The following is a 55947-nucleotide window of genomic DNA, read 5'->3' as shown; positions in this document are numbered from 1 at the left end:
TTCGAGCCGCGCAGCGTGCCGCCGGTCATGACGACCTCGACGCGGTTGGCGTGCGCCAGTGCCTGTGCCACCAGCAGGGAGTTGGTGACGACGGTCAGGCCGGGGACCCGGGCGAGCCGTCTGGCCAGCTCCTGCGTGGTCGTCCCGGCGCCGACGACGATGGCTTCGCCCTCTTCGACGAGTCCCGCGGCGAGGTCGGCGATGGCCGTCTTCTCCGCGGTCGCGAGATGGGATTTCTGCGGAAAGCCGGACTCCCGCGTAAAACCGCCCGGCAGTACCGCACCGCCGTGCCGGCGGTCGAGGAGTCCTTCTGCCTCCAGTGCCCGCACGTCCCGCCGTACGGTCACTTCGGAGGTCTGGACGACGCGGGCGAGCTCACGGAGCGATACAGCCCCGTTGGCGCGCACCATTTCGAGGATCAATTGGCGACGTTCTGCAGCGAACACGAAACTGACAGTAACTTGACCGGCCGATACTTTTCAGCAGTTTGCGCCGAATAACAGAAGTTGTGCCCAAACTGGGGCGCGGAGTGGTATACGCGGCGTACGCCCGGGGCGTATGCCGCGTGACCGGTCACCACCTCCGCCGGCTACGCCTCGGCGGACGTCTTGCGGGTGTGCAGCTGCCGTGCGACCTCGGCGATCGATCCCGACAGGGACGGGTAGACCGTGAAGGCGTTCGCGATCTGTTCCACGGTCAGGTTGTTGTCGACCGCGATCGAAATCGGATGGATCAGCTCGCTCGCGCGCGGTGCGACGACACAGCCGCCGACCACGATGCCCGTGCCCGGACGGCAGAAGATCTTGACGAAGCCGTCGCGGATGCCCTGCATCTTCGCGCGCGGGTTGCGCAGCAGCGGCAGCTTCACCGAGCGCGCGTCGATCTTGCCCGCGTCCACGTCCGCCTGGGTGTAGCCGACCGTCGCGATCTCGGGGTCGGTGAAGACGTTCGACGAGACGGTCTTGAGATTCAGCGGCGTCACCGCGTCGCCGAGGAAGTGGTACATCGCGATCCGGCCCTGCATGGCCGCGACCGACGCGAGCGCGAACACGCCCGTCACGTCGCCCGCCGCGTACACGCCGGGAGCGGTCGTACGGGAGACCTTGTCGGTCCAGACGTGGCCCGAGTCCTTGAGCCGGACGCCGGACTCCTCAAGGCCCATGCCGGCGGTGTTCGGGATGGCGCCGACGGCCATCAGGCAGTGCGTACCGCTGATGACACGCCCGTCGGAGAGGGTGACCTCCACGCGGTCGCCGACCCGCTTGGCGGACTCGGCGCGCGAGCGGGCCATGACGTTCATGCCGCGCCGCCGGAAGACGTCCTCCAGGACCGCGGCGGCGTCCGGGTCCTCGCCCGGCAGCACGCGGTCGCGCGAGGAGACCAGGGTGACGCGCGAGCCGAGCGCCTGGTACGCGCCGGCGAACTCGGCGCCGGTGACGCCGGAGCCGACCACGATGAGCTCCTCGGGGAGCTCGTCGAGGTCGTACACCTGCGTCCAGTTCAGGATGCGCTCGCCGTCCGGGAGCGCGTCGGGGATCTCGCGCGGGTGGCCGCCCGTCGCGATCAGCACGGCGTCGGCGGTGAGGCGCTCCTCGTTGCCGTCGCCGTACGTGACGACGACCGTGCGCGAGCCGTCGGCGTCCTGCTGGCCCTCCAGCCGGCCCCGGCCGCGCAGCACGCGCGCGCCGGCCCGCGTGACGGACGCGGTGATGTCGTGGGACTGTGCGAGCGCGAGGCGCTTCACACGGCGGTTGACCTTGCCCAGGTCCACGCCGACCACCCGGGCCGCCTGCTCGATGTGCGGCGTGTCGTCGGCGACGATGATGCCCAACTCCTCGTACGAAGAGTCGAAGGTCGTCATCACCTCGGCCGTCGCGATCAGAGTCTTGGACGGCACGCAGTCGGTGAGCACCGACGCCCCGCCCAGACCGTCGCTGTCGACGACGGTCACCTCCGCGCCGAGCTGGGCGCCCACCAGGGCCGCCTCGTATCCGCCGGGTCCGCCACCGATGATCACGATCCGGGTCACGAAAAAGTCCGCCTCGCATTGTCAATCCCGGCCCGCCTGCCCGCTCGGCCGGGGATCCGGGGATCGCCCGGGGGGAATGCAGTACGTACTCCATTGTCCCGCACGCTTCAAGGTGCTTCGCCCCGGGGCCCTCCATCCGGCCGCACCACTCCGCGGCCCCCGCCGCGCCACCCCCTCCCGTACCCTCGACCACATGTCGCTCTACGCCGCGTACGCCGGCAACCTCGACGCGCGGCTGATGACGCGCCGCGCACCGCACTCACCGCTGCGCGGGACCGGCTGGCTCAACGGCTGGCGGCTGACCTTCGGCGGGGAGGCGATGGGCTGGGAGGGCGCGCTCGCCACCATCGTGGAGGCCCCGCGCTCACAGGTCTTCGTCGCGCTGTACGACATCGCTCCCATGGACGAGGACTCCATGGACCGCTGGGAAGGTGTCGGACTCGACATCTACCGCCGGATGCGGTTGCGCGTGCACACCCTGGACGGCGAGGAGCCGGCCTGGGTGTACGTGCTGAACGGGTACGAGGGCGGGCTTCCCTCCGCCCGCTACCTGGGGGAGATCGCCGACGCGGCGGAGTCCGCCGGCGCCCCGCACGACTACGTCATGGAGCTGCGCAAGCGCCCCTGCTGAGGGCGGCGGTCTCCCCCTTGTCCGATCCGACAAGGCAACGATCGCAACACCGTCGGCAGCGACATCTACGCGCGTAGGGATTCACCGGTTACCCTCGTCGGCGTGAACGCATCTGTTACCCCTGCCCCCGCCGACGGCTTCGCCGACCCCCACGCGGCAGCCGACGCCGCCGCCGCCCGCCTGCGCGAGCTGACCGGCGCCGAGACCCACGACGTCGCCCTCGTGATGGGGTCGGGCTGGGTGCCCGCCGCCGAAGCACTCGGCGCGCCCGAGCACGAGTTCCCGGTCACCGAGCTGCCCGGCTTCCCGCCGCCGGCCGTCGCCGGACACGCGGGCACGGTCCGCTCGTACAAGATCGGCGACAAGCGCGCGCTGGTCTTCCTCGGCCGTACGCACTACTACGAGGGCCGCGGTGTCGCGGCCGTCTCGCACGGCGTGCGCACCGCCGTCGCCGCCGGCTGCAAGACCGTCGTCCTCACGAACGGCTGCGGCGGCCTGCGTCCCGGCATGCGCCCCGGCCAGCCGGTCCTCATCAGCGACCACATCAACCTGACGGCCACCTCGCCGATCATCGGGGCGAACTTCGTGGACCTGACGGACCTGTACTCGCCGCGCCTGCGCGCGCTGTGCAAGGAGGTGGACGCCACCCTGGAGGAGGGCGTCTACGTCCAGTTCCCCGGCCCGCACTACGAGACGCCCGCCGAGATCAACATGGTCCGCGTCATGGGCGGCGACCTGGTCGGCATGTCCACCGTCCTGGAGGCCATCGCCGCGCGCGAGGCCGGCGCGGAGGTGCTCGGCATCTCGCTGGTCACCAACCTGGCGGCGGGCCTGTCGGGCGAACCGCTGAACCACGAGGAAGTCCTGCAGGCCGGCCGCGACTCGGCCACCCGCATGGGCGCGCTCCTGGCGCAGGTCCTCGAACGCATCTGATTCCCCGGCCCGGCCGGGCCCCCGCTCCTCGCACGCCGGAGGGGCTGGACGGGTGCCGCCGGGCGGGACGTCTCCCGCCCGGTGCGCGCATCCAGCCCGTCCGGCGTGCGAGGACACGTCCGCGGGGCGGCCGGGGTCCGGCGGTTCCAGAAGGGGCGGGCGGGGGAACAAGCCCGCCGCAGCACACCGCAACACCACGCACCCCACACGAGAGGTGGACCACATCGTGCAGCAGGAGCAGGAGCTCATCGCGCGGGCCTCGGCCTGGCTGGCCGAGGACCCGGACAGCGAGACCCGCGACGAGCTCGCCAAGCTCATCGAGGCCGAGGACCTGAACGAGATCGCCGACCGGTTCGCCGGCACGCTCCAGTTCGGCACGGCCGGGCTCCGCGGCGAACTCGGCGCCGGCCCGATGCGCATGAACCGCGCCGTGGTCATCCGCGCCGCCGCCGGCCTCGCCGCGTACCTGAAGGCGAAGGGCCAGACGGACGGCCTCGTCGTCATCGGCTACGACGCCCGCCACAAGAGCGCCGACTTCGCCCGCGACACCGCCGCCGTGATGACCGGCGCCGGTCTGCGCGCCGCCCTCCTGCCGCGCCCGCTGCCCACCCCCGTGCTCGCCTACGCCATAAGGCACCTGGGCGCCGTCGCCGGCGTCGAGGTCACCGCGAGCCACAACCCGCCCCGCGACAACGGCTACAAGGTCTACCTCGGCGACGGCTCGCAGATCGTGCCGCCCGCCGACGCGGAGATCGCCGCCGAGATCGCCGCCGTGGCGTCCCTCGCGGACGTGCCGCGCCCCGAGACGGGCTGGTTCACGCTCAACGAGGAGGTCCTGGAGGCGTACCTGGCCCGTACGGACGCGGTCCTCACCGCCGGGACCCCCCGGACCGCCCGCGTCGTCTACACGGCCATGCACGGCGTCGGCAAGGAGGTCCTGACGGCCGCCTTCGCCCGCGCCGGGTTCCCCGAGCCCGTGCTCGTGGCCGAGCAGGCCGAGCCGGACCCGGACTTCCCCACGGTCGCCTTCCCCAACCCGGAGGAGCCGGGGGCCATGGACCTGGCCTTCGCCACCGCCCGCCGCGCCCGGCCGGACCTGATCGTCGCGAACGACCCGGACGCCGACCGGTGCGCCGTCGCCGTGCCCCTGCCCGGCACCGACGAGTGGCGGATGCTGCGCGGCGACGAGGTCGGCGCGCTGCTTGCGGCGCACCTGGTCCACAAGGGCGCGACCGGCACGTTCGCCGAGTCGATCGTGTCGTCGTCCCTCCTCGGCCGGATCGCCGCCGCGGCGGGTCTGCCGTACGAGGAGACGCTGACCGGCTTCAAGTGGATCGCCCGCGTCGACGGTCTGCGCTACGGGTACGAGGAGGCGCTCGGCTACTGCGTCGACCCCGAGGGCGTACGCGACAAGGACGGCATCACGGCGGCGCTCCTCGTCACCGAGCTGGCGTCCGTGCTGAAGTCCCAGGGCCGTACGCTCCTCGACCTGCTCGACGACCTCGCCGTCGAGCACGGTCTGCACGCCACCGACCAGCTGTCGGTCCGGGTCGAGGACCTCACGGTGATCGCCGACGCCATGAGCCGCCTGCGCGCCCGGCCGCCGGCCTCTCTCGCGGGACTGACCGTCACCTCCGCCGAGGACCTGACGCGCGGCACCGACAGGCTGCCGCCGACCGACGGTCTGCGGTACTACCTGGACGGCGAGGTGAAGGCCCGCGTGATCGTCCGGCCGAGCGGCACCGAGCCCAAGCTCAAGTGCTACCTGGAGGCCGTCGTCCCGGTCGCGGACGCGAGCGAGCTGGCGGATGTCAGGGAGCGGGCCGAGGGCATCCTCGCCGCCATCAAGCGCGACCTGTCGGCGGCCGCCGGCATCTGACCACCGCGTCCGGGCGGCCGGTCCCCTGCCCGGGACCGACCGCCCGGACGAGTGGTTTGCGTACGGCAGTTGACGCAGCGCTCCGTGCCCTTCGCCGACCGTGCGAGGAAGGGTGACCCGGTATCCCCCGCCGAGTCCCAGGAGCTGCCGCAGTGCCCCCGACCGCACCACCGGCGACCGCCCGGTCCCGCACGGCCGCTCCGGCCGCCGGGCACCCGCAAGAAGGAACGCGGAACCGGCTGACGAAGTCCCTGCGGCGGGCCGCCCCCGCCCTGGCCGGATACGTCGCCGTACGCCTCGCGGGCGTCGTGGTGCTCGCGCACTGGGCGCACCTCAAGGGCCACGGCCTGTGGCCCGCCCTCGCCACCTCCTGGGACTCCCGCTGGTATCTGGAGATCGCCGACAGCGGGTACGACGCCGCCCTCGGCACCGCCCACAACAGCAACAACCTCGCGTTCTTCCCGCTCTACCCGGCCCTGATCAAGGTCGTCGCGGCCGTCACGCCGGGCTCGCGGGCCAGCGTCGGCGTGCTGCTCGCGGTCGCCTGTTCCCTGGTCGCCGCCTGGGGGATCTTCGCCGTGGGCGACCGGCTGTACGGACGCCGGACCGGCACGCTGCTGGCCGTCCTGTGGGGCTGCGCGCCGGTCGCCGTCGTCCAGTGGATGGGCTACACGGAGTCGCTGTTCACGGCACTGACGGCCTGGTCGCTGTACGCCGTCCTCGCCGGCCGCTGGCTGTGGGCCGGCGCCCTCGCCGCACTCGCCGGACTGACCCGCCCCACCGGCGTCGCCGTCGCCGCGGCCGTCTCGGTGGCGGCGGCGGTGTCGCTGTGGCAGGCGTGGCGGAGGGGAAGGGGACCACGCCCCGCCGTGCTCGCGGCCGGGCTGATCGCGCCGCTGGGGTGGACCGGTTACGTCGCCTGGGTGGGCGTACGGCTCGGCCGCTGGGACGGCTACCTCGCCGTACAGAAGCTGTGGCTCAACGAGTGGGACGGCGGGGCCGACACGCTGCGCGAGATGCGCCGCCTCCTGCTCTACCAGTCGAAACCGCACCTGTACCTGGTGGTGGTGACGCTGGTGCTGTTCCTCTCCGTGGCCCTGTTCGCGCTCTGTGCCGCCGAGCGCCTGCCACTGCCGCTGCTCGTGTTCACCGGCGTACTGCTGCTGGTCGTGCTGGGCAGCGGCGGCGTCTACTTCCCCCGCGCCCGCTTCCTGGTCCCCGGCTTCCCGCTGCTGCTGCCGGTGGCACTGGCCGTGGCCCGCGCGCGACGGCTCACCGGCGCGCTGGTGCTGGGCGGCACGGCCTTGGCGTCCCTCTGGTTCGGCGCCTACACGCAACTGATCTGGCCGGGCCCCCCGTAGCCCCGGTGCCAGGACCACGCCCACCAGCGCCCCCGAAGCCCGGAACGCAACGTCACCCCGTGGCGAGGAGCACGGCCAGCGCGACAGCCCCCACCACGCACGGCGCGATGATCTCGTACGCCCACCGCACCGACGGGCCGCCCTGCGCGCCGGGCCGCGACGCGCACCGCTCGGCCTGCTCGCGCAGGTCGTCGACGGTCTGGTCGGCCGGCGCCCGGCGGGCCCGCGCGTCGGTGACGTCGGCGGTCGCGGACGTCCGGCCGTACGGGTCGTCCGTCGCCCGTCTGGCCTGCTGCCGGGCGACCCGCTTGCGCTGCCGCAGCGACACCGGGATCGCCCACAGCTGGTACTTCCTGCCGCCCGCGAACACCTCGCTGGAGTAACCGGCCCGTACCCCTTCGACCGCCGCCCAGGGCAGCGTGATCGTACGGAAGGGATTGCGGATCCGCAGCCGGTCGTCGTTGGCGAAGACGGCGGGCCGCAGCGTGAAGGCCACCACCAGCGGCACGGCGAAGAGCAGCCCGGCCACCGCGGCCCACGGGGTACGCCCCTGACCGCGCACCAGCGCGTCACCGCCGACCCACGCGGCCAGCGCGAGCACCAGGACCCCGCCGGCCAGGGCGGAGGACGACCGGAAGACCCGGTCGGCGTACGTCGGCTCGGCGGGCGGGTTGTTCGATCCGCCGGGGCTGCTAGTCATACGGCCGATTCTGCCTCACGTCACACCGGCTCGGCGGGTACGGGGGTGTACAGGCAGCTACGCGCGTAGATATGCTCATCTGGTGACCATGCCCACCACTGCACCCGCATTCGCCGACGTGACCGCGTCCGACGGCGCGCTGCGCCGCTTCCTGCACGGGCTGCCCGGCGTAGACACCGTCGGCCTCGAAGCGCGCGCCGCGTCCCTCGGCACCCGTTCGGTCAAGACCACGTCGAAGGCGTACGCCATCGACCTGGCCATCTCGATGATCGACCTGACCACGCTCGAAGGCGCGGACACCCCGGGCAAGGTCCGGGCGCTCTGCGCCAAGGGCGCCCATCCCGATCCGACCGACCGCACGACGCCGCGCGTCGCCGCGATCTGCGTCTATCCGGACATGGCGGAGACCGCGAAGGAGGCCCTGGCCGGAACGGGCATCAAGGTCGCCTCGGTCGCCACCGCCTTCCCGGCCGGCCGCGCCGCGCTCCCGGTGAAGCTCGCGGACGTCCGCGACGCCGTGGCCGCCGGAGCCGACGAGATCGACATGGTGATCGACCGCGGAGCCTTCCTCTCCGGTCATTACCTGAAGGTCTACGAGGAGATCGTGGCCGTGAAGGCCGAGTGCGGCGACAAGGCCCGCCTCAAGGTCATCTTCGAGACCGGCGAGCTGTCGACGTACGACAACATCCGCCGCGCGTCCTGGCTGGGGATGCTGGCGGGCGCGGACTTCATCAAGACGTCCACCGGCAAGGTCGGCGTGAACGCCACCCCGCCGAACACCCTGCTCATGCTTGAGGCCGTACGCGACTTCAAGGCGCAGACTGGAATCCAGATCGGCGTGAAGCCGGCCGGCGGCATCCGCACCACCAAGGACGCGATCAAGTTCCTGGTGCTGGTCAACGAGACGGTCGGCGAGGACTGGCTCACGAACGAATGGTTCCGCTTCGGCGCCTCCTCGCTGCTGAACGACCTGCTGATGCAGCGGCAGAAGCTGAGCACCGGCCGTTACTCCGGTCCCGACTACGTGACGGTGGACTGATCACCATGGCATCCGCATTCGAGTACGCACCCGCTCCCGAGTCCCGCTCGGTCGTCGACATCGCGCCGTCGTACGGCCTGTTCATCGACGGCGAGTTCACCGACGCGGCCGACGGCAAGGTCTTCAAGACCGTCTCGCCGTCCACCGAGGAAGTGCTCTCCGAGGTCGCCCGCGCGGGCGCCGAGGACGTCGACCGCGCCGTGAAGGCGGCCCGCAAGGCGTTCGAGAAGTGGTCGGCGCTGCCGGGCGCCGAGCGCGCCAAGTACCTCTTCCGCATCGCGCGGATCATCCAGGAGCGCTCGCGCGAGCTGGCCGTCCTGGAGACCCTCGACAACGGCAAGCCGATCAAGGAGACCCGCGACGCGGACCTCCCCCTGGTCGCCGCGCACTTCTTCTACTACGCGGGCTGGGCCGACAAGCTCGACCACGCGGGGTACGGCGCCAACCCGCGCCCGCTCGGCGTCGCCGGCCAGGTCATCCCGTGGAACTTCCCGCTCCTCATGCTGGCGTGGAAGATCGCCCCGGCGCTCGCGACGGGCAACACCGTCGTGCTGAAGCCGGCCGAGACGACGCCGCTGTCCGCGCTCTTCTTCGCGGACATCTGCCGCCAGGCGGGCCTGCCCAAGGGCGTCGTCAACATCCTGCCCGGTTACGGGGACGCCGGCGCCGCGCTCGTCGAGCACCCGGACGTGAACAAGGTCGCCTTCACCGGCTCCACGGCCGTCGGCAAGGCGATCGCCCGCCAGGTCGCGGGTACGGACAAGAAGGTCACCCTGGAGCTGGGCGGCAAGGGCGCCAACATCGTCTTCGACGACGCCCCCATCGACCAGGCCGTCGAGGGCATCGTCACCGGCATCTTCTTCAACCAGGGCCAGGTCTGCTGCGCGGGCTCGCGCCTGCTGGTCCAGGAGTCGATCCAGGACGAGCTGCTCGACTCCCTCAAGCGCCGGCTGTCCACGCTGCGCCTGGGTGACCCGCTGGACAAGAACACCGACATCGGCGCGATCAACTCCGCCGAGCAGCTCGCCCGGATCACCGCACTCGCCGAGACCGGAGAGGCGGAGGGCGCCGAGCGCTGGTCCGCGCCGTGCGACCTGCCCTCCTCCGGGTACTGGTTCGCGCCGACGCTCTTCACCGGCGTCACGCAGGCGCACACCGTCGCCCGCGACGAGATCTTCGGCCCGGTGCTCTCGGTGCTGTCGTTCCGTACGCCCGACGAGGCCGTCGCGAAGGCCAACAACAGCCAGTACGGCCTGTCCGCCGGCATCTGGACGGAGAAGGGCTCGCGCATCCTCGCGGTCGCGAACAAGCTGCGCGCGGGCGTCGTCTGGGCCAACACGTTCAACAAGTTCGACCCGACCTCGCCCTTCGGCGGCTACAAGGAGTCGGGCTTCGGCCGCGAAGGCGGCCGTCACGGCCTGGAGGCGTACCTCGATGTCTGACCGCTTGAATGTCCTCAAGACCTACAAGCTGTACGTCGGGGGCAAGTTCCCCCGTTCCGAGAGCGGCCGGGTGTACGAAGTGACCACAGCAACATCAGCCACTGACGCGGCGGGGAAGGGCAAGTGGCTGGCCAACGCCCCCCTCTCGTCCCGCAAGGACGCCCGTGACGCGGTCGTCGCGGCGCGCAAGGCGTTCGGCGGCTGGTCGGGCGCGACGGCGTACAACCGCGGCCAGGTCCTCTACCGCGTCGCCGAGATGCTGGAAGGCCGCAGGAGCCAGTTCGTCCGCGAGGTGGCGCACGCGGAGGGCCTGTCCAAGTCCAAGGCGGCGGAGGTCGTCGAAGCGGCGATCGACCGCTGGGTCTGGTACGCGGGCTGGACCGACAAGATCGCCCAGATCGTGGGCGGCGCGAACCCGGTGGCGGGCCCGTTCTTCAACCTCTCCACTCCGGAGCCCACGGGCGTCGTCACCGTCATCGCCCCCCAGGAGTCGTCCTTCCTGGGCCTTGTCTCGGCGATCGCCCCGGTGATCGCGACGGGCAACACGGCCGTCGTCGTCGCTTCGGAGAAGTCGCCGCTGCCCGCGCTCTCACTCGGCGAGGTCCTGGCCACGTCCGACGTGCCTGGCGGGGTGGTGAACATCCTGTCCGGGCGCACCCGCGAGATCGCGGTCCCGCTCGCCTCGCACCAGGACGTCAACGCGATCGACCTCTCGGGCGCCGACGCCGATCTGGCGCGTGATCTGGAGATCGCCGCCGCGGACAACCTCAAGCGGGTCCTGCGTCCACAGCCTGTGGACGGGGACTGGTCGGCCGACCCCGGCACGCACCGCCTGACGGCGTTCCTGGAGATGAAGACGGTCTGGCACCCGACGGGCACGCTGGGCGCGTCCGGCTCGGCGTACTGACCCGACGACGCCCACACGACAGGGGCCCCGTACCGCTCGCCGGTACGGGGCCCCCGCGCGTTCCGCCGCGCTCGTGCGGGGAGCGCGACGCGCCGGTCAGCCCGGCAGCAGGCCCGTCGTCGGGCCGGCCAGCGGCAGTTCCCTCAGCCCGCCGCCCTGCGTGAGGGGGGCGGTGACCGCCGCCGTGCTCAGCGGCTGGAAGTCGGCCACCTGCGTGCCGAGGCCGTTGTCCAGCGGGTCCACGCCCGTGCCCGCCAGCGGGTTCGGGTGGAAGTCCTTGACCGGGCCGACGCCACCGGCGGTCGCGGCCCCGAGGCCGCCGGTCAGGGCCCGGCCGGTCGCGGCCGGGTCGAAGTTCTCCAGCGGAACGTCGATCCCGGCCTCCTTGGGCACCGGGGCGGCCTGCGCCGCACCTCCGCCCGCGGCGAGAGCCGCACCGGCGGCGGTGACGGCCAGACCGGCGCGCAGAAGAGCGCTCCGCTGGGACCTGCGACCTGAGTGACGTGCCATGGGATTCCCGCCTGAGTGAGTAATCATGAGCCCACGCAGCGTAGTTGAGATGTGATGCTCGATACCAACGGCTTCCCGGTGGGGTCCCCCGACCGGGTCAATGCCGCACAATGGTTCCCCGTGAGTTCATCCCCCATACCGACCCGCGTCGTCCTGCTGACGGGGCCCTCCGGCTCCGGAAAGTCGTCGCTCGCCGCCCGTACGGGGCTGCCCGTGCTGCGCCTCGACGACTTCTACAAAGAGGCCGACGACCCCACGCTCCCGCAGGTGGTGGGAAGCACGGACATCGACTGGGACTCCCCGCTGTCGTGGGACGCGGACGCCGCCGTCGCGGCGATCGAGGAGCTGTGCCGTACGGGCCGTACGACGGTCCCCGTGTACTCCATCGCCACCAGCTCCGTCGTGGACCGGGAGGCGCTCGACATCGAGCGCACGCCGTTGTTCGTGGCGGAGGGGATCTTCGCGGCGGACATCGTGGCGCGCTGCCAGGAACTGGGCGTGCTGGCCGACGCGCTCTGTCTGCACGGACGTCCGTCGACGACGTTCCGCCGCCGGCTGGTGCGGGATCTGCGGGAGGGGCGCAAGTCGGTGCCGTTCCTGCTGCGCAGGGGGTGGCGGCTGATGCGGGCGGAGCGGGCGATCGTGGGCCGCCAGGCCGCCCTCGGGGCGCACCCCTGCGCGAAGGACGAGGCGCTGGGCCGTCTCGCCGCCGCGGCGGCCGGCCGCCACCGCACCCCCGCGCCGCGCTGACCGGAGGCACGTTCCGGGCCCCCGCGCGTCCCGGACGCGCGCACAGCACAGCGCGGCGGGGCCGCACAGGCTCCCCCGCCTGTACGACCCCGCCGCGTTCCCCCCGGTACTCCCGCCGTCTCCCCCGAAACGGCGGCCCCCGTACCCCCCGTACCCCTCAGGCCACCAGCTCGCCGAAGGACTCCTCCTCGTCACGGCCGAAGCTGAGGACCTCGTCCTCGCGCAGCCGGCGCAGTGACCGCCAGATGCTGCTCTTGACCGTGCCGACACTGATGTCGAGGATGTCCGCGATCTCCGGGTCGGTGCGGCCCTCGTAGTACCGCAGGACCAGCATCGTGCGCTGGAGTTCGGGCAGCCGGACGAGCGCCTGCCACAGCACGGCGCGCAGTTCGGTGCCGCGCATCGCGTCCGTGTCGTTCGCCGTCTCCGGCAGTTCCTCGGTCGGGTACTCGTTCAGCTTGCGCCTGCGCCAGGCGCTGATGTGCAGGTTCGTCATGGTGCGGCGCAGATAGCCGCCGACCGCCGCCTTGTCGCTGATCCTGTCCCAGGCGCGGTACGTCGAGAAGAGGGCGCTCTGGAGCAGGTCCTCGGCCTCGTACCGGTCCCCGGTCAGGTGGTAGGCGGTCGCGTACAGGGAGGCGCGGCGCTCCCGGACGTAGGCGGTGAACGCCGCGTCGGCGCTCCCCACCTGCGGCACCGAAGCGCCTTCCCCCGTCGCCTCCCGGTACGCCGCTCCCCCGTTGCCCCCCGCGGAAGCGTCCGGCACCGGGGCCACGTGCAACGGCTGCGTGCGCTGACGGCCGATGCCGCGGGCGCACCCCCGCCCCGCCCCGGAACCGGACTTCTCCGTACTCCTCGTGACGTCGTGGAGCCGCGTGACAACTGCGCTGGAGGTGGTGCTGTGCAGTGCGTTCATCTCGCGCCCCCCGTCAATGGAGTCCGGTGCTGTCCGTGTGACCAACAGCTTGCCGGGGCAGTTTCATCGGGGTGTCCGCCGACTGTCACAGCCGTGTCACAGCGAAGGGGCGCGGTCCAACTGTCGAACCCGCCCTCCCCCATGGGCCAGAATGACCTCTGTGCCTTTCCTGCTGCTGATCGAGGACGACGACGCCATCCGCACGGCCCTCGAACTCTCCCTGTCACGCCAGGGCCACCGAGTGGCCACCGCGGCGACGGGAGAGGACGGCCTCAAACTGCTGCGTGAGCAGCGGCCCGACCTGATCGTGCTGGACGTGATGCTGCCCGGCATCGACGGATTCGAGGTGTGCCGGCGCATCAGGCGCACGGACCAGCTGCCGATCATCCTGCTGACCGCGCGCAGCGACGACATCGACGTGGTGGTCGGCCTGGAATCCGGAGCCGACGACTACGTTGTCAAGCCGGTGCAGGGGCGGGTCCTCGACGCCCGTATCCGCGCGGTGCTGCGGCGGGGTGAGCGGGAGGCCAACGACGCCGCCGTGTTCGGCAACGTGACCATCGACCGGTCCGCGATGACGGTGACCAAGAACGGCGAGGACCTCCAGCTCACGCCGACCGAGCTGCGGCTGCTCCTGGAGCTGAGCCGTCGCCCCGGGCAGGCCCTGTCCCGGCAGCAGTTGCTGCGGCTGGTGTGGGAGCACGACTACCTCGGCGACTCGCGCCTGGTCGACGCGTGCGTGCAGCGGCTGCGGGCCAAGGTCGAGGACGTGCCGTCGTCGCCGACTCTCATCCGTACGGTCCGCGGTGTCGGCTACCGGCTGGACTCGCCTTCGTGAGCGCTGCCCGGGAGAAGTCCCCGCAGGCGGGGCCGCGCTGGACCAGCCTGCGACTGCGGCTCGTCGTCGTGTTCGCGCTGGTGGCGCTGACCGCCGCCGTCTCGGCGTCGGGCATCGCGTACTGGCTCAACCGCGAGGCGGTGCTGACCCGCACCCAGGACGCGGCGCTCAACAGCTTCCGCCAGGAGATGCAGAACCGCGCGGCCACGCTGCCGCCGCGGCCGACGCAGGCCGAACTGCAGGCCGCCGCGACGCAGATGGCGGCCGGCGGGAACCCCGGCTACAGCGTGCTGCTGGTGGACGAGCGCGAGCCGGGCAAGCCGATAGCCGCCACCTCGGACGTCGACACCCTGACGCTCGAGGACGTACCGCGGGAGCTTCAGGGCGCGGTGAACCGGCGGCAGAAGGTCACCGAGGCCAACGAGTTCCCGTACCACCTCTACTGGGTGCGGATCAGTCCGAGGGACAAGCCGTCCCTGGTGGCGGGCACGAAGGTGATCGGCGGCGGGCCGACCGGCTACATGCTGACCTCGCTGGAGCAGGAGCGCGACGACCTCAACTCGCTCGCCTGGTCCCTGGCGATCGCGACCGCGCTGGCCCTGCTGGGCTCCGCGCTGCTCGCGCAGGCGGCCGCGACGACCGTGCTCAAGCCCGTGCAGCGGCTCGGGGACGCGGCGCGGCGGCTCGGTGAGGGCAAGCTGGACACCCGGCTGCGGGTGTCGGGGACGGACGAACTGGCCGAGCTGTCAAGGACGTTCAACCGGACCGCCGAGTCGCTGGAGAAGAAGGTCGCGGACATGAGCGCTCGGGAGGAGTCCAGCCGCCGCTTCGTCGCCGACATGTCGCACGAGCTGCGGACCCCGCTGACCGCGATCACGGCGGTGGCGGAGGTCCTGGAGGACGAGGCGGACAACCTCGATCCGATGATCGCGCCCGCCGTGCACCTGGTGGTGAGCGAGACGCGGCGGCTGAACGACCTGGTCGAGAACCTGATGGAGGTGACCCGCTTCGACGCGGGCACGGCCCGGCTCGTCCTCGACGACGTCGACGTGGCCGACCAGGTGACCGCCTGCATCGACGCCCGCGCGTGGCTCGACGCGGTCGATCTCGACGCCGAGCGCGGCATCATGGCGCGCCTCGACCCGCGCCGGCTCGACGTGATCCTGGCGAACCTGATCGGCAACGCGCTCAAGCACGGCGGTTCCCCGGTGCGCGTGTCGGTGCGGCCCGTCGACCACGAACTGCTCATCGAGGTACGGGACCACGGCCCGGGCATCCCGGAGGCCGTACTGCCGCACGTCTTCGACCGCTTCTACAAGGCGAGCGCGTCGCGCCCGCGCTCCGAGGGCAGCGGCCTCGGCCTGTCCATCGCCATGGAGAACGCGCACATCCACGGCGGGGACATCACCGCGTCCAACTCGCCGGAGGGCGGCGCGGTGTTCGTCCTGCGGCTGCCGCTCGACGTGTCGCGCGCGGCGGACGGGGACGACGAAGGGGACGGCGGCGTGCGGGACGCGCAGGAGGGCGGGGACAAGTGAAGCGCAGGCTGACCCGGCTCACGGCCCTCGCCGCGCTCTGTGCCGCGCTCGCCGGGTGCGGGATCCGGACGACGTCGGTGCCGGTCGACGCGGGCGCGGCGCCGTCCCGGGTGCCGTGCGAGCTGTCGGCCCAGGAACCGGCCGGCGAGGCGGCGTCCGGCGTACCGCTCCAGGTGTACCTGGTGTGCGGGGCCCAGCTCGTCTCGGTCGACCGTACGGTGCGGATCCCCGAGGAGCGGCTGTCCGACCGGGTGCGGGTCGCGCAGACGCTCCTCGACGAGCTCAAGAAGGCGCCGTCGGACGAGGAGCGGCAGGCGGGCTTCAGTACGGACGTACGGGAGTCACTGACCGTGGCCGGGGCGCGCAAGGGCGATCCCCGGGACGCACTGCGGCTGAGCAGCCAGCCGGAGGACCTTCCCACGCACGCGCTGGCGCAGATCGTCTGCACGTACGCGGACAGCGCGGCGGCCGGACCCGACCGGTCGGTGACACTCGGCGGACCGTCCGACGACCCGGTACGCGGCTACCAGTGCACGGCGGCGCTCAAGGCCCGCCCCGAGTCGGTGCTGCCGACGCTGGGCGAGATCCGCCCCACGCGCTGATCGTTTCCGGGCGCGGGAGCCGGGCTTGTCACACTGTCGTTCCCGGGCGGAACCGATCCTGCCGGTACCCGCGTCTTGGGGGGCGTGCGTCATGGCTCGGACGGCAGCGCCGTCATCAACCGCTTCCGCGCGGCGGGAGGCTTACTCCTCGTCGCGCACCTGCTGCTCGTCGCGTCGCTGACGCTGCGTCCCCTGGACGTCCCGTGGGTGACGTCTGCGAACTTCCAGCCGCTGGCCGGCATCGAGGCGGACCTGGCGCTCGGCCCCGCCCAGGCGGCGCGACGCATCTGCGAGGGGCTTCTGCTGCTGGCGCCGCTGGGCGTACTGCTGCCGATGGCGGGGGGCCGGCTGCACGTGTCGCCGGTGGCCTCACTGGCGCGTACGGCCCTCGCGGGCGCCCTGTTCTCGCTGGGGATCGAGCTGCTCCAGACCGGGGTGCCCGGCCGGGTCGTCGACGTGGACTCGCTGCTGCTGAACACGGCCGGGGTGGCGCTGACGCACCTCGCGGTCGTACCGATGGGGCGTGCGCGGCTGCGCCGCAGGCAACCGCCGGGGCGCGGTGAGGTCCTGCGGCGGGACGAGGTGTCTCAGGGGGCCACCCCGACAATTCCCAGGGTCGGGATCGCCCCGTAGAGCGACGCTTTGGACGGTTCTCGGCGAGCAGTATGGAGGCATCGGGAGGCACACCGGACGTGACCCCCGGACCAGCTCGCGAGGAGCCCGCCATGACCGCCCTTGTCCGACCCCGTAACGGCCGAATGATCGGCGGAGTGTGCGCCGCGCTGGCACAGCGCTTCGGCACCTCGGCCACCACGATGCGAGTGATCTTCGCGGTCTCGTGTCTGCTTCCCGGGCCGCAGATCCTGCTGTACCTGGCGCTGTGGGTGTTCCTGCCCGGCGAGAAGACGGCGAAGACCGCCTGGTGATGCCGGGCGGTCGGGGTACACCGCGCACCGAGGGGCGCGCACCGGAACCGATGTTCCCGTGCGCGCCCCTCACGCGTGTGTGCCGTACGGTCCGTCAGCCGCCGATGCCGGGCAGCGCGCCGGCGGGCAGACCGCCGAGCAGGCCCTTCAGCGGGTCGGCGCTGCGGGCGCCCTTGCCGTCGGACGGCTGCGCCTTGGCCAGGGCGTCGGACGTGGTGGCGGGCAGGGTGGAGGCGCTGCCGGTGAGGGCGCTCACGCCGCCGGTCAGGGCCTCGGGGGCGCCTCCGGGGAGCTTGCCGACGACGTCCTGCACGGGCAGCGTCGTGGTGGCGGAGCTCAGCGTGCCCGTCAGGTCGGGCACGGCCGGGGCGGCCGGAGCCGCGGAGGCGCTGCCGGCGGCGGCAGCGACGAAAGCGGCACCGAGAGCGGCGGCACCGAGAGTCTTGGCAGCAGACTGCTTCATGGAGAAAACGTCCTCGCAAACGGGGAATGGGGAGCGGCTCTGCAAGCTAGCCACGCCCGGACTCCGCCGCAAACACGCGAAGGCGGCCCGGAATTGACGTTCCGGGCCGCCTACGGTGTACTGCGCTCGACCTCAGCCGGCGGAAGAACCGCTGGTCGCAGCGGTCTGACGGAACAGCCATTCGGATTTCAGCTCGGCGTAACCGGGCTTGATCACGTCATTGATCATGGCAAGGCGTTCGTCGAAAGGAATGAATGCTGATTTCATCGCATTGACTGTGAACCACTGCATGTCGTCGAGCGTGTAACCGAATGCCTCGACCAGGTGCTCGAACTCGCGGCTCATGCTGGTGCCGCTCATCAGCCGGTTGTCGGTGTTGACCGTGGTACGGAAGTGCAGCTTGCGCAGCAGTCCGATGGGGTGTGCGGCGTACGAGTCGGCCGCGCCCGTCTGGAGGTTGGACGTCGGGCACATCTCCAGCGGGATGCGCTTGTCGCGCACGTACGCGGCGAGGCGGCCCAGCGTGACGCTGCCGTCTTCCGCGACCTCGATGTCGTCGATGATGCGCACGCCGTGACCGAGCCGGTCGGCGCCGCACCACTGGAGTGCCTGCCAGATGGAGGGGAGCCCGAAGGCCTCGCCGGCGTGGATCGTGAAGTGGTTGTTCTCGCGCTTGAGGTACTCGAAGGCGTCGAGGTGGCGGGTGGGCGGGAAGCCCGCCTCGGCGCCGGCGATGTCGAAGCCGACGACGCCGTTGCCGCGGTAGCGGTTGGCGAGCTCGGCGATCTCCAGGGCGCGGGCGGCGTGGCGCATCGCGGTCAGCAGGGCGCCGACGCGGATGCGGTGGCCGTTCGCCTTCGCGCGGCGCTCACCCTCGCGGAAGCCGTCGGTGACGGCCTCGACGACCTCTTCGAGGGTCAGGCCCTTTTCGAGGTGCTGCTCGGGGGCGTACCGGATCTCGGCGTAGACGACGCCGTCCTCGGCGAGGTCCTCGGCGCACTCGGCGGCGACGCGGAACAGCGCGTCACGCGTCTGCATGACGGCACAGGTGTGCGCGAAGGTCTCCAGGTAGCGCTCCAGCGAGCCGGAGTCGGCGGCCTCGCGGAACCAGATGCCGAGCTTGTCGGCGTCGGTCTCGGGGAGTGACTCGTAACCCGCCTCGCGGGCGAGATCGATGATCGTGCCGGGCCGCAGACCACCGTCGAGGTGGTCGTGGAGCAGCACCTTCGGGGCGCGGCGGATCTGGTCCGCGGTGGGCGTGTTGGGGGTCTCGCTCGTCATCTGCGCACTCTAGCGCCTACGCGCGTAGATCGCCTCTGTCGATACGTAACAGTGACCGTGCGGACGGGTGGAGTACACCTGGGCTTCTGAGACTGTTCTGTCATGGCACAGCAAGCAATCCCGGTTTCCACAGCCCGGTTGGGGCGGGCGGTCGGAGCGGCCGGGGGCGGGGCCCCCACGGTCTGCGGCGTGGTCCTGCTGCTTCCCGCGGGCGAGCCCCTGTCGGCACGCGGACCGTCCCCGCTGGCGCACGCCGGCGTACGGCCGCTGGCACGGACCCTGGCGGCGGCGGGGCGGGACGAGGGACTCGTCGCCCACGTCGTGCGCTACCGCGGGCGCGGCTGGAACGGGTCGGACGCGCGGCTCGCGGCGGACGCGGCGTGGGCGGCGGACGAGGTCGTACGGCGCTACGGCGACGTACCGGTGTGCCTGGCCGGGATCGACATGGGCGGGCGGGCGGCGCTGCACGCGGCGGACCACCCGGCCGTCAACTCGGTGCTCGCCCTCGCGCCGTGGCTGCCGGACGACGACGTCGCGGCGGCGGCGGAGCCGGTGCGGCAGCTGGCCGGGCGCCATGTCCTGATCGTGCACGGCACGAACGACGAGCGCACCGACCCGGAGCTGTCCTACCGGCTGGCGGAGCGGGCGAAGAAGGTCAACCGCGACACGTGCCGCTTCGAGGTGCACTCCGACGGCCACTCCCTGCGGCAGCACCGGCCCGAGGTGCTGGCGCTCGCGGCCGACTTCGTGCTGGGGGCGCTCTTCGGGCGCGGGTACGCCCGTCCGGTGGCCGACGCGTTCGCGGCGCCGCCGCCGCTGGGCCTGCGGATGCCCCTGGCCTCCGGGTTCGGCCACGCGCTGCGCCGCTAGCCGCCGCGCGTCACGTCACGCCGACGGCGGGGCGGCCTCGGCGATCCAGCCGTAGGGGAGTTCGGCGCCGTCGAGCGTGATCGCCTCCACCGCCCCGCTGCGGGGATCGATGTCGGCCGCCACGCCGTCGCCCTCGTACCGGGGGTACCCGGACGCCCCCGTCTCCCCGGTCGCCTCCACGACCGCCGTCCGCAGCGTGGAACCGTGGTCGGGGTGCCCGGCGGCATCGGCCGCCCGGGGCTTGATCTGCACCGTGTAGCGGGCGGGCGGCGGAGGCGTGCTGGGCGTAGGCATGGCTTCGACGCTAGCGCCGTCAGCGCCCTACACGCCGTACGACGCGCGCCCCGACCGCCCCTCTGTCAGGGTCGAAGGCATGATCCGTCTGGTCCGCGCCCCCGCCGCGCACTGGTCGACCACCGTGCCCGTGCTGGCCGTCGTACTGCTGGTCCTCGCCTGGGGACGTGACCTGCCGGGTCCGGTGGTCACGCTGCTGGCCTGCTTCCTGGCCGGCGCCGTGCTCGCCGCGGTGCATCACGCGGAGGTGGTCGCCCACCGGGTGGGCGAGCCGTTCGGCTCGCTCGTCCTCGCCGTGGCCGTCACGATCATCGAAGTCGCTCTGATCGTGACGCTCATGGCCGACTCCGGCGACAAGAACAGCTCCCTGGCCAGGGACACCGTCTTCGCCGCCGTGATGATCACCTGCAACGGCATCGTCGGGCTCTCCCTCCTCGTCGGCTCGCTGAAGCGGAAGGTGGCGGTCTTCAACGCCGAGGGCACCGGCGCGGCGTTCGCGACCGTCGCGACGCTGGCGGGCCTGAGCCTGGCCCTGCCGACGTTCACCACCAGCGCCGCCGGCCCCGAGTTCAGTCCCGCCCAGCTCGTCTTCGCGGCGTTCGCGGCCGTGGTGCTTTACGGGCTGTTCGTGATGACCCAGACCTGGCGGCACCGGGACTACTTCCTGCCCATGACCACCCAGGGCAGGGTGATCGACGTCGAGGAGCACGCCGACCCGCCGACGCAGCGGGTCGCGCTCGTCAGTCTCGGGCTGCTCGCGGTGTCCCTGGTCGCGGTCGTCGGGCTGGCGAAGGGCGTGTCCCCGACGATCGAGTCGGGGGTGGAGGCGGCCGGGCTGCCCGCGTCGGTGGTGGGTGTCGTGATCGCGCTGCTCGTGCTGCTGCCGGAGTCGATCGCCGCCGTACGGGCCGCCCGCCGCGACCGGGTGCAGACCAGCCTTAACCTGGCGCTCGGCTCGGCCATGGCCAGCATCGGTCTGACCATTCCGGCGGTCGCACTCGCCTCCGTGTGGATGGAGGGGCCGCTGCTGCTGGGGCTCGGCGCCTCGCACATGGTGCTGCTCGCGCTCACGGTGGCCGTCGGGACGCTGACCATCGTGCCGGGACGCGCGACGCCCCTGCAGGGCGGCGTGCACCTGGCCCTGCTGGCGGCGTACCTGGTGCTCGCCGTCAGCCCGTGACGCCTCACTCCGGCAGGAGGTGGCCCCTGCGCGAGAGCAGGAAGCGCTTGAAGGCCGCCACCGGCGGTGTGTCCGGGTGGCCGTCCAGCCAGGCGAGTCCGATCTCGCGTACGGCGCGGGGGGCCGTCACCGTCAGCTCCCGTACGCCCGGCCGGGCCACCGCCGGCGGCGGCAGCAGGGCGACACCGAGACCGGCCGCCACCAGGCCGCGCAGCGTCTCCGCCTCCTCGCCCTCGAACGCGACGCGCGGCTTGAAGCCAGCCTCGGCGCACAGGTCGTCGGTGATGCGCCGCAGCCCGTAACCGGGTTCCAGGGTCACGAACGCCTCGTCGGCCGCCTCCGCGAGCCTGACCCGCTTGCGCGTGGCCAGGCGGTGGTCGTCGGGGACGACCAGGCGCAGCCGCTGCTCGTCGAGGCGGCGGGCGACCAGGTCGGGGGCGTCGGGGACCGGTGAGGTCAGGCAGAGGTCGAGGTCGCCGGCGCGCAGCCGCTCGATCATGGCCTCGCCGTAGTTCTGGACGAGCTGGAAACGCACCCGCGGATGGTCGACGCGGAAGGCACGGAGCAGACCGGGCACCGTCTCGGACCCCATCGTGTGCAGGAAGCCGAAGGCGACCTTGCCGGTCGCGGGGTCGGCGTCGGCCCGTACCGAGTCCGCCGCCCTCTCCACCTCGGCCAGCGCGCGGTCGACGGTGGTGAGGAAGGTGCGGCCGGCCGGGGTGAGGGCGACGGTGCGCCCCCTGCGGGCGAAGAGGGCGACGCCCAGGTCCTCCTCCAGCCTGACCATGGCGCGGGAGAGCGTCGACTGCGGGACGCCCAACTCGTGCGCGGCCCGGGTGACGTGCTCGTGGCGGGCGACCGCCGCGAAGTGCGCGAGACGCGGAGCGAGTACCTGCTGAATGTCTTCTTCGTAACTGCTCGGTGACAGCCGGGGCCGTGAGCTGTGGTTATGCGCCATGGGATTGATTATCTCGGCTTTGTGCATTGGACGCATGAAACGGCTGTGGCTACGTTCGATGTATGCCTTCTGCCAGTACCAAGGCGTCCACCACCCTTGTGGACGCCGACGCCTCCGTTGTCGACACCGACTCCCGTCTCGCCCCCTCCTCGCCCGGCTACCGCCGCATGAGTTTCGCGCTCTTCGCCGCCGGGGTGGCGACCTTCGCCCTCCTCTACTCCACGCAGGCGCTGCTGCCGCTGATCTCCGCCGACCTCGGCGCGAGCGCGAGCGCCGCCAGCTGGACCGTCTCGGCCGCCACCGGCGCGCTGGCCCTGTTCGTCCTGCCGATGAGCGCCCTCTCGGAGCGTTTCGGGCGCAGCCGGATGATGACGGTCTCGCTCACGGTCGCCGTCGCGGTCGGCCTGCTGGTTCCGTTCGCCCCCTCGCTGGAGTGGCTGGTGGCGCTGCGCGCGGTGCAGGGCGCCGCGCTGGCCGGCGTGCCGGCCTCCGCGATGGCCTTCCTCGCGGAAGAGGTACGGCCGAAGGCACTGGTCGCGGCGATCGGCCTGTTCGTCGCGGGCAACTCCATCGGTGGGATGAGCGGCCGGATCGTCACCGGCTGGGCGGCCCAGCTGTGGGACTGGCGGGCGGCGCTCGCCGCCGTCGGCCTGATGTCCGTGGTGTGCGTGGTGGTGTTCCGGCTGATGCTGCCGAGGGCCCGCCACTTCACGCCCGGCTCGCTGAACCCGAGGGCGCTGGCGAAGACGGTCCGCGGTCACCTGGCCGATCCGCTGCTGCTGCGGCTGTACGCGATCGGCGCGCTGTTCATGACCGTCTTCGGCGCCGTCTACACGGTGATCGGCTACCGGCTCGTCGAGGCTCCCTTCAGCCTCCCGCAGGGCGTCGTCGGCTCGGTCTTCCTGGTCTACCTCGTCGGTACGGTCTCGTCCGCCGCGGCCGGCAGGCTGGTCGCCCGCATGGGCCGCCGGGGCGCGCTGTACCTCGCCGTGTCGACCACGGCGGCCGGTCTGCTGCTCTCGGTGGCCGACTCGCTCGCCGCGGTGCTGGCCGGTCTGGTGCTGATCACCGCCGGGTTCTTCGCGGGGCACGCGGTGGCGTCGTCGTCGGTCAGCCGTACGGCGAAGACGGGCCGGGCGCAGGCGTCCGCGCTCTACCAGTCGGCGTACTACCTGGGCAGCAGCGTCGGCGGCACGCTCGGCGCGGTGGCGTTCCACGCCGGTGGCTGGGCGGGGACGGTGCTCCTCGGGCTGGTCGCGGTGCTGGGGGTCGTGTCGATCACGCTGTACGGGACCCGGGTGGCCCGGGTCGAGCGGCGCCAGCTCGTGGCGCTGCGGACCAGGAGCGCCGTACGGGCGTAAGTCGCTCCCATGGTGCGGGTTTTCGCAGCTGCGTCATGATTGTCAGTGGGGTCCGGTAACTTCCCAAGAGCTGGTGCCAAAGGTGGCGAGTTGGGGTGGACCGATGAGTGATGTCGTGGCGACGCAGGACCTGGATTCCCGGCTGGAGCAGCACCGGACGGAGCTGACCGGGTACTGCTACCGGATGCTGGGTTCCGCCTTCGAGGCGGACGACGCCGTGCAGGACACGATGGTCCGGGCCTGGCGGAACTTCGACAAGTTCGAGGGGCGGTCGTCGCTGCGCTCGTGGCTGTACCGCATCGCCACCAACGTCTGCCTGGACATGCTCAACGCGGGCAACCGCAGGGCCCGCCCGATGGACCTCACGGCCGCGACGCCGGTCGCGCAGGCCGCGCTCAACTCGCGCCCCGAGATCACCTGGCTGGAGCCGGTGCCGGACGGGCGGGTGCTGCCCTCGGCGGCCGGCCCGGCGGAGACCGCCGTCTCCCGCGAGAGCGTGCGCCTGGCCTTCGTCGCCGCGCTCCAGCACCTGCCGCCGAAGCAGCGGGCGGTGCTGATCCTGCGCGAGGTGCTGGCCTGGAAGGCGAGCGAGGTCGCGGAGCTGCTGGAGACCACGGTCGCGTCGGTGAACAGCGCGCTCCAGCGGGCCCGCGCCACCATCGCCGAGCACGGCGCGCGGGAGACGGACACCGCCGATCCGCTGGACGAGGAACAGCGCAAGCTGCTGGAGCGGTACGTCGCGGCCTTCGAGGGGTACGACATGGCCGCCCTGACCGCGCTGCTCCACGAGGACGCCACGCTGTCCATGCCGCCGTACGACCTGTGGCTCCGGGGTCACGACGACATCGTCGGCTGGATGCTGGGCGTCGGGGAGGTCTGCCGGGGGTCGAAGCTGGTCCCGGTGGTGGCCAACGGCACGCCCGCCTTCGCCCACTACCACCCGAGCCGGTCGGGCGACGGCGGCTTCGAGCCGTGGGCGCTCATGGTCATCGAGATCGTGGACGGGAAGGTCAGTGGCATCACGTCCTTCCTGGACACGAAGCGCTGGTTCCCGCTCTTCGACCTGCCCGAGCGGCTCGAAAAGGAGTAGGAGCCGTCCGGAGCCCCGCGTTCCTGCGACGAGATGCCTTTCCGCCTGCCGTTCGGGCGGATACCGGAAGCGCGCCGCTCACCGGCGAAACGGCGGACTTTTCTTCTGATCCGTTACTGCCCTCCCCTTGTCGCGTTGAAGGAGCGTGAAGGCCGCAAGCCCTGCGGTCGACCTCTTCCTCTCGCAAGGAGACCTGATGTCGCATATCGCGAAGGCAGCTGCCGTCCTCGCCGGCGCCGGTGCCATGCTGGCCGGCGGTGCCGGACTGGCCACCGCCGATGCCGGAGCGCATGGTGAGACCGTCAAGAACCCCGGCGCCATCTCGGGCAACGCGGTCCAGGTGCCGATCCACATCCCGATCAACCTCTGCGGCAACACCGTGAACGTGATCGGCCTGCTCAACCCGGCCTTCGGCAACGTGTGCGCGAACATCTCCGAGCACGGCGCCTACGGCCACTGACTTCCCCGCCCCACGCCACCGCGGCCTCCCCTTCACGTACGGGGAGGCCGCAGTCGTTCTGTCCGCCGGGACTTCGGGGGCTACGCGTAGCGGTAGACCCGGCTGTGGTCGAGCACCTGCGCGGGCGTCACGTTCCACGGCGGCATCGGCTCATGGAGGCTGAAGACCCGCCCGTGCTGCGGGTCGGACGCGGGCAGCTTGCGGCGCGGCAGGTACCCGGAGCGCGGGTGCGCCTTCTTCCAGCGGTCCCACAGCAGGTCCATGAAGGCGTGGTGGAGCCAGAACACCGGGTCGTTGGGCGACGTGGCGCCCAGCATGACCCCGCCGACCCAGCGGTGGACCCGGTTGTGGTGGAACGTCCTGACCGTTCCGCCCCGCCCCCACCCCTCCATCGTGTTGCGGAAGCCCTTCGCGACGGTGGAGTTCCACGGCGCGGCGTCGTACAGCGGATCGCTCAGCGCCTTGGCCACCTCCCGCCGGGTGGGCAGCGAGACCGGGTCGGACGGCCGGCCGAGGTTGCGGGTGAGGAAGGAGCCGTCACCGACGCGCGCGCGGATGTTCCAGTTCCCGTTGGCGTGGGCGAACGGCCCCGTCATCACCTTGCCGTCGCCGGCCCGGCCGGTGCCCCCGAGGAAGTCCTCGGCCCACAGCGACGAGGCGGGACTGTTGTCCTTCGTCCAGTCCCAGTACGGAACCGTCACCCCCGGATCGACGGCCCGCAGGGCGCGCTCGAACTCCAGGACGAAACGGCGGTGCCAGGGGAAGAAGGACGGCGTCATGTGACTGGCGCGCGGCCCCTCTTCGTCGTCGGTGACGTAGTACTGACCGTGCAGGGTCACGAACTCGTCGTAGCGCCCCGAGCGCTTGAGCTCCAGGATCGCGCTGACGAACCGCTTCTTCTCCGTACGGGTGAGGTCTCGCTGGTTCTTTCGGGTGTAGACCACGGTTGGCCCTCCTGTCGTCAGAGGCGGTGCAGGGGGGACGTCGACAACTGGGCGCCGCCCAGCTCGTCGACGGCGGCGCGCGCGGCGTCGAGCAGCGTCGGGAACGACTCGTAGTGGTTCACCAGGCTCAGGTAGCTGCCGTCGGCGCGCCGCATGACGTGCAGCGGGCGGCCGTCGATGCGTACCTCGACGTCCCGTACGGCGGTGACGGTCATGGCGTCGCCGGCGGCGACGCGCCGGGCGGCGGCGGCCCTGGCGGGACGCGTGCCCCGCGCGGTCCCCTGGATGTGCCGGCCCCGGTACGTCTCGGCGAACCGCTCGGCGTACCGCTCCGGCTCCGTGCCCGGCGCCTTCGCCGTTCCTGCCGCCGCCGGGCCGTCAGCCGTTCCGGGGGCCTCTGCGGCCCTCTTGCCCAGGATCGGGGCGAGCGCCCCCGCGGTGCCCGCGATCATTCCCATCGCGAAGGCGCCGCGCAGCAGGATGCGGCGTGTCAGGGAACCTCCTCGCGCGGTCGCTGCGCTCCTGCGCGTGCTCAGGCCCATGCCGAATACCCCTTGCCCCTCGCTGCGGTCCACTCTTCCGATGTGCGCGTGCCTCGCCGTTGACAACGACCCGCCGGCGAAACAGTTCTCGTACGGGAACGGCCGGCGCCCGTGCGGGGCGCCGGCCGCCGGCGCGGAACCGTCCGTCAGTCCATGAGCAGGGCGGCGGCGGGCGTGCCCTGGAGCACCGGCGTGATCGGCGCGACCTGGGGCAGGACCGGCACGAGCCGGCCGCGGAGGTCGGAGCGCGGCGCGGACACCGGGGCGCCGAGGGAGGCTCCCGGGGACGACAGCCCGAGGTCGGAGGTCTTGGAGACGGCGCGCAGCGCGCCGAGGCTGCCCTCGCCCAGCGGGTCCTTCACGGGGAGTTCGACCGCGGTCTCCGGCAGTTCGGCGGTGAACGGCACGGAGGGCAGGGTCCGCTTCGGCAGCATCCGCCCGGTGACGTAACGCGTCCCGTCGGGCGCGCCGGCCACCGGCACCGGCACTCCGGTGCGCAGCTCGGGAGCCTCGATCGGCAAGACCCTCTCCAGGTTCTCCAGCGGCAGGTCGACGGGCACCGACGTGCCGGCGGCGGCCGGTGTGATCGTCACCGCGGTCGCCATGCAGGCCATGAACGCCGCCGCGACAGAACCTCGGGTGGTCAGCTTCATTGATACGTACGTCCCCTCTGAAATCGCAGACACGCTGTCGCTCTGCAAGAACGAGCCAAACGCCCGAACCAGTGCATAGTTCCCCCGTCCGCAGCAACCGGCTTCGGTCACCACGGTCGTACGAGCTCCTGGAGGGTGTGGGTATGAAGATCCCGACGCAGGCGTCCACGCAGCAGATGCTGCGGGCGCACAACGCCGATCTCGCCGATCCGGACTTCTGGCAACTGCCGCGATCCGAACGGCTGAAAGCGTTCGCGCTACTGCGCGGGCTCGACGCCCCGGTGCTGTTCGGGGAGAGCGGGCCCGCGAGGAGGCGCCGCGGGGCGGGCAGGGGCTTCTACGCGCTCGTGCGGCACGCGGACGTGGTGGAGGCGAGCCGGCAGCCACGGCAGTTCGCGAGCGCTCCGGGCGTCACCACTCCCGAACCGGCCGGCTGGGCGAAGGCCGTGTTCGGGAACTCCATGGTCAACATGGACGGCGCCGAGCACGCCAACCTGCGCAGGATCGTCTCGCGGGCCTTCACTCCGCGTCTGCTGGCCGCCGCCGAGGAGGACATCCGTGCCGTCGCCGGGCGCGTGGTCGACGAGATGATCGCCCGGCGCCCGGGCGACTTCGTCCCCTCGGTCGCCTCCCGGATGCCGTTCGAGATCATCTGCAACCTGATGGGCATCCCGGAGCGCTACCGGCCGGAGATCGCCGACCGGGTCGACCACGCGTCGGAGAACGTCGGCGTGAAGCGGGCCAGGCTGCGGGTGCCGGGGCGCGGGCTGCGCGCCCTGGCCCAGATGCAGCTGGTCATGGCGAAGCTCGCCCGTGAGCGGCGCCGGCGGCCCACCGACGACCTGATCTCGGCGCTGGTACGCGCGGACGTCGACGGCCAGTCGCTCTCCTCCCGGCAGCTCGGCGCCTTCTTCTCCCTGCTGCTGGTGGCCGGGGTGGAGACGACCCGCAACGCGATCGCCCACGGCCTCGCCCTGCTGACCGCGCACCCGGAGCAGCGGGAGCTGCTGGTGGGCGACTTCGACCGGTACGCCGACGGGGCGGTGGACGAGATCGTCCGGCATTCGACGCCGATCATCCAGTTCCGCCGGACGGTCGTGACCGACTGCGAACTGGGCGGGCGGGAGTTGCGGCCCGGTGAGAAAGTCGTGCTGTTCTACGCCTCGGCCAATCGCGACGAAGCGGTGTTCGCGCATCCCGACGTCTTCGACATCACCCGGGATCCGAATCCGCATCTGGGGTACGGCGGCGGCGGTCCGCATTACTGCCTGGGGGCCCATCTGGCCCGCCAGGAGATGAAAGCGCTTTTCCACGAGCTGCTCACCAGGTCGCGGGATCTGCGGGCGGTGGGAATGCCGGAACTGGTCGACTCGAACTTCGACAACCGCGTCCGCGCGCTGCGTTTCGCTTTCGAGCCGTCCTGAGTGGAACGGCCGGCACGAAATCGTGCAGCCCAAGGTCTGGCTGACCTTGGGCTGCACGGCTGGGAAGGCTCACTCCCATGCGACCCCCGTTCAACGAGCGGGGGCGGTCCGCGTTACTCCCGTATCACGCGGGGCGATTTCACCCGAGTGGCCGTTTTCAAAGGGCGCCCATTCGCCAATGGCCCATTGACGGGCATGCGGACAGCTCATTAGTACGACTTTCTGCCTACTGTCGGACGCGTCGGCACGAACGACGATCGTAGGAGGAGTCATGTCCAAGAGGCGCCGTCTCACAGGCACCTGCATCGGGACGGTGGTCATGAGTCTCGTTGTCGCCGGTGGTGTTCTCGCGGGGAGCCCGGCCGGAGCGACGGCCGCCGTGGATCCCGCCCCGGTGGCCACCTCTCCCCCGGCTTCGGACGAGGGCCCGCCCGACCGGCCCACGCCCGCCATCGGCGCGTATCTCCACTACGGGCCCGACGGCGTGACGCGGATGGCCGAACTGTCGCAGTGGCTGGGCGGTGCGGACCTGTCGGTCGGGCACACGTACCTGCCGGGCGACGTCTGGGAGAACATCGCGGGCCGCCCCGAGTTCCTGCGCCCGTGGGCCGAGTGGCGGCGCGGCGCGGACGACCGGATGTTCGTCCTCAACGTGCCCATGATGGAGCGGAACGAGGAGCGCCTGTCCGACGACGAGGTCCGCGACCTGCTCCAGGACGGCGCGGCCGGGCGTTTCGACCGCCACTACCGGAAGCTGGCCACCACGCTGGTGGAGCTCGGCGTACCGGACACCGTGATCGTGCTGGGCTGGGAGATGAACGGGACGACGTACTCGCACCGCTGCGCCCCCGATCCCGACGCCTGGAAGGCGTACTGGAACCGCGTCGTCGCGGCGATGCGTTCCGTCCCCGGCCAGAAGCTCCGCTTCGACTTCGCCCCGAACCGCGGCATCGACGCCATTCCGTGGACCGAGTGCTACCCGGGCGACGACGTCGTGGACATCATCGGGATGGACTCGTACGACCAGCCTCCCGGCGACACCTTCGAGCAGCAGGTGTCGGACCCGTACGGGCTCCAGGCGCAGGTCGACTTCGCCGCCGAGCACGGCAAGGCGATCTCCTACCCGGAGTGGGGCCTGTTCCGCAACGGCGACAACCCCGCGTACATGAAGGGGATGCTGGACTGGATGGCCCGGCACAAGCCGCTGTACCAGACCATCACCGACTACTGCCCGCACGGCGTCTGGCAGTGCGACGAGAATCCCCGGTCGTCGGAGGTCTTCCGCTCGAAGCTGTTCGGGTGGCAGGCGCCGCCCGTCACACAGACGCCGCCGTCCGACCCGCCGTCCGACCCGCCGGTCCCGTCGCCGCCCCCGGCCCCCTCGCCCTCGCCCTCGACGCCGAAGCCCGGGGAGAGCAAGCCGGCCAGGCCGACGCCGACCGAGCCGCCGGAGAAGCCCGGGGCGCCCGAGCGGCCCGGACGGTCCGACTCCGGGGAGTGGTGCGTGCCGATGGAGATGGGCGAGTGGATCAACCAGTGGGTGCGCGACTTCACGGTCTGCGTGAAGCCCCGCTTCCCGCAGGACTGGAAGTCCTGACCGCGCCGTCCGCCCGCCAGTTGTTCACCCGGTCCCGCCAGTCGCGCGCCGCCGGAAAGCGCGTGGTGACGGTCTCGGCGGCCCGGTCCCGCATGGTCACCTGCGACTCGCGTACGCGCAGCAGGGGCTCCAGGGCGGACCGGGCCAGCAGGAGCCGCTGGTTGGTGACCGCCTCGGGGCGCCAGTGGTTCTTGTACGCCTCCGAGCCGCGCAGCAGGCTGAGCACGCCTCGGCCCGAGCCCGAGGCCAGCGCGGCCTCCTGGCGCAGCAGCATCGTCGTCACGTCCACCTTGCGCTCCCGCAGCGCCGGGTCGGCTCCGTACAGGTAGCCGCCGGAGAGCAGGCCGGACTGCAGCGTCATGCTCACCGCCACCACCCGGCCCTCCAGCCGGAACTCGGTGAGCGCGGCGTCGCCGTCCCGCAGCATCCGCCGCCCGGCCCGCACCAGGTGCTCGGCGAAGCGCGGCCTGAGGTGCTCGACGTTGACGCCCCGCCCCCGCCACTGGAGTTCGTGCAGGCGCAGCAGGCGGCCGACGGCGTCGGGCACCTCGTGCTCGCTCACCACGCGGCTCTCGACGCCCAGCGCGTCGATCTTGCGGAGTTTGGCCCGGACGCGCTGGGCGCGGCTGCTCTGCATCCGCTTGACCAGGTCGTCGATCGGCTCGACGGGCAGTTCCATGCACGTCGAGTCCGTGAGGCGCCCCCGGGCGCCGGTCCACCGCTCGTACAGCAGCTCGGCCGCCGCCCCGGGCCGCACCTCGCGCAGGTCGATCACCGCCTGCCGGGCGGCGCGGTCGAGTCCGCGTTCGAGCGCGGTGAGGGCGCCGCCGCTCTCCTCGTCGTCGACCAGTACGTCGGAGAAGTCGGAGATCGCGCCGCCGAGGGGGACGAGCAGCGGCATCGGCCGGTGGACGAGCATCAGCGGCGCGGCGCCGATCAGCCGGCCGTCGCGGCGGGCCAGTACGACGCGCAGGCGGCCGTTCGTTCCGTACGAGAGCCACCACGAGTGGAGCCAGGCGTGGCTCTGGAACGGTGTGGAGGCGGCACAGCGGCGGTGCAGCGCGTCCCACTCGGGCCGCAGCCGCGCGAACCTGGCGGGGTCGCGGCACAGCGTCGCGGTGAGGCCCCGCGCGGCCGTCACACCAGCTCCCGTTCGGCGGTGGAGCCGGCGCCCGCCTCGGCGGGGGCGGTGGAGGGGCCGGGCACCGACGCCGACGCGGCCCTGCGGGGGCGCTTCGGGCGAACCAGGAGGGCCAGGCCGCCCAGCAGGCCGCCGGTGCAGCCGCCCACGGCGGCGCTGATCCCGACGGACGGGGACGCCGGCTCGGCCGGCGCGATCGCCTGGGAGAAGACGAGCAGCTTGACGCCGGTGTTCTTGGAGACGTGGTTGCTGCTGACGAACACGGCCTCGGCGACCGCGTTGGCGATGTCCGCGGCGGCCGCCGGCTTCGTCGCCGTGCCGGTGATCGCGATCATCGGTGAGTCGGGCGACGTCTCGGTGCTGACCTGCGTACGCAGCGCCTCGGGCGGCACTCCCGCCGCGACGCGCGCGTACGCGAGGGTGGAGTCGCTGGTGGTGATCCGGCCGTACGCCTGGGCGTAGCCGAGCGCCGCGCCCGGCTCGGTGCCCTTGGCGGGGACGGCCACGACGTAGCTGGTGGCGGTGTACTCCGGGGTCTTGAGGACGCCGTACGACACTCCGCACAGGGTGCCGAGGAGCGCGCACACGGGTACGGGCCACCAAGCGGGCAGGGGCGTGGCCCGCACCCGTCGGCCGGCGCCCGCGAGGAGTCGGGCCAGGCGGCCGGGGGTGGCGGGCCGCTGGGGCTGCTCGGGCTCGTGCTGGTCGGGGGAATCGGTCATCGGTGGGCTTCTCTCCTGGTCGGGGGAGCGGAGGCGAGGGCGTGTGCGTACACGTCCATGAGGCGTGCGCTGCTGCGTGCGATGTCGTAGTGGCCGACGGCCGGCGGCGGTACCAGGCGGCGTACTCCGCCCTCCATGCGCCGGCGCAGGGCCGCCGTCAGTTCCCCGACGCTGCCGCTGATGCGCCGGGCGCCGGGCGCGTGGTCGTGGGGCAGGTCGTCGATGGCGGGGCAGGTGCGGTGGAGTACGGGCAGTCCGGCGGCCAGCGCCTCGACCACGGCCAGACCGAAGGCCTCCTCGCGGGACGTCGACACGAAGACGTCCATGGCGGACAGGAGATCGGGGACGGGAGTACGCCCGGCGCCTCGCGGGTCGGCGCCTTGCGGGTCGGTGCCGCATTCGCCCAGGAAGCGGATGCGGTCCGTTGCCCCCAGGCGCGCGGTCAGCGTGCGCAGCGCGTCCGTCTCGGGGCCGTCGCCCGCCAGCAGGAGCCACGCGCCGGGCAGGGCCGCCACCGCGCGGACCAGGGTGTCGAACCGCTTTCCCGGGACGATCCTGCCCACGCCGCCGGCCACGAACGCGTCGGCGGGGATGCCCAGGTGCGCGCGGGTGGCGGCGCGCCGGGTGGCGTCGTAACGGAAGCGGGCGGCGTCGATGCCGTTGGGGACGACATGGATGCGCGCGGCCGGTACGCCCCAGTCGCGCAGCCGCCCGGCCACGGTCGCGGAGACGGCCACGGTCGCCGAGCCGAGGCGTTCGGTGCCCAGGTACAGCGCGCGGGCGCCCCGGGTGAGGGGGCGGCCCTCGATCTCGGCCCGCCCCAGGGAGTGCTCGGTGGCGACCGTGGCTCCGACGCCGGCCAGCCGTGCGGCGATCCGCCCGTAGACGCAGGCGCGGTACAGGTGCGTGTGGACGAGGTCGTACCCGCCGCGGCGCACCAGCCGGGTCAGGGCGGGCAGCGCCTTGAGGTCCCGGTTGCCCCCCATCCCCAGGTGCGTGACCCGCACGCCGTCCGCGCGCAGACCGTCGGCCACCGGGCCGGGGTTCGTCAGCGTCACGACGTCGCAGGACACCGGCAGGTGACGCAGCAGCAGGCGCAGTTGCTGCTCGGCTCCCCCGATGCCGAGGCCGGTGATGATGTGCAGCGCCCTCATCGCGCGGCGCCGTGACGGGCGAACCGGTGCCGGGTGCGCTTCGCCCACAGGCGAAGGTCCCGGTCGGCCTGGCTGACGTGGGTGCGGGGCAGGGCGTACGGGCCGAGGAGGGGGCCGGGCGCGATCGCGAAGCCGTAGGTGTAGCCGGCGGCCCGTACCGACGCGGTCGCTCGGGCGTCGACCGTGCCGTACGGGTAGCAGAAGCTGTCCGGGGCGGTGCCGGTGATGTCGCGGATCAGCTCACGGCTGTCGGACGTCTCCCGGCGCAGTACGTCGTCGGGGACGCCGGCCAGGCGCTGGTGGTACAGGCCGTGGGAGCCGATGTGCATGCCCGCGCGGGCCGCTTCGGCGATCTCTTCCTCGGTGAGCAGCCGCTTGCGCGGGCCCAGCGGGTCCCACCCGTTGGAGCCGCCGCACCGGCCGGGCAGCACGAACACCGTCGCCGTGCAGTCGTGGCGGCGCAGTACCGGCAGGGCCTCGTGCACGAAGTCGGCGTATCCGTCGTCGAAGGTCAGCCCGACCAGGCCGCCGGATCGGCCCACCGCGTGGGCGCGGAGCAGGGTGCCCACGTCCACTCCGGTCAGGCCGTGGCGGCGCAGCCAGCCGAGCTGCCGGTCGAGCCGGTCACGGGAGACCGTGATGCCGTACGGGTCGTTCGCCGGGTCGCCCACCGAGTGGTACATCAGGATCCACGGCGGGGCGGGGAGCCCCGGTACGGGGCGTGGGGCGTTGCGGGTCGCCGTGTCAGCGGCCATGACGGAACCTCTGTCGGGTGAGGGCCAGCAGGTGGACGACCTCCGGGGCGCGTACCGCGAGCCCGCAGAGGACGAAGACGGCGGGGACGAGGACGCACCCTGCGGCCACGCCGAGGAGGGGGCCGCCCGGTGTCACCGGCGCGGCCGCCCAGCCCGCGGCGGCGGCCGCCGCGGCCGCCGCCGCCAGGCGGGCGAGGGCCGTGGCGACGGTCCGGACCCGGATGGGGACCACGCGCGAGCCGAGGCCGCCGAGGAGGAGCAGGGCCGTCGTGCTGATGCCGACGGCGTTGGCGGCCGCGATGCCGTGTACGCCGAAGCGCTCCGCCGCCACCGCGCCCGCCGCGGTGGTGACGACCAGGCCCGCGGCCATCGCGGCGGCCGGGTACCAGGTCGGGCGGCTCGCCGAGAAGAACGGCCTGCTCAGCGCGCCCACCAGGCAGTGGCCCAGGAGGCCCAGGGCGTACACGCGCATGACGGTCGCCGTCGTGGCGGTGTCCCGGGCGTCGAACGCGCCGCGCTCGAAGAGGACTTCGATGATCTGCGGCGCGTAGCCGAGGACCATCGCGGTGCCGAGCAGCACGACCGTCGCGGCCAGGGCCAGGTCCCTCTCGACCCTGAGGCGGGCCCCTTCCTCGTCTCCTTCCGCCATCGCCCGGGCGACCACGGGGAAGGTGACGGTGCAGATCATGAGGGACAGCACCATCGGCATCTGCGCGACCTTCTGCGCGTAGTTGAGGTGCGAGATGGCTCCGCCGGGCAGCGGTGACGCCAGGAAGCGCTCGACCAGGACCTGCCCCTGGCGGCCCACCGCGAAGAGGATCACCGGGGCGAGCAGCGACGTCGTGAGGAGAGGGGCCGTCAGGAGCGAGGGGGTGGGCGGCTCGGAGCGGGGGGCGGGGGCGCGCGAGGGTGCGGGCGTGCGGTGGGCGCGGGTCAGGCGCAGGAACGTGGGGAGCTGGGTCAGGATCATCAGGAGGCTGCCCACGGCCACACCGGCCGCGGCCGCTCGTACGCCCCAGAGCGAGTGCAGGGTGAGCGTCGTGGCGATGATGCCGATGTTGTACGCCGCGTAGACGCCGGCCGGCAGCAGGAAGTGGCCGTGGGCCCGCAGGGCGGCGCTGAAGTACCCGGTGATCCCGAACGTGAAGACGGTGACCGCCGTCAGGCGGGTGCAGTCGGTGGCCAGTTGGGGGTCGCCGAAGCCGGGCGCGAGGAGTCGCACCAGCCAGGGCGCGCCCAGGGCGAGCAGTGCGGCGGCGGCGGCCAGGGCGGCGCACAGCCGGGGCAGCGTGGCCAGGACCAGGGCCCGTACGGCGTCGTCCGCGAGGGCGGGGTCCTGGGTCCGCCGGGCGGCGCGGCGGGCCAGGGCGTGGCTGAAGGCGGGGACCAGGAGGAGCGCCATGGCGTCCTCGATCAGCAGCGTGGCCGCCATCTCCGGCACGGTCCAGGCGATCAGGAAGGCGTCGCTCTCCACGCTCGCGCCGAAGAGGTGGGCGATGGTCTGGTCGCGCAGGAGGCCGAGGAGTGCGCTCGCGGCGGTCAGGCCGGCGGTGACGGCGGCGGCCCTGGCCAGGAAGCGGCCGAGCAGGGGAGGCGCCGTCGTGCCCGGCGCCCGCCGGGGCGGCGGGGTCGGCGCGGTGGGGTGCGGCGCCGGGAAGGGGGCCGGCTTCTCGGCGTGCGGCTCCGGCGCCGTGGCGGCCGGGGGCGGGTGCTGCGCGTGGACGGGGGTGTCGGTCATTCCGGCGCCTCGCTCGGTGCCAGGGCCCACCAGGCGGCCAGGCCCAGGATGACGCCGGTGAGGACCGTCGAGGGGCCGCCGATGTCGGCGTACAGGAAGTCGACCGTCTGATAGACGGTCAGGCCGATCGCCGCCAGGCCGCAGTCCGCCGCCGGGTGGCCCCGGCGCAGTCGGCGCAGGGACGCCGTCAGGATCGCCGCCCAGGTGCCCACGAAGGCCGTGAGGCCGATCAGCCCCTGTTCGCTCAGGACCAGGAGGTACATGTTGTGCGGCGAGAGCAGGGGCTGCTTGTGGAACGTCTGGCCCGCTCCCGCCGTGTCGCTGCCGGAGGAGAGGCCGATCGACGCGTGCGCGTCGCGGTGGACCGGGAAGCCCTTGAGGCCCACCCCGGTGGCGGGGTTGTCCTGCCACATGCTCGCGGCGGCGGCCCACATCGTGTAGCGGTCGTTGACCGACCGGTCGGGGGCCTCGGTCACCTCGGTGATGCTGGTGAGGCGTTCGGAGATCATCTGCGAGCCGACGCCGAAGCCGCCCACGAGGACGACTGCGGCCGCCGTCACGGCGGCCAGCGCCTTGGCCGCCTGACGCGGGCCGGTGAGGAGGATCATCGCCACAGCCGCGATCACCGTGGCAATCCAGGCCCCCCTGCTGAACGACACGGCCAGGGGGACGGTCAGCGCCGCCGAGGCCGCGATCGCGCAGGGGCGGAGCCAGGGCGGTGCCGACGCGGGAGTGCGCAGAGCCAGGGCCAGGGTCGCCAGCAGGCCGTAGGAGACCACCGTGGCCATTCCCATGACGTCGGTGGGGCCGAAGGTGCCCACCGCTCTGATGTCCTCGCCCATGTACGACGCGCCCGTGCCGGTGGCGTACTGGTAGACCCCGGTCGCGCCCTGGACGAGCGCCAGGACGACGAGGGCGCCGGTGACGACGCGGAAGTGGTGGGGGGTGCGCAGGAGGAGGACCACCGCCGCCGGGACCAGCACGAACACCTGGAGGTAGCGGACGAACCCGGTGAGGGCCGCCGTGGGGTCGGTGGCGGTCGCCGTCGCCACGGCGATGCCGAGGGCCGGCAGGCCCAGGATCAGGGCGGCGGCGGGCGTGAGGGGGCGTCGGCGGACTGCCCCGGCCAGGGCGACGAGCACCAGGGCGCAGGACGCGATGTCCGCCGGGGTGATGTTGGCGGACGTACCGGCTGCCGCCGCCTGCATGGGGACCGCCAGCAGCAGCACGGTGACGATCAGGGGAAGGAGCGGGAGGCGGAGGCGGGGCGCCGGTGTCGTCCACAGGACGGTCATGCTCAGCTGCCTCCGAGCCGGAACAGGGAAGCGGCGGTGCGCGTGAGGATGCACACGTCCTGCCAGAGCGACCAGGTCTCGATGTAGTGGTTGTCGAAGCGGGCGCGGTCCTCGATCGAGGTGTCGCCGCGCAGTCCGTTGACCTGGGCCAGGCCGGTGATGCCCACCGGCATCCGGTGGCGGGCCTGGTAGCCGGGGTAGGCGTGGCTGAACTTCGTGACGAAGTACGGACGCTCGGGGCGGGGGCCCACCAGGCTCATGTCGCCGCGCAGGACGTTCCACAGCTGGGGAAGTTCGTCGAGGGACGTGCGGCGCAGGAGGTTGCCCGTGTGGCTCATGCGGTGATCGGTGGCCACGCTCCAGCGCGTGGCGGACTCGTGCTCGTCGGCCGGGCGGAGCGTACGGAACTTCAGGAGGGTGAACGGGCGGCCGTCGCGGCCGATGCGCTCCTGACGGAAGATGACGCCGGGGCCGTCGGACAGGCGTACGGCTAGGGCGCACGCGGCCATCACCGGCGCGGCGGCCAGCAGGGCCACCGCGGCCACCAGGGCGTCCATGGCGCGTTTGACGGCCGCGGACACCGGTCTGTGGGCGTGCAGAGGGCGTACCGCGAAGCCCCAGAGGTGGTCCGGGTCCTTGCTGGGCGTGCGGCCTTCGACCTGCCACAGGTGGCAGTCGTGCCCGGCGAGGAGGGCGACGAGCCGGGCGTCGGGGAGCTGCTCGGGCGAGTGGGTGAACACGGCGTGGCGTACGGAGTTCTGGATGACCGCGCGGGTCACGTCCTCCAGGGTCGTCAGCACCGGCAGCGTGTCCGGGTCCGCGTCCGTGTCCGTGTCCGTGTGGGCTTCGTCGACCCGGCCGACCGGGCGCAGTCCGTACTCGGCTCTCGTCTGCAGGGCCGCTGTGATCCGGTGCACGACCGGGCCCCGGCCGACGATCAGTGCCGACTGCGGGCGGCGGACCGCGGTCCGGCGGCGGGCCTCGTGAACGACGCCGCGGGCGGAGCACAGCAGGAGCGTCTGCGCGGCGGCGGCGAGAGCGAGGGTGCTCCAGGGGAGGGCGAGGTGCGGGGCGTACGCCGCGAGGGCTTCGGCGACGGCGTACCACTGGATCAGCGCGAGGAGGAGGACCGGCGGGATCTCCGCGAGCGCCGACGGGGACAGGCGGGGGCGGTAGAGGCCGCGGTAGGTGTGCAGCGCCAGGGTGAGGGCCGCGAGCGGGGCGAGCATCGCCGTCGGCCACGGCAGCAGGGCCAGGGTGGCGGCCACCGCGAGGACGTCGGCCGCGAGCAGACCGGCCACGGGGCCGCGCCGGCGGATGCTCCGGGGGGCGAGGGGCACGGGGCGGCCGGTGGCGCTCCGTGGCGGGTGGACCGATGGGGCCGCCGGCGCTACGGCCGTGGCCTGGGCGAATGCACTCTCCGTTGTCATCGCTCGGTGCGCTTCCTCGTCATGGGTCGGTGCAGGCTGAGAAGTTCCCGATAGAGGTCGGAGACGGCTGCGGCGGTCTCGCGTACGTCGCGGGCCGACCGGGTGTGGGTGCGGGCCGCGTGCCCGAGGGACGCGCGGAGCCCGGGGTCGCCCAGCAGCGCGGTGAGTGCCGTCGCGAGGGCCGCCGGGTCCTCGGGCGGTACGAGGCAGTGCGCCTCCTGGCCGGGCGGCAGGCTCTCCCGGGCGCCGCTGACGTCGGTCAGCACGACGGGCCTGCCACAGGCCATGGCCTCCAGCGGGGCCAGCGCCATGCCCTCCCAGCGGGACGGGAGCACGACGACGTCGGCCGCGTGGAACCACGGCCGGGTGTCCCGGCTCGCGCCCGCGAACAGCACGCCCGGCGGGGCGTCCGCCCGCAGCCGCTCACCGTCCGGCCCGTCGCCCACCAGGACCAGCCGGGCGCCGGGCGCCGCCACCTGACGCCAGGCCCGCAACAGGACGTCCTGGCCCTTCTGGCGGCACAGCCGGCCGACGCAGACCACCAGGGGGGCTCCGGCGGGGATCCCGGAGAGCAGGGGCAGGGCGGCCCGTGCGGCGGCGCGGCCCGCACCCTCGTCGGGGCGGAAGTGGCCGAGGTCGACGCCGTTGCGGATCACCGACCAGCGGGCGGTGATGCCGGCCACCTCGCCCGTTTCGCGCTCGGTCTCGCTGACGCAGAGGGTCCGGGAGGTCCACCGGGCCGCGTACCGCTCCCACGCGAGAGCGAGGGCCGCCTCCCGGCCCCGTACCGCCTCGAAGGACCAGGCGTGGGGCTGGAAGACCGTCGGCACGCGCCCGCGCAGGGCCAGCCGGCCCGCGAGCCCCGCCTTGGCGCTGTGGGCGTGGACGACGTGGGGACGGCTCTGGCGGACGAGCCGGGCGGCGGTCATGACTTCGCCGGCCAGGCGCGGTCCGGGAGCCCGGACGGCGGGCCAAGTGTGCACCTGCGCTCCGGCCTCGGCGGCGTCCGAGGCCAGTGTGCCGCCCTGCGGGCAGGCGACGACCGTACGCAGACCTTCGCTCGTCTGCGCTCTGACGAGATCGGTGACAACGCGCGCGACTCCCCCTTCCACCGGCTGAACGAGGTGAAAAACTGTCAGTTGGCTCTGCTCAGTCCAACTTTGTTGCAGCACGAGCGGCTCTCTTCATACGTGGACCGTAGAACTGACCGAGAAAGCAACCGCGAATTTCGGCTTTCGAACAAGGCGACAAAAGCAGGATTGAACTTTGTCAGAAAGACAGTGGGAAAAGCACGCATAGGCGCGCCTGTTCGGCCATTTGGAGCCGCAGAAAAGAAAGGCGGGCGACCGGCAATGGCGCGGCTCGAAAGGGAGTTGTCCGCCGTTCGGGAAACCACCCATCGGGTGACCGCGTCGAAATGATTACTGCCCGGAAGGCACGTGGGGCGCGTCGGGCTCGCCCAGCCCGACCAGGCTCAGCAGCGCCACCAGGTCCGGGCGCGCGCCCCGCAGGCGCAGGCGGCGGCCGGCCCGGCGGGCGGTGAGCCGCAGGCGGGCCAGCGCCTCGACGGCGGTGAGGTCCGGATCGGTCAGCCGGGCGACGTCGCAGACGATCTCGGTGGCGACCGCGCCGCACAGCAGGTCGTCGAGTTCGGCGCACAGCAGGGGGACGTCGGCAGGGGTCACCCGGCCGACGACGACGAGAACGGTCGGCATCGTGGCATCCACATGGGGGAGACCCGGGCCGGGGGCAGAACTCATCGGCGGCCGCCCCGGCCGGTGGATCTCCGGGCGCCCGAGGAGCGCGGAGGCGCGGATGCGCGGAGACGCGAAAAGCGGGGCCGGTGGAATCACCGGCCCCGCTCGTCGTGCTCGCCCCCTGTGCGACGGGAGCTGTGCGATGCGCGTCGTACGGCGTGGGTTACGCGATGCGGCCCAGCACGATCGGGTTCGGGGTGAAGTCGGTGCCCTCGGGGGACGTGAAGACCCTGCCGTTCAGCGCTTCGAGGGCGTACTCGAACTTCTCCGGGGTGTCCGTGTGCAGGGTCATCAGGCGCTGGCCGGCGGTGACCCTGTCGCCCGGCTTGGCGTGGAGTTCGATGCCCGCGCCCGCCTGGACCTGGTCCTCCTTGCGCGCGCGGCCGGCGCCCAGGCGCCAGGCGGCGACGCCCACGGCGTACGCGTCCATGGTGGTGAGGACGCCGGACTCCGACGCGTGGACCACGTGCTGCTCCCGGGCGACCGGCAGGGCCGCGTCCGGGTCGCCGCCCTGGGCCGCGATCATGCGGCGCCAGACGTCCATCGCGGAGCCGTCGGCGAGTGCCTTGGCCGGGTCGGCGTCCTTCAGGCCCGCCGCGTCGAGCATCTCGCGGGCGAGCGCGAGGGTCAGGTCGACGACGTCCTGGGGACCGCCGCCCGCCAGCACCTCGACGGACTCGCGGACTTCGAGGGCGTTGCCCGCCGTGAGGCCGAGCGGCGTCGACATGTCGGTGAGCAGGGCCACCGTCCGTACGCCGTGGTCGGTGCCCAGGCCCACCATGGTGGCGGCGAGCTCACGGGCGTCCTCGATGTTCTTCATGAAGGCGCCGGAGCCGACCTTGACGTCCAGGACGAGCGAGCCCGTCCCCTCGGCGATCTTCTTGGACATGATGGAGGAGGCGATCAGCGGGATCGCCTCGACCGTGCCGGTGACGTCGCGCAGCGCGTACAGCTTCTTGTCCGCCGGGGCCAGGCCGTCGCCCGCGGCGCAGATGACCGCGCCGGTGGAGTCGAGGACGTCGAGCATCTCCTCGTTGGAGAGCAGGGCGCGCCAGCCGGGGATGGACTCCAGCTTGTCGAGCGTGCCGCCGGTGTGGCCGAGCCCCCGGCCCGAAAGCTGGGGCACGGCCGCGCCGCAGGCGGCGACGATCGGCGCGAGCGGCAGCGTGATCTTGTCGCCGACGCCGCCGGTGGAGTGCTTGTCGGCCGTGGGGCGGGAGAGCTGCGCGAAGTTCATCCGCTCGCCCGAGTTGATCATCGCGGCGGTCCAGCGGGCGATTTCGACCCGGTTCATGCCGTTGAGCAGGATCGCCATCGCGAGAGCGGACATCTGCTCGTCGGCGACCTCACCGCGCGTGTAGGCGTCGATGACCCAGTCGATCTGCTCGGGGCTCAGTTCGCCCTTGTCGCGCTTGGTCCGGATGACGGAGATGACGTCCATGCGGTTTCAGGTTCCTTCCGGGGTGCCTGGCGCCAGGTGCTGTGGGCCGAAGGCGTCGGGGAGCATGTCGGCGAGGGTACGGATACCCGCCGACGTGTCGAGCAGCAGCGCGGGGCCGCCGAATTCGTACAGCAACTGCCGGCAGCGGCCGCAGGGCATCAGGATCTCGCCCCGGCCGTCGACGCAGGTGAAGTGCGTCAGGCGGCCGCCGCCGGTGGCGTTGAGCTGCGAGACGAGGCCGCACTCGGCGCACAGGGAGAGGCCGTACGAGGCGTTCTCCACGTTGCAGCCGGTGACCGTGCGGCCGTCGTCGACGAGGGCCGCGGCGCCGACCGGGAAGCCCGAGTACGGCGCGTACGCGTGGGACATGGCCTCGCGCGCCGCCTCTCGCAGGGCTTCCCAGTCGGCCGGTGCCGCGGCGTCCGTCACTTGCCCTGGCCCTTCCGGTACGGCATGCCGTCGGCCTTGGGCATGCGCAGGCGTTGCGCGGACAGGGCCAGCACGAGCAGCGTGGTGATGTACGGCGCGGCGTCCACGAACTGGCTCGGCACCTCGTTGGTGAGCGAGTACCAGACGAAGAGGAGCACGGCGGCCACGGCGGAGATCGCCGCCGGCAGGTACTTCTTCTTGTACAGCTGCCAGAACACGACGAGCAGCAGCAGGATCGCCAGCAGGAGCAGCATCGCGTGGACGTTCTCGGCGCCGCCGCGCAGCTTGAGGCTGTCGGTGAAGCCGAAGAGGCCCGCGCCGAGCGCCATTCCGCCCGGCATCCAGTTGCCGAAGATCATCGCGGCGAGACCGATGTAGCCGCGGCCGCCGGTCTGGCCCTCCTGGTAGATGCCGGTCGCGACGATGGCGAGGAACGCGCCCGCGAGGCCGGCCAGGCCGCCGGAGACGACGACGGCGATGTACTTGTACTTGTAGACGTTGACGCCGAGGGACTCGGCCGCCACCGGGTTCTCACCGCAGGAGCGCAGCCGCAGGCCGAACGCCGTGTGCCACAGGATCCAGATGGTGGCCGGGATCAGCAGCAGCGCGACGATCGTCAGCAGCGAGAGGTTGGTGACCAGGCCGCCGAGGACTCCGGCGACGTCGGAGACGAAGAACCAGTGTTTGCCCTGGATGTCGCGCAGCCAGTCGGAGAGCCCCGGAATGGTGATCTTGGTGATCTCGTCGATCCGCGGGGACTGCTTGGAGGAGCCGCCCGCGGCCTTGTCGAACGTGAAGTTGGACAGGTAGCGGGTGACGCCGACGGCCAGGATGTTGATGGCCACACCGGAGACGATGTGGTTCACGCCGAAGGTGACGGTGATGACGGCGTGCAGCAGACCGCCGAGCGCGCCACCGACGATGCCGAGGGCGACGCCCGTCCACGGGCCCCACTGGTAGCCGGCATACGCGCCGAACCAGGTGCCCAGGATCATCATGCCTTCGAGGCCGATGTTGACGACGCCCGCGCGCTCGGCCCACAGGCCGCCGAGGCCGGCGAGACCGATCGGGATGGCGAGCTGGAGGGCGCCGGAGACCTGGCCGACGGAGGTCAGGTCGTCGGCGCCGCTGATGATGCGCACCAGCGAGACCAGGGCCAGCGCACCCGCGATGATCAGCAGGATGACGGGTACGGACAGCTTGCGGCGGGCGCTCTTCTTGGGCGCCGCGCTCACGGCGGAGACAGTGCTGGTACTCATTACGCCGCCACCTCCTCACGGTTCTTGCGGGCGGCTGCGGCGAGCTCCTCGCCCACCTTCTGCTGCTGGCGGCGGAGCCCGTAGCGGCGGACGAGTTCGTAACTGACGACGACCGCGATCACGATCAGGCCCTGCATGATCGTGGCGATCTCCTTCTCGTAGCCGTACTGGTCGAGCGCGGAGGACGCCTTGTCCAGGAACGCGATCAGCAGGGCGCTGAAGAAGATGCCGATCGGGTTGTTGCGGCCGAGCAGGGCGATGGTGATGCCCGTGAAGCCGATTCCGGTCGGGAAGCTGAGGCTGTACGTGTGGGTGTCGCCCAGCAGGGTCGGCATGCCGGCGAGACCCGCCACACCGCCGGAGATGAGCATCGCGGTGAGGATCATCTTCTTGGCGTCGACGCCGGAGGCCGCGGCGGCGCTCTCGCTGGCGCCGGTGGCGCGCAGGTCGAAGCCGAAGCGGGTGCGGTTGAGGACGAACCAGTAGACGATGCCGAGCGCGAAGGCGACGAACGTGAAGCCGTAGATCTCGCCGCCGTCGGCCAGGCTGACGCTCGGGAACCAGCCGGACTCCGCGATCTCACCCGTGGTGAGGTCGTTGGAGCCCTCCAGCTGCACGCCGAAGTTGTCGGTGAGGATCAGCCACGCGATCAGGCTGGTGGCGATCGCGTTGAGCATGATCGTCGAGACGACCTCGCTCACCCCGCGCAGGGTCTTGAGGACACCGGCGATACCGGCCCAGAAGGCGCCGGTCAGCATGGCGACGAGCACGATCAGCGCGATGTGCAGCGGGCCGGGCAGCTCGACGGCCGCGCCGACGAGCGCCGCCATCATCGCGGCGAGGCGGTACTGGCCGTCGACGCCGATGTTGAACAGGTTCATCCGGAAGCCGACGGCGACGGCGAGCGCCGCCAGGTAGTACGTGCCCGCCTGGTTCAGGATGAGCACCTGGATGTCGGCGTACTGCGCGCTCTCGACCATCAGCTTGTACGGCTCGAACGGGTCGCGGCCCGAGGCGAGCAGCACCACCGAGGTGAGCGCGATGGCGACGACCAGCGCGAGCACTGGGCCGGCGAGGCCCAGAATCAGCCGGTCCTTGTCGAATTTCTTCATCAGGCCTCGTCCTCCGGGGCTGCCTCAAGGTGGCCGGTGGCGGCGCCGGTCATGGCCGAGCCCAGTTCCTCCGGGGTGATGGTCGCGGGGTCGGCGTCCGCGACCAGGCGGCCGCGGTACATGACCCGCAGGGTGTCGGAGAGCCCGATCAGCTCGTCCAGGTCGGCGGAGATCAGCAGTACGGCCAGTCCCTCGCGGCGCGCCTCGCGGATCTGGTCCCAGATCTGCACCTGCGCGCCGACGTCCACGCCGCGCGTGGGGTGGGCGGCGATGAGCAGCTTGGGGGCGTGGCTCATCTCCCGGCCGACGATCAGCTTCTGCTGGTTGCCGCCGGACAGCGAGGCGGCGGTGACCTCGATACCGGGCGTGCGGACGTCGTACGCCTTCACGATCCGCTCGGTGTCCTTGCGGGCCGCCTTCAGGTCGAGCAGTCCGCGATTGGAGTTGGGCTCCTCGGTGACGTGGCCCAGGATGCGGTTCTCCCACAGCGGCGCCTCGAGGAGCAGGCCGTGGCGGTGGCGGTCCTCGGGGATGTAGCCGATGCCGCTCTCACGGCGTTTACGGGTGGGCGCGTGCGAGATGTCGGCGGTGTCGAGCGTGATGACACCGCCGTCCGGGTCGCGCAGGCCCATGATCGCCTCGACGAGCTCGGCCTGGCCGTTGCCCTCGACGCCCGCGATGCCGAGCACCTCACCCTTGTGGATGGTGAAGGTGATCCCGGCCAGCACCTCGCGCACGGCCCCGTCCGGGTCGGTGGCGTTCAGCTGGAGGTCGTCGATGGTGAGCATCGGTACGTCGGTGACCGTCGACTCACGGGTCTCGGGCGACGGGAGCTCGCTGCCGACCATCAGCTCGGCGAGCTGCTTGGTGGTGGTGTTCGCCGGGTCGGCGGTGCCGACCGTCGTGCCGCGCCGGATGACGGTGATGTCGTCGGCGACCGAGAGGACCTCGCCCAGCTTGTGCGAGATGAAGATGACCGTCAGGCCCTCGGACTTGAGCTCGCGGAGGTTCGCGAAGAGCGCGTCGACCTCCTGCGGGACGAGCACGGCGGTCGGCTCGTCGAGGATGAGGATGCGCGCGCCGCGGTAGAGGACCTTGAGGATCTCCACGCGCTGGCGGTCGGCCACACCGAGGTTCTCGACCAGGGCGTCGGGGCGCACGTGCAGGCCGTACGCCTCCGAGATCTCCTTGATCTTCTGGCGGGCCCTGTTGCCGATGCCGTACAGCTTCTCGCCGCCGAGAACGACGTTCTCCAGGACGGTGAGGTTGTCGGCGAGCATGAAGTGCTGGTGCACCATGCCGATGCCGCGCGCGATGGCGTCGGCCGGGCTGTGGAAAGTGGCCTGCTCCCCGTCGATGGTGATGGTGCCCTCGTCCGGCTTCTGCATGCCGTAAAGGATCTTCATCAGGGTCGACTTGCCGGCACCGTTCTCACCGACGAGGGCGTGCACGGTGCCCTTGCGGATGGTGATGTCGATGTCGTGGTTGGCGACGACGCCGGGGAAGCGCTTGGTGATGCCGTGCAGTTCTACGGCGGGGGGCGGGCTGGACGCGTTGATGACGCACTCTCCTTGGCGGAAAGGAGCGGGAGGCGGGCGGGAGGCGGAGGCAGGAGGCAGGGCGCGGCGAAACTATCGTGCTGAGCGAATGTCTACGCGCGTAGCAGCGCCAAATGAAGAAAAGACCGGACAGGGAATGCGACCCGGGGGCCGGAGAGGCGGCGGAGACCGCCTCACCGGACCCCCGGGATCATGTCCTGACCCGCAACCTTACGGCGCGGTCTGGACCTTGATCTTGCCGGAGATGATCTCGGCCCTCGCCTTGTCGACGGCGGCGATGAGGTCCGTCATCTTCTTGTACTCCGGGTTGGAGTCCGAGAGGCCGACGCCGTCCTTGTCGAGGCCGTAGCGGACCTCACCGGACTGCGGCTTGCCGTCCTTCACGGACTTGATCAGGTTGAAGACCGCGCCGGACACGTCCTTGGTGACGGACGTGAGGATCCTGGCCTTGTACTTCGCCAGACCCTCCTGGTTGTACTGGTCCGAGTCGACGCCGATGGCCCACTTGCCATCCAGGGCGGCCGCCTCGATCGAGCCGGAGCCCGCGAGACCCGCGGCGTGGTAGATCACGTCGGCGCCCTTGTCGAGCTGGCCCTGAGCCGCGGCCTTGCCGAGGTCGGGCTTGGCGAAGCCGTCGAAGTTCGGCGGCTGCGTCAGGTACTGCTTGAGGACCTGGACCTTGGGGTTGGTGTCCTTGACGCCCTGGGCGAAGCCCGCCTCGAACTTCTTGATCAGCGGGACCTCGACACCACCGATGAAGCCGACCTTGTTGGTCTTGGTGGCCTTGGCGGCGGCGACGCCGGCGAGGTAGGAGCCCTGCTCCTCGTTGAACACCATGTTGGCGATGTTCTTACCGGTCACCGAGGTGTCGTCGATGATGCCGAAGGTGGTCTTCGGGAACTTCGGCGCGACCTTCTTGATGGCCGGGGCGTAGGCGAAGCCGACGCCGATCACCGGGTTGTTGCCCGAGCGGGCCAGCTCGGTGAGGCGCTGGACCTTGTCGGCGTCCGACTCGCCCTCGGAGGGCTCCTGGTCGTTGCCCTTGATGTCCAGTTCCTTCTCGGCCTTCACGAGACCGGCGTACGCCGCGTCGTTGAAGGACTGGTCGCCTCGGCCGCCGATGTCGTACGCGATGGCGGCGCTGGCTTCCTTCGAGCCGGAACCGGAGTCCGACGTCTTGCCACACGCGGTGGCGGAGAGTGCGAGAGCTGTGGACGCGATGGCCACAGTGGCAAGCCTGGTTACGCGGCGCAAGGGAGGGCTCCTTCGACCTGACCGAAGCGCCTCTGCCGGCGCTGGTTTCGCGGCGATCGTAACGCGCGTAGATGCCGGATAAGCGACCGTACGACAGCTGTTATCGGATCGTCGTGAACGGAAGACGCCGTGGCTGATTACGAACGGTGTCCGTCAAGTAGCGCGGCAGCCGTGAAGAGTTCGACGCCGGCCTCGATCGCGGCCTCGTCCACGTCGAAATCACCACGGTGCAGGTCGCGTCGGGCCGTGTCACCCGGAGTGCGTACGCCCAGACGGGCCATGGCGCCGGACACCTGCTCCAGGTACCACGAGAAGTCCTCGCCGCCCAGGCTCTGCTCGGTGTCCTCGACCGCGTGCAGCCCACGCCGGGCTGCCATGGCGTCGGTGAGGAGCTCGGTGACGGAATGCTCGTTCACGACCGGCGGGACACCGCGGACGTAGTTGATCTCCGACTTGGCGCCGTGCAGGGTCGCGATCTCGTCGATCGCGGCGTGCACCAGGTCCGGCGCCTCGTGCCAGGCGTCGAGGTCCAGGCAGCGGACGGTGCCGGCGAGCACGGCGCGCTGCGGGATGACGTTGCAGGCGTGACCGGACTCGATACGGCCCCAGGTCACCGCGAGACCGGCGCGCGCGTCGACGCGGCGGGCGACCAGCGCGGGGACGTCGGTGGCGACCCGGGCGACGGCCGTCACCAGGTCGGTGGTCAGGTGCGGGCGGGCGGTGTGGCCGCCGGGGCCGTCCAGAAAGACCTCCAGCCGGTCGCAGGCCGAGGTGATCGGGCCCGTACGCAGACCGACGCGGCCCGCGTCGACCTTGGGGTCGCAGTGCACCGCGATGATCTTCCCGACGCCGTCGAGGCCGCCGGCCTCGATCACGCCGAGCGCGCCGCCGGGCATCATCTCCTCGGCGGGCTGGAAGATCAGCCGTACGGGCTGGGGCAGCAGGCCCGCGCGGTGGAGCTCGGCGAGGACCAGACCGGCGCCGAGGACCACCGTGGTGTGCACGTCGTGGCCGCAGGCGTGCGCGCGGTCAGGGACGGTGGAGCGGTACGGGACGCCCGTCTTGGTGTCCGGGATGGGCAGCGCGTCGATGTCCGCGCGCAGGGCCAGGAGCGGGCGGACGCCGTCGGCGCCCGTCCGGGCGGTGCCGATGTCGCAGATGAGTCCGGTGCCCGTGGGCAGCACGCGCGGCGTGAGGCCGGCCTTCTCCAGGCGGGCCTTGATCGCGGCGGTGGTGCGGAATTCCTGGTTCCCGAGCTCCGGGTGCATGTGCAGGTCGCGCCGGAAGGCGATCAGCTCGAGACGCAGGGACTCGGGCAGCGTGCCGGGGAGCGGGACCATGCCCGGCAGTGCTGCTTCTTCGGACGCGCAGATCAGCTGGCTCATCTCTGAAAGGGTAGGCGTGTTTGGCGGGTAACCAACCAGCGATCAACAAAACTTCAGCCGCATAGGGGAAAGAAAGTCGGCCCTGCGGCGCTTGGGCGCCGCTTCGGGCGGGTAAGCTCCGCCGTTCCCCTCCCCGTCCCGGCCTGGGGTTTTGCAGGTCCGGCGGGTGCGGTCGACGGCGGGTTCCCTTCCGGATGGCCGCTCCGGGCCCGTGGGCAAGGTCACATATGTGGCGAACCAGACATCTATCCCGGAGTGGGCAGCCGCTGGACGTCCCGGGCCGTGGTCGTGACCCCCGACAGGAAGCCCTGCGCGCGGGGTGAGGCCGAGTCCCTCAGCCACAGCGGGTCCACGTCGCAGACCGCGACGCGCACGCCCGTACCCACCAGGGCGAGCGGCAGCGTGTGGACCACGGTGGACGGGAAGCTCAGGATCAACCGGCCGATCGGCCCGCGCCGGGCGATGAGCTCCAGCGGCAGGTCGGGGCGGACGATCTCCAGGCCCGTCTCGACGGCCAGCCGGTGCAGCTTGTCGGCGCTCTCGCGCCGGTGGGCGAAGTAGCGGGTGGCCCCGTGGGCGCGGGCCAGCGCGGTGACCGCCTCGACGTACCGGTCGGGGTCCACCACCCCGGTCTCGACCAGCGACGTCCCGACCAGGTCGGCGCCGCGCGAGACCCGCGGCGGGCCGAACCGGGCCCGGGTCCAGCCGAAGTCGTTGGCCGTGACGGTGACCCCCGGAGCCTCCGCCACGGGCATCGAGGTGAAGACCTCGACGCTGCGGGTCCGCGACGGCGTGAGACGGCGGCGCGCCGCCGCCGAGACCGGCCCGAACACGAGGTCGCGGGGCCCCCGGCGGCCGCCGCGCCGGTGCCAGCGCTCCAGCCGCTCGCCGCCGGTGAGCTGGGCGACGAACTCCATGGTGGCCGTGCCGTCGTCGACGACGACCAGGTCACGGGCGCGGGTGATCGTCAGCAGCAGCTGCACGTACCGCGAGAACGGGTCGCCGATCACGATCCGGCGCGCCCGCCGCAGGGCGGACGCCAGACCGCCGATGGTCTGGAACGGCGCCCCCGCCCCGCCACGGGCCTCCTCCCACCGCACCCGCATGCCCTCGTGGCGCGCGAGCTCCGCCATGCGCCGCAGCTGGCCGCGGGTCATGGGGTCGGTGGGCGACAGGACGACGACCGTGAGGTCGTACGCCCGGGTACCGCGGGCGGCTGCCTTCGCGTGGGCCCACTCCAGGACGTTCAGGAGCTGGACCGGGCTCTCGACGAAGGCGAGCGTGCCCGAGGTTCCGGAGGCCCCGGTGGCCTCGGTGGCGGGAGTGCCGGGGGTGCCGTTCACGGCGACGTCGACCGTCTCTCCGGTCAGACCGCGGCGGGCTCGCGGTCGGCGCCCTCGGCGACGACGCCCGCGACGCGGCGCAGCTTCTTCATCGGGCCGAGCTCGGACTCGTACACCTTCTTGACGCCGTCACCGAGGGACGCCTCGATGGTGCGGATGTCGCGGACCAGGCGGGTCAGGCCGCCCGGCTCGACGGAGGCGGCCTGGTCGGAGCCCCACATGGCGCGGTCGAGGGTGATGTGGCGCTCGACGAACGCGGCGCCGAGGGCGACGGCGGCGAGCGTCGTCTGCAGGCCGGTCTCGTGGCCGCTGTAGCCGATCGGGACGTTCGGGTACTCGGCCTGGAGGGTGTTGATCACCCGCAGGTTGAGCTCCTCGGCCTTCGCCGGGTACGTCGACGTGGCGTGGCAGAGCAGGATGTTGTCGCTGCCCAGCACCTCCACGGCGTGGCGGATCTGGCGCGGCGTCGACATGCCGGTGGAGAGGATGACGGTGCGGCCGGTGGCGCGCAGCGAGCGCAGCAGCTCGTCGTCCGTCAGGGACGCGGAGGCGACCTTGTGGGCCGGTACGTCGAACTTCTCCAGGAAGGCGACGGCCTCGGTGTCCCACGGGGAGGCGAACCAGTCGATGCCGCGCTTCTTGCAGTACTCGTCGATGGCGCGGTACTCGTCCTCGCCGAACTCCACGCGGTGGCGGTAGTCGATGTACGTCATCCGGCCCCAGGGGGTGTCGCGCTCGATGTCCCACTGGTCGCGCGGGGTGCAGATCTCCGGGGTGCGCTTCTGGAACTTGACCGCGTCGCAGCCGGCGTCGGCGGCGGCGTCGATGAGCGCGAAGGCGTTCTCGATGTCGCCGTTGTGGTTGATGCCGATCTCACCGGTGACGTAGACGGGGTGGCCGGGGCCCGCGGTCTTGGAACCGAAGGTGCGGAGACGCGAGTTGGTGCTCATGTGGTTCTTTTCCTAACGGGGGGAGTTGGGGGGTGAGCTACGGGGTGGGGACGAGGGTGAGGGACGGGCCGAGGATCCAGGCGGCGATCTCGCGGATCGCGCCCTCCCCGCCCGGGACGGTCGTGACGGCGCGCGCGGCGCCGCGGACGGTGTCGTGGGCGTTGGCGACCGCCACCGGCCAGCCCACGAGGGCCAGGCAGGACAGGTCGTTGACGTCGTTGCCGGCGTAGAGCACCCGCTCGGGCGCGACGCCCTGCTCCTCGCACCACTGCTTGAGGGCGAGGTCCTTGCGGTCGACGCCGTGGAGCACGGGGATGCGCAGCTTGCGGGCCCGTGCGGCGACGACCGCGTTCTCCTCCGTGGACAGGATCAGCAGCTTGAGCCCCGCCTTGCGCAGGGCCGCGATGCCGAGCCCGTCGCCGCGGTGCACGGCGACGAGTTCGCGTCCTTCGGAGTCGATCAGCACCCGGTCGTCCGTCTGGGTGCCGTCGAAGTCGATGACGACCGCGTCGATGTCGTCGCGGGTCGGGAGGGCGCCCGTCGCCGCCCGGGGATCGAGGAGGGGCGCCAGCGCGCGGGCGCGGGCCAGGTCGTGCGGGTCGTCGATCTCCAGGACGCGGGCCGGGTCCGTGACGACGAGGGCGGTCCGTCCGAAGAAGCGGTGCCCGGCCTTGCGGAATCCGGCGGCGTCCATGGCGTACGCCGCGCCCGTCTCCAGGAAGTCCTGCGGACGGTCCTGGCGGCGGGGGCGGAAGCTCTTGTCGTGGTTGACCCCGACGGCGGCGTTCCCGGCGTCCTCGCGCCAGACGAAGCCGTGGAAGGGGGCGACCGTGTGGGCCGTGTCCGCGCCGTCCTCGACGACCGCGGCGGCGACGCCGTCGACGTCCTCGCTCGTCAGGAACGGGCTCGTGCACTGCACCAGCAGCACCGCGTCGACCACCGCGCCGTGCGTCGCCTCGTGGGCGTCCAGGGCGTGCAGTACGGCCGCCTCGCTGGTGGCCGTGTCGCCGGCGATGTCCGCCGGGCGCAGCACCACTTCGGCGCCCGCGCCGCGCGCCGCCGCCGCGATGGCGGGGTCGTCCGTGGAGACGACGACGTGCGTGACCAGGCCGGCTCCCCGGCACGCCCGGGTGGCGCGGGCCACGAGCGGCGCTCCGCCGACGGCGGCGAGGTTCTTCGCCGGCACGCCCTTGGAACCGCCGCGGGCGGGGATCACGGCGAGGACGCGGCGCCCGGGCCGTGCGGCGTCGGTCTGGGGTTCCGGCTGGCTGTTCACAGTTCTCCCATACGGCGGATGACGGGGGCCACGCGCTGCACGCCGTGGCGGTACGCCCCGCGCGCCGCCTCCCGTACGGCGTCGCGCAGGACGCGGCGTACGCCGGTGACGTCGGTGGTGGTCCGGGGACCGTCGAGGCGGTGGCGGGCGAGGATGCCGGGGAGGTAGCCCGGCGCGGTGGCGGAGGTGTAATAGGGGGCGATCGGCGGGAGGCCGGGGCGCTCCAGGAGCGTGGTGACGCGCTCGCGCACGGCGTCGAAGGCGGTGTCGTACGAGCCGTCCGCGGCCACTCCCTGGCGCGCCAGCCACTCCTCGTCGGCCGACGGGCGGTGACCGGCGTCGAGCTGGTCCCAGGACGCGAGGCATCCGGAGCCGAGGAAGTGGTGGTTGCCGAGGGTCTCGCGCACACCCAGGTCGGTGAGGACGGCGGTCGGGACGCGGCGGTGCAGGGACTCCAGGGCGGCGGTCGAGCTGACCGTGACCAGGAGGTCGGTGCGGTCCAGGATCTCGCCCATGTGCCCGTAGACGAGGCGGAAGTTGGGCGGCGGGCCGCCCTCGATGCGGGCCGCGAGCTTCTGGTAGGGCAGTTCCTCGATGTGCGTGGTGTGCTCGCCCGGCTTGCTGCGGAGCTTGAGCAGCACCTCGCGACCGGGGTGCAGCCGGGCGTGCCGCACGAGGCGGCCCAGCAGGTAGGCGCGGTCGGCGCGGGACTGCGGGACGGAGGGCTGGGCGGCGAAGACGACGGTACGGGTGTCCGTGCCGGTGTAGCGGTCGCCGCCGAGGAACGGCAGCGCGGCCTCCGTGACGGCCGAGGCGTCGGCGCCCACCCCTTCGTACACCGCGCGGAAGCGTTCCGCGTCGTGGCGGGAGTTGGCGAGGACGATGTCGGCGCCGTGGCGCAGCAGCAGTCCGTCGGCCAGCTTCTCGTAGACGACACCGACGTAGCCGGTGCCGATGACCGGCCGGCGGCCGGTGTCCGGCCACAGCGGCGCGAGGCCGTGGAGCATCGCCTGTACGGCTCCTCCGACGAGGGCGAGCAGGACGACGTCGTACGCCTCGTGCTCGACCTCTCCGATGAACTCGGCGGCGGTCACCTCCCGCACCCCGTCGACCGGCACGCCGACCTCGGCGAGCTGGCGGGGTGTGGGAGTGGCCCGGCCGCGCAGCAGGAATCCGTCGATCAGGGCTTCCGGCGCGATACGGCGGGCGGTGAGAGCGCCCCATTTCCATCGCGTATCGGAATCGGCGATCACGGCGATCCGCAGGGCTTTGCTGGTACTTGCTGGCACATCGACGAAACTAGGGAGCCATTCCGATTGACGGCCCAACTCAGCCGCAACAAACGGTTAACAGCACATCGACGATCGGCGTCGGAGCCCGGAAAGCAGGCAGGTTAACCATTCCGCCATTCTTCGTTCACCCGGCATCTCTCCGGGAGACGCAACGAATGCCGTGGCACGCCCTAGCGTCGCGGAGGTGGTCAAGCTCTCTGTCGTCGTGCCGTTCTTCAACGTGCAGACATACGCCCCAGACACCCTTCGAAGCCTCCGCGCGAACGCGCGGGACGACTTCGAGTTCATCCTCGTCGACGACTGTTCGACCGACGGAACGCCGGAGATCCTCCAGCGCGCCGAGCGCGACCTCCCGGGGGCGGTCGTGGTCAGACACGAGACCAACGGCGGCCTGGCCACGGCCCGCAACACCGGGCTCGACGCGGCGCGCGGCGAATACCTGACGTTCCTCGACGGCGACGACTGGCTGGCCCCGGGCCACTACGCCCGCCTGCTGGCCGCCATGGAGGAGCTGGGCTGCGACTTCGTCCGTACGGACCACGTGCAGTGCACCGGGCGCGCCCGTACGGTCCACCGGGTCCCGCACGGCCGGCGCGGCGTCGTCATGTCGCCGCGCGACGCGATCCTGCCCGCCAGCCGCTCCACCTCCGTCGACTACGCCTACGCGTGGGCCGGCATGTACCACCGCCGGCTCGCCGACCGGGGACTGCTGCACTTCACCGACGGTCTGCGCACGGCCGAGGACCGGCCGTGGATCTGGCGGCTGCACCGGGAGGCCGAGAGCTTCGCGGCGCTCGGCACGCTGGGCGTCTTCTACCGGCGGGGCGTCTCGTCCTCGCTCACCCAGATCGGCGACGTACGGCAGCTCGATTTCATCCGGGCCTTCGATCAGGTCATCGAGGAGACGGCGAAGGACCCGGACGCGGACCGGCTTCTGCCGAAAGCCGTGCGCACGTACTGCGCCATCATTTCCCACCATCTGGGCAGCATCGAAAGGTTCGAACCGGCCGTGGCACGGAAATTGCGGGCGATGAGTACGGCGGCGCTCAGGCGGATGCCGCAGGATTTCCTCAAGGACGCGCTGGATTCCATGGACATGGAGCGCGCGGGACGGCTCCGGCGGCTTCGCCGCCGGCCCGTGTCCGCGTCCGCCGCGCCGGGAGTCGCTGCCTGATGCCCACGACGCAGATCTTCTTCGCCTCCACGCTGTACGGCGCGGCCACCCTCGCCGCCGCCATCGACAGCGACTGCTTCGCTCCGGCCGCCCGGCGGCTGCTCCTGGTCAGCAACAACGCCATGACGCCCGAGACGACGCCCTCCGTCGACGAGATGCCGGGCTTCGAACGGCTGCGGTCCCGTTTCGACGGCGTGCTGTCCTGGAACGAGGCCGTCGCGCCCTACCACCCCGGCGCCTGGTCGCCGCGCGTGGACGACGTCCCGCTGTGGGAGCGGCACCTGCGGCTGCTGTGGGGGCTCGGCGACGACAGGGTGGAACTGGTCGTCGAGTCCATCCAGGTCAATCCGGCGCTGGCACTCACCCAGCTGTTCCCGGACGCGCCGCTGGAGGTGTACGCCGACGGACTGATGAGCTACGGCCCGACCCGCAACAAGATCGAGCCGCTGGTCGGTACGCGCGTACGGCGTCTGCTCCACCTGGACCTGGTGCCGGGGCTGACTCCGCTGCTGCTCGGGGAGTTCGACGTACCGCCGGAGCTGGTGCCGACGGAGGCGTTCCTCAAGGTCCTGACGGAACTGTCGGACGCGGAGGACGCGTTGACGCTCCCCGCCGATTCCGCTCTGCTCCTCGGCCAGTACCTGTCGGCGCTGTCGATCCTGACCGCCGAGGAGGAGGAGGACCTCCACGTCACGATGTTGCGCGGGGCCGTCGCCCGCGGGCACCGGCAGATCGTCTTCAAGCCGCACCCCACGGCGCCCGCCCGCTGGTCGCGCGTGCTGGAGCGCGAAGCGGTGGCGCTGGGCGTCGAACTGACCGTCCTGGACAGCCCGGTGCTGGCCGAGGTGCTGTACCAGCGGTTCCGCCCGGCCCTGGTGGTCGGGTGCTTCTCGACGGCGCTGCTGACGGCGAGCACGTTCTACGCGGTGCCGGTGGCCCGTACGGGCACGGACGTCCTCCTGGAGCGCCTCTCGCCGTACCAGAACAGCAACCGCGTGCCGGTCACGATCGTCGACGCGCTGGTGCCCGGCCTGGCGGAGGACGGCGACCGTACGGAGCCGGTCTCCCTGCCGTACCTGTCCGGTCTCCTCCAGGCGGTCGGCTTCGCGATGCAGCCGCAGATCCGCTCCGACCTGCGGCCGGCGGCCGAGCGCTTCCTCACCCAGCATCTGAAGGGCCCCACCTGGCGCTACTTCAAGCGCCGCCGGCTGACCACGCTCGCGCTGCCCGGCGCGATCCCCCGGCAGTTCGCCTTCATCCCGCGCAGCGCCACGCTGCGGCGCGTGGTCCGCAGGGCCCGGTCGCTCAAGCGCGCCGCGCTCAAGAAGGCCGCGCTGGGCTGACGGCGGGTCCGGTACGACGG

The 55947-nt window shown here is 72.1% G+C and carries 54 protein-coding genes (1 of these 54 cut by a window edge); 22 read left to right on the top strand and 32 right to left on the bottom strand.

Annotated features, from left to right (window positions below):
- Together IE185_RS14325 and IE185_RS14320 are read right to left on the bottom strand one after the other, a co-directional pair.
- Window positions 1-446: the beginning of a DeoR/GlpR family DNA-binding transcription regulator gene (locus tag IE185_RS14325; protein WP_138897609.1), read on the bottom strand. Its footprint begins 532 nt before the window's first position; 446 of the gene's 978 nt are visible here — the first part of the coding sequence; the start codon lies at window positions 444-446; its stop codon lies off the left edge, out of view.
- Window positions 447-589: 143 nt separating this feature from the next.
- Window positions 590-2029 carry an NAD(P)H-quinone dehydrogenase gene (locus IE185_RS14320; RefSeq protein WP_138897608.1) on the bottom strand — a complete coding sequence of 480 codons (1440 nt, stop codon included), beginning with the start codon at window positions 2027-2029 and terminating at the stop codon, window positions 590-592.
- A 193-nt stretch (window positions 2030-2222) separates the two neighbouring features.
- Between IE185_RS14320 and IE185_RS14315 the strand changes: the two genes are divergently transcribed.
- The 4 genes from IE185_RS14315 to IE185_RS14300 all read left to right on the top strand — a co-directional run bounded on the left by IE185_RS14315 (window position 2223) and on the right by IE185_RS14300 (window position 6833).
- Window positions 2223-2660, top strand: a complete 438-nt coding sequence (locus tag IE185_RS14315; protein WP_138908905.1) for a gamma-glutamylcyclotransferase family protein — start codon at window positions 2223-2225, stop codon at window positions 2658-2660.
- A gap of 102 nt (window positions 2661-2762) precedes the next feature.
- On the top strand, window positions 2763-3593 hold the full coding sequence (locus IE185_RS14310) for a purine-nucleoside phosphorylase (RefSeq protein ID WP_138899560.1): 831 nt from the start codon (window positions 2763-2765) through the stop codon (window positions 3591-3593).
- Window positions 3594-3819: 226 nt separating this feature from the next.
- Window positions 3820-5472 carry a phospho-sugar mutase gene (locus IE185_RS14305; RefSeq protein WP_138897120.1) on the top strand — a complete coding sequence of 551 codons (1653 nt, stop codon included), beginning with the start codon at window positions 3820-3822 and terminating at the stop codon, window positions 5470-5472.
- Window positions 5473-5624: 152 nt separating this feature from the next.
- The gene (locus tag IE185_RS14300) at window positions 5625-6833 is read left to right on the top strand and encodes a glycosyltransferase family 39 protein (RefSeq protein WP_138897119.1); all 1209 of its coding nucleotides are present in this window, start codon (window positions 5625-5627) and stop codon (window positions 6831-6833) included.
- Between the two features lie 52 nt (window positions 6834-6885).
- Here IE185_RS14300 and IE185_RS14295 read toward each other — a convergent pair whose 3' ends face one another.
- Window positions 6886-7533 (bottom strand): PH domain-containing protein, encoded by a 648-nt coding sequence (locus IE185_RS14295; protein ID WP_138897118.1) that lies wholly within the window; start codon window positions 7531-7533, stop codon window positions 6886-6888.
- 88 nt (window positions 7534-7621) lie between these two features.
- Between IE185_RS14295 and deoC the strand changes: the two genes are divergently transcribed.
- From deoC to IE185_RS14280, 3 genes are read left to right on the top strand one after another with little or no spacing between them, the layout of a single operon-like run.
- A complete protein-coding gene (gene deoC, locus IE185_RS14290) occupies window positions 7622-8572 on the top strand; it encodes a deoxyribose-phosphate aldolase (RefSeq protein WP_138897117.1) in 951 nt (316 codons plus the stop codon).
- Window positions 8573-8577: 5 nt separating this feature from the next.
- Window positions 8578-10014 carry an aldehyde dehydrogenase family protein gene (locus IE185_RS14285; protein WP_138897116.1) on the top strand — a complete coding sequence of 479 codons (1437 nt, stop codon included), beginning with the start codon at window positions 8578-8580 and terminating at the stop codon, window positions 10012-10014.
- The gene (locus IE185_RS14280; protein WP_138897115.1) at window positions 10007-10921 is read left to right on the top strand and encodes an aldehyde dehydrogenase family protein; all 915 of its coding nucleotides are present in this window, start codon (window positions 10007-10009) and stop codon (window positions 10919-10921) included. Before IE185_RS14285 ends, IE185_RS14280 begins: the two co-directional genes overlap by 8 nt.
- 96 nt (window positions 10922-11017) lie before the next feature.
- Here the strand turns inward: IE185_RS14280 and IE185_RS14275 are convergent, their stop codons facing one another.
- Entirely contained in the window at window positions 11018-11431 is a 414-nt protein-coding gene (locus IE185_RS14275; protein WP_138897114.1) for a hypothetical protein, read from the bottom strand.
- Between the two features lie 54 nt (window positions 11432-11485).
- Between IE185_RS14275 and IE185_RS14270 the strand changes: the two genes are divergently transcribed.
- Window positions 11486-12181 (top strand): uridine kinase family protein, encoded by a 696-nt coding sequence (locus tag IE185_RS14270; protein WP_138897113.1) that lies wholly within the window; start codon window positions 11486-11488, stop codon window positions 12179-12181.
- A gap of 157 nt (window positions 12182-12338) precedes the next feature.
- Here the strand turns inward: IE185_RS14270 and IE185_RS14265 are convergent, their stop codons facing one another.
- Complete coding sequence (locus tag IE185_RS14265; RefSeq protein WP_189715266.1) at window positions 12339-13097, bottom strand: SigE family RNA polymerase sigma factor; 759 nt, start codon at window positions 13095-13097, stop codon at window positions 12339-12341.
- A gap of 160 nt (window positions 13098-13257) precedes the next feature.
- Between IE185_RS14265 and afsQ1 the strand changes: the two genes are divergently transcribed.
- The 5 genes from afsQ1 to IE185_RS14240 all read left to right on the top strand — a co-directional run bounded on the left by afsQ1 (window position 13258) and on the right by IE185_RS14240 (window position 17001).
- A complete protein-coding gene (gene afsQ1, locus IE185_RS14260) occupies window positions 13258-13935 on the top strand; it encodes a two-component system response regulator AfsQ1 (RefSeq protein ID WP_176733210.1) in 678 nt (225 codons plus the stop codon).
- Window positions 13932-15473 (top strand): sensor histidine kinase, encoded by a 1542-nt coding sequence (locus IE185_RS14255; protein ID WP_138898148.1) that lies wholly within the window; start codon window positions 13932-13934, stop codon window positions 15471-15473. Before afsQ1 ends, IE185_RS14255 begins: the two co-directional genes overlap by 4 nt.
- Window positions 15470-16075, top strand: a complete 606-nt coding sequence (locus tag IE185_RS14250) for a hypothetical protein (RefSeq protein WP_138898149.1) — start codon at window positions 15470-15472, stop codon at window positions 16073-16075. The genes IE185_RS14255 and IE185_RS14250 overlap by 4 nt, the downstream gene beginning before the upstream one ends.
- 84 nt (window positions 16076-16159) lie before the next feature.
- Window positions 16160-16708 carry a VanZ family protein gene (locus IE185_RS14245; RefSeq protein WP_138898150.1) on the top strand — a complete coding sequence of 183 codons (549 nt, stop codon included), beginning with the start codon at window positions 16160-16162 and terminating at the stop codon, window positions 16706-16708.
- Between the two features lie 92 nt (window positions 16709-16800).
- Entirely contained in the window at window positions 16801-17001 is a 201-nt protein-coding gene (locus tag IE185_RS14240; protein ID WP_138898151.1) for a PspC domain-containing protein, read from the top strand.
- A 94-nt stretch (window positions 17002-17095) separates the two neighbouring features.
- On the opposite strand, the gene IE185_RS14235 is transcribed toward IE185_RS14240, so the two are convergent.
- On the bottom strand, window positions 17096-17464 hold the full coding sequence (locus IE185_RS14235) for an ATP-binding protein (RefSeq protein ID WP_138898152.1): 369 nt from the start codon (window positions 17462-17464) through the stop codon (window positions 17096-17098).
- Between the two features lie 132 nt (window positions 17465-17596).
- A complete protein-coding gene (locus IE185_RS14230; protein WP_138907495.1) occupies window positions 17597-18745 on the bottom strand; it encodes an adenosine deaminase in 1149 nt (382 codons plus the stop codon).
- A gap of 102 nt (window positions 18746-18847) precedes the next feature.
- On the opposite strand from IE185_RS14230, the gene IE185_RS14225 reads away from it, so the two are divergent.
- The gene (locus IE185_RS14225) at window positions 18848-19615 is read left to right on the top strand and encodes an alpha/beta hydrolase (protein ID WP_189715264.1); all 768 of its coding nucleotides are present in this window, start codon (window positions 18848-18850) and stop codon (window positions 19613-19615) included.
- A gap of 15 nt (window positions 19616-19630) precedes the next feature.
- Here the strand turns inward: IE185_RS14225 and IE185_RS14220 are convergent, their stop codons facing one another.
- Entirely contained in the window at window positions 19631-19909 is a 279-nt protein-coding gene (locus IE185_RS14220) for a hypothetical protein (RefSeq protein WP_138897872.1), read from the bottom strand.
- Between the two features lie 79 nt (window positions 19910-19988).
- On the opposite strand from IE185_RS14220, the gene IE185_RS14215 reads away from it, so the two are divergent.
- Complete coding sequence (locus IE185_RS14215) at window positions 19989-21089, top strand: calcium:cation antiporter (protein ID WP_138897871.1); 1101 nt, start codon at window positions 19989-19991, stop codon at window positions 21087-21089.
- A 4-nt stretch (window positions 21090-21093) separates the two neighbouring features.
- Here the strand turns inward: IE185_RS14215 and IE185_RS14210 are convergent, their stop codons facing one another.
- Entirely contained in the window at window positions 21094-22047 is a 954-nt protein-coding gene (locus IE185_RS14210; protein WP_138897870.1) for a LysR family transcriptional regulator, read from the bottom strand.
- 62 nt (window positions 22048-22109) lie between these two features.
- On the opposite strand from IE185_RS14210, the gene IE185_RS14205 reads away from it, so the two are divergent.
- The 3 genes from IE185_RS14205 (at window position 22110) to IE185_RS14195 (ending at window position 24958) form a co-directional block, all read left to right on the top strand.
- Window positions 22110-23408, top strand: a complete 1299-nt coding sequence (locus tag IE185_RS14205; protein WP_138897869.1) for an MFS transporter — start codon at window positions 22110-22112, stop codon at window positions 23406-23408.
- A 103-nt stretch (window positions 23409-23511) separates the two neighbouring features.
- A complete protein-coding gene (locus IE185_RS14200; RefSeq protein ID WP_138897868.1) occupies window positions 23512-24498 on the top strand; it encodes a sigma-70 family RNA polymerase sigma factor in 987 nt (328 codons plus the stop codon).
- A 196-nt stretch (window positions 24499-24694) separates the two neighbouring features.
- The gene (locus IE185_RS14195) at window positions 24695-24958 is read left to right on the top strand and encodes a chaplin (protein ID WP_138897873.1); all 264 of its coding nucleotides are present in this window, start codon (window positions 24695-24697) and stop codon (window positions 24956-24958) included.
- Window positions 24959-25038: 80 nt separating this feature from the next.
- On the opposite strand, the gene IE185_RS14190 is transcribed toward IE185_RS14195, so the two are convergent.
- From IE185_RS14190 to IE185_RS14180, 3 genes are all read right to left on the bottom strand, one after another.
- Window positions 25039-25902 (bottom strand): tyrosinase family protein, encoded by an 864-nt coding sequence (locus IE185_RS14190; RefSeq protein ID WP_189715263.1) that lies wholly within the window; start codon window positions 25900-25902, stop codon window positions 25039-25041.
- Between the two features lie 17 nt (window positions 25903-25919).
- Window positions 25920-26444, bottom strand: a complete 525-nt coding sequence (locus tag IE185_RS14185) for a tyrosinase family oxidase copper chaperone (protein WP_229843492.1) — start codon at window positions 26442-26444, stop codon at window positions 25920-25922.
- Between the two features lie 146 nt (window positions 26445-26590).
- Complete coding sequence (locus IE185_RS14180; protein WP_138898512.1) at window positions 26591-27097, bottom strand: hypothetical protein; 507 nt, start codon at window positions 27095-27097, stop codon at window positions 26591-26593.
- 143 nt (window positions 27098-27240) lie between these two features.
- On the opposite strand from IE185_RS14180, the gene IE185_RS14175 reads away from it, so the two are divergent.
- Window positions 27241-28521 carry a cytochrome P450 gene (locus tag IE185_RS14175; RefSeq protein ID WP_138898511.1) on the top strand — a complete coding sequence of 427 codons (1281 nt, stop codon included), beginning with the start codon at window positions 27241-27243 and terminating at the stop codon, window positions 28519-28521.
- Window positions 28522-28792: 271 nt separating this feature from the next.
- A complete protein-coding gene (locus IE185_RS14170; protein ID WP_189715261.1) occupies window positions 28793-30118 on the top strand; it encodes a glycoside hydrolase family 26 protein in 1326 nt (441 codons plus the stop codon).
- On the opposite strand, the gene IE185_RS14165 is transcribed toward IE185_RS14170, so the two are convergent.
- The 20 genes from IE185_RS14165 to IE185_RS14070 all read right to left on the bottom strand — a co-directional run bounded on the left by IE185_RS14165 (window position 30072) and on the right by IE185_RS14070 (window position 53407).
- On the bottom strand, window positions 30072-31259 hold the full coding sequence (locus IE185_RS14165; protein WP_138899396.1) for a GNAT family N-acetyltransferase: 1188 nt from the start codon (window positions 31257-31259) through the stop codon (window positions 30072-30074). The genes IE185_RS14170 and IE185_RS14165 overlap by 47 nt on opposite strands.
- Window positions 31256-31981 (bottom strand): YveK family protein, encoded by a 726-nt coding sequence (locus IE185_RS14160; protein WP_229843491.1) that lies wholly within the window; start codon window positions 31979-31981, stop codon window positions 31256-31258. Before IE185_RS14160 ends, IE185_RS14165 begins: the two co-directional genes overlap by 4 nt.
- Window positions 31978-33135 (bottom strand): glycosyltransferase, encoded by a 1158-nt coding sequence (locus IE185_RS14155; RefSeq protein WP_189715259.1) that lies wholly within the window; start codon window positions 33133-33135, stop codon window positions 31978-31980. The genes IE185_RS14160 and IE185_RS14155 overlap by 4 nt, the downstream gene beginning before the upstream one ends.
- Window positions 33132-33890, bottom strand: a complete 759-nt coding sequence (locus IE185_RS14150) for a polysaccharide deacetylase family protein (protein ID WP_138907486.1) — start codon at window positions 33888-33890, stop codon at window positions 33132-33134. The genes IE185_RS14155 and IE185_RS14150 overlap by 4 nt, the downstream gene beginning before the upstream one ends.
- Entirely contained in the window at window positions 33880-35628 is a 1749-nt protein-coding gene (locus tag IE185_RS14145; RefSeq protein ID WP_189715257.1) for a lipid II flippase MurJ, read from the bottom strand. The genes IE185_RS14150 and IE185_RS14145 overlap by 11 nt, the downstream gene beginning before the upstream one ends.
- Window positions 35625-36923 carry an O-antigen ligase family protein gene (locus tag IE185_RS14140; RefSeq protein ID WP_138899157.1) on the bottom strand — a complete coding sequence of 433 codons (1299 nt, stop codon included), beginning with the start codon at window positions 36921-36923 and terminating at the stop codon, window positions 35625-35627. Before IE185_RS14140 ends, IE185_RS14145 begins: the two co-directional genes overlap by 4 nt.
- A 2-nt stretch (window positions 36924-36925) precedes the next feature.
- A complete protein-coding gene (locus tag IE185_RS14135; protein WP_189715255.1) occupies window positions 36926-38353 on the bottom strand; it encodes an exopolysaccharide biosynthesis polyprenyl glycosylphosphotransferase in 1428 nt (475 codons plus the stop codon).
- Complete coding sequence (locus tag IE185_RS14130) at window positions 38350-39525, bottom strand: glycosyltransferase (protein ID WP_138897418.1); 1176 nt, start codon at window positions 39523-39525, stop codon at window positions 38350-38352. Before IE185_RS14130 ends, IE185_RS14135 begins: the two co-directional genes overlap by 4 nt.
- A gap of 249 nt (window positions 39526-39774) precedes the next feature.
- Complete coding sequence (locus IE185_RS14125; RefSeq protein ID WP_229843490.1) at window positions 39775-40068, bottom strand: STAS domain-containing protein; 294 nt, start codon at window positions 40066-40068, stop codon at window positions 39775-39777.
- 205 nt (window positions 40069-40273) lie between these two features.
- Window positions 40274-41551 carry a thymidine phosphorylase gene (locus IE185_RS14120; RefSeq protein ID WP_138897419.1) on the bottom strand — a complete coding sequence of 426 codons (1278 nt, stop codon included), beginning with the start codon at window positions 41549-41551 and terminating at the stop codon, window positions 40274-40276.
- Window positions 41552-41557: 6 nt separating this feature from the next.
- A complete protein-coding gene (locus IE185_RS14115; RefSeq protein WP_138897420.1) occupies window positions 41558-41980 on the bottom strand; it encodes a cytidine deaminase in 423 nt (140 codons plus the stop codon).
- Window positions 41977-43239, bottom strand: coding sequence for an ABC transporter permease (locus IE185_RS14110; protein WP_138897421.1), 1263 nt, complete (start codon window positions 43237-43239; stop codon window positions 41977-41979). The genes IE185_RS14115 and IE185_RS14110 overlap by 4 nt, the downstream gene beginning before the upstream one ends.
- Window positions 43239-44351 carry an ABC transporter permease gene (locus IE185_RS14105; protein ID WP_138897422.1) on the bottom strand — a complete coding sequence of 371 codons (1113 nt, stop codon included), beginning with the start codon at window positions 44349-44351 and terminating at the stop codon, window positions 43239-43241. Before IE185_RS14105 ends, IE185_RS14110 begins: the two co-directional genes overlap by 1 nt.
- On the bottom strand, window positions 44351-45877 hold the full coding sequence (locus IE185_RS14100; protein ID WP_138908231.1) for an ABC transporter ATP-binding protein: 1527 nt from the start codon (window positions 45875-45877) through the stop codon (window positions 44351-44353). The genes IE185_RS14105 and IE185_RS14100 overlap by 1 nt, the downstream gene beginning before the upstream one ends.
- 243 nt (window positions 45878-46120) lie before the next feature.
- The gene (locus tag IE185_RS14095) at window positions 46121-47164 is read right to left on the bottom strand and encodes a BMP family lipoprotein (RefSeq protein WP_138898251.1); all 1044 of its coding nucleotides are present in this window, start codon (window positions 47162-47164) and stop codon (window positions 46121-46123) included.
- Between the two features lie 137 nt (window positions 47165-47301).
- Window positions 47302-48549 (bottom strand): amidohydrolase, encoded by a 1248-nt coding sequence (locus IE185_RS14090; protein ID WP_138898252.1) that lies wholly within the window; start codon window positions 48547-48549, stop codon window positions 47302-47304.
- Window positions 48550-48794: 245 nt separating this feature from the next.
- Window positions 48795-49892 carry a hypothetical protein gene (locus IE185_RS14085; RefSeq protein WP_138898253.1) on the bottom strand — a complete coding sequence of 366 codons (1098 nt, stop codon included), beginning with the start codon at window positions 49890-49892 and terminating at the stop codon, window positions 48795-48797.
- Between the two features lie 23 nt (window positions 49893-49915).
- Entirely contained in the window at window positions 49916-50842 is a 927-nt protein-coding gene (locus IE185_RS14080; protein ID WP_138898254.1) for an N-acetylneuraminate synthase family protein, read from the bottom strand.
- A gap of 37 nt (window positions 50843-50879) precedes the next feature.
- The gene (locus IE185_RS14075) at window positions 50880-52118 is read right to left on the bottom strand and encodes an acylneuraminate cytidylyltransferase (protein ID WP_189715245.1); all 1239 of its coding nucleotides are present in this window, start codon (window positions 52116-52118) and stop codon (window positions 50880-50882) included.
- Window positions 52115-53407, bottom strand: a complete 1293-nt coding sequence (locus IE185_RS14070) for a DUF6716 putative glycosyltransferase (RefSeq protein ID WP_138895080.1) — start codon at window positions 53405-53407, stop codon at window positions 52115-52117. The genes IE185_RS14075 and IE185_RS14070 overlap by 4 nt, the downstream gene beginning before the upstream one ends.
- A gap of 187 nt (window positions 53408-53594) precedes the next feature.
- Here IE185_RS14070 and IE185_RS14065 point away from each other — a divergent pair, with 187 nt between their 5' ends.
- Together IE185_RS14065 and IE185_RS14060 are read left to right on the top strand one after the other, a co-directional pair.
- Complete coding sequence (locus IE185_RS14065; protein WP_138895081.1) at window positions 53595-54584, top strand: glycosyltransferase family 2 protein; 990 nt, start codon at window positions 53595-53597, stop codon at window positions 54582-54584.
- A complete protein-coding gene (locus IE185_RS14060; RefSeq protein WP_138895082.1) occupies window positions 54584-55927 on the top strand; it encodes an alpha-2,8-polysialyltransferase family protein in 1344 nt (447 codons plus the stop codon). The genes IE185_RS14065 and IE185_RS14060 overlap by 1 nt, the downstream gene beginning before the upstream one ends.
- Window positions 55928-55947 lie beyond the last annotated feature (20 nt).

It is taken from the genome of Streptomyces chryseus, from assembly GCF_014650755.1.
GTDB classification, from domain to species: Bacteria; Actinomycetota; Actinomycetes; order Streptomycetales; family Streptomycetaceae; genus Streptomyces; species Streptomyces chryseus.
The sequence above is the reverse complement of the archived record's forward strand: the minus strand, read 5'-3'. Positions and strand labels throughout refer to the sequence as shown.

What these genes read in the sequence shown, in the direction of transcription:
- deoC (WP_138897117.1), top strand. Translation starts at nt 7,622, where the DNA reads ATGCCCACCACTGCACCCGCATTCGCCGACGTGACCGCGTCCGACGGC.
- IE185_RS14265 (WP_189715266.1), bottom strand. Translation starts at nt 13,097, where the DNA reads ATGAACGCACTGCACAGCACCACCTCCAGCGCAGTTGTCACGCGGCTC.
- IE185_RS14180 (WP_138898512.1), bottom strand. Translation starts at nt 27,097, where the DNA reads ATGAAGCTGACCACCCGAGGTTCTGTCGCGGCGGCGTTCATGGCCTGC.
- IE185_RS14080 (WP_138898254.1), bottom strand. Translation starts at nt 50,842, where the DNA reads ATGAGCACCAACTCGCGTCTCCGCACCTTCGGTTCCAAGACCGCGGGC.
- IE185_RS14200 (WP_138897868.1), top strand. Translation starts at nt 23,512, where the DNA reads ATGAGTGATGTCGTGGCGACGCAGGACCTGGATTCCCGGCTGGAGCAG.
- IE185_RS14270 (WP_138897113.1), top strand. Translation starts at nt 11,486, where the DNA reads ATGCTCGATACCAACGGCTTCCCGGTGGGGTCCCCCGACCGGGTCAAT.
- IE185_RS14295 (WP_138897118.1), bottom strand. Translation starts at nt 7,533, where the DNA reads ATGACTAGCAGCCCCGGCGGATCGAACAACCCGCCCGCCGAGCCGACG.
- IE185_RS14135 (WP_189715255.1), bottom strand. Translation starts at nt 38,353, where the DNA reads ATGACAACGGAGAGTGCATTCGCCCAGGCCACGGCCGTAGCGCCGGCG.
- IE185_RS14090 (WP_138898252.1), bottom strand. Translation starts at nt 48,549, where the DNA reads ATGAGCCAGCTGATCTGCGCGTCCGAAGAAGCAGCACTGCCGGGCATG.
- IE185_RS14155 (WP_189715259.1), bottom strand. Translation starts at nt 33,135, where the DNA reads ATGAGGGCGCTGCACATCATCACCGGCCTCGGCATCGGGGGAGCCGAG.
- IE185_RS14315 (WP_138908905.1), top strand. Translation starts at nt 2,223, where the DNA reads ATGTCGCTCTACGCCGCGTACGCCGGCAACCTCGACGCGCGGCTGATG.
- IE185_RS14280 (WP_138897115.1), top strand. Translation starts at nt 10,007, where the DNA reads ATGTCTGACCGCTTGAATGTCCTCAAGACCTACAAGCTGTACGTCGGG.
- IE185_RS14240 (WP_138898151.1), top strand. Translation starts at nt 16,801, where the DNA reads ATGACCGCCCTTGTCCGACCCCGTAACGGCCGAATGATCGGCGGAGTG.
- IE185_RS14110 (WP_138897421.1), bottom strand. Translation starts at nt 43,239, where the DNA reads ATGAGTACCAGCACTGTCTCCGCCGTGAGCGCGGCGCCCAAGAAGAGC.
- IE185_RS14160 (WP_229843491.1), bottom strand. Translation starts at nt 31,981, where the DNA reads ATGACCGATTCCCCCGACCAGCACGAGCCCGAGCAGCCCCAGCGGCCC.
- IE185_RS14275 (WP_138897114.1), bottom strand. Translation starts at nt 11,431, where the DNA reads ATGGCACGTCACTCAGGTCGCAGGTCCCAGCGGAGCGCTCTTCTGCGC.
- IE185_RS14230 (WP_138907495.1), bottom strand. Translation starts at nt 18,745, where the DNA reads ATGACGAGCGAGACCCCCAACACGCCCACCGCGGACCAGATCCGCCGC.
- IE185_RS14185 (WP_229843492.1), bottom strand. Translation starts at nt 26,444, where the DNA reads ATGGGCCTGAGCACGCGCAGGAGCGCAGCGACCGCGCGAGGAGGTTCC.
- IE185_RS14215 (WP_138897871.1), top strand. Translation starts at nt 19,989, where the DNA reads ATGATCCGTCTGGTCCGCGCCCCCGCCGCGCACTGGTCGACCACCGTG.
- IE185_RS14120 (WP_138897419.1), bottom strand. Translation starts at nt 41,551, where the DNA reads ATGGACGTCATCTCCGTCATCCGGACCAAGCGCGACAAGGGCGAACTG.
- IE185_RS14210 (WP_138897870.1), bottom strand. Translation starts at nt 22,047, where the DNA reads ATGGCGCATAACCACAGCTCACGGCCCCGGCTGTCACCGAGCAGTTAC.
- IE185_RS14285 (WP_138897116.1), top strand. Translation starts at nt 8,578, where the DNA reads ATGGCATCCGCATTCGAGTACGCACCCGCTCCCGAGTCCCGCTCGGTC.
- IE185_RS14170 (WP_189715261.1), top strand. Translation starts at nt 28,793, where the DNA reads ATGTCCAAGAGGCGCCGTCTCACAGGCACCTGCATCGGGACGGTGGTC.
- IE185_RS14235 (WP_138898152.1), bottom strand. Translation starts at nt 17,464, where the DNA reads ATGAAGCAGTCTGCTGCCAAGACTCTCGGTGCCGCCGCTCTCGGTGCC.
- IE185_RS14145 (WP_189715257.1), bottom strand. Translation starts at nt 35,628, where the DNA reads ATGACCGACACCCCCGTCCACGCGCAGCACCCGCCCCCGGCCGCCACG.
- IE185_RS14105 (WP_138897422.1), bottom strand. Translation starts at nt 44,351, where the DNA reads ATGAAGAAATTCGACAAGGACCGGCTGATTCTGGGCCTCGCCGGCCCA.
- IE185_RS14150 (WP_138907486.1), bottom strand. Translation starts at nt 33,890, where the DNA reads ATGGCCGCTGACACGGCGACCCGCAACGCCCCACGCCCCGTACCGGGG.
- IE185_RS14220 (WP_138897872.1), bottom strand. Translation starts at nt 19,909, where the DNA reads ATGCCTACGCCCAGCACGCCTCCGCCGCCCGCCCGCTACACGGTGCAG.
- IE185_RS14060 (WP_138895082.1), top strand. Translation starts at nt 54,584, where the DNA reads ATGCCCACGACGCAGATCTTCTTCGCCTCCACGCTGTACGGCGCGGCC.
- IE185_RS14225 (WP_189715264.1), top strand. Translation starts at nt 18,848, where the DNA reads ATGGCACAGCAAGCAATCCCGGTTTCCACAGCCCGGTTGGGGCGGGCG.
- IE185_RS14125 (WP_229843490.1), bottom strand. Translation starts at nt 40,068, where the DNA reads ATGCCGACCGTTCTCGTCGTCGTCGGCCGGGTGACCCCTGCCGACGTC.
- IE185_RS14140 (WP_138899157.1), bottom strand. Translation starts at nt 36,923, where the DNA reads ATGACCGTCCTGTGGACGACACCGGCGCCCCGCCTCCGCCTCCCGCTC.
- IE185_RS14195 (WP_138897873.1), top strand. Translation starts at nt 24,695, where the DNA reads ATGTCGCATATCGCGAAGGCAGCTGCCGTCCTCGCCGGCGCCGGTGCC.
- IE185_RS14205 (WP_138897869.1), top strand. Translation starts at nt 22,110, where the DNA reads ATGCCTTCTGCCAGTACCAAGGCGTCCACCACCCTTGTGGACGCCGAC.
- IE185_RS14175 (WP_138898511.1), top strand. Translation starts at nt 27,241, where the DNA reads ATGAAGATCCCGACGCAGGCGTCCACGCAGCAGATGCTGCGGGCGCAC.